At 55.9% G+C, this 56567-nt stretch carries 56 protein-coding genes and 2 pseudogenes (1 of these 58 running past the window's edge); 34 read left to right on the forward strand and 24 right to left on the reverse strand.

Going from position 1 to position 56567, the window contains the following annotated elements; genetic code table 11:
- Positions 1-248: 248 nt before the first annotated feature.
- Complete coding sequence (gene queD / locus B347_RS0114995; protein ID WP_019410510.1) at positions 249-605, reverse strand: 6-carboxytetrahydropterin synthase QueD; 357 nt, start codon at positions 603-605, stop codon at positions 249-251.
- Positions 606-803: 198 nt separating this feature from the next.
- Between queD and B347_RS0115000 the strand changes: the two genes are divergently transcribed.
- The 3 genes from B347_RS0115000 to B347_RS0115010 are packed head-to-tail and all read left to right on the forward strand — an operon-like array spanning position 804 to position 3102.
- On the forward strand, positions 804-1118 hold the full coding sequence (locus B347_RS0115000; RefSeq protein ID WP_026014212.1) for a PepSY domain-containing protein: 315 nt from the start codon (positions 804-806) through the stop codon (positions 1116-1118).
- A complete protein-coding gene (locus B347_RS0115005; protein WP_019410512.1) occupies positions 1118-1786 on the forward strand; it encodes a response regulator transcription factor in 669 nt (222 codons plus the stop codon). Before B347_RS0115000 ends, B347_RS0115005 begins: the two co-directional genes overlap by 1 nt.
- Positions 1783-3102 (forward strand): sensor histidine kinase, encoded by a 1320-nt coding sequence (locus B347_RS0115010; RefSeq protein WP_019410513.1) that lies wholly within the window; start codon positions 1783-1785, stop codon positions 3100-3102. The genes B347_RS0115005 and B347_RS0115010 overlap by 4 nt, the downstream gene beginning before the upstream one ends.
- An 88-nt stretch (positions 3103-3190) precedes the next feature.
- Here B347_RS0115010 and B347_RS27215 read toward each other — a convergent pair whose 3' ends face one another.
- Together B347_RS27215 and B347_RS27220 are read right to left on the reverse strand one after the other, a co-directional pair.
- Positions 3191-3946 carry a methyl-accepting chemotaxis protein gene (locus B347_RS27215; RefSeq protein ID WP_423812786.1) on the reverse strand — a complete coding sequence of 252 codons (756 nt, stop codon included), beginning with the start codon at positions 3944-3946 and terminating at the stop codon, positions 3191-3193.
- Between the two features lie 102 nt (positions 3947-4048).
- Positions 4049-5338: pseudogene (locus tag B347_RS27220) on the reverse strand (HAMP domain-containing protein); the annotation flags it as partial.
- Positions 5339-5643: 305 nt separating this feature from the next.
- On the opposite strand from B347_RS27220, the gene B347_RS0115020 reads away from it, so the two are divergent.
- Complete coding sequence (locus B347_RS0115020; RefSeq protein WP_019410515.1) at positions 5644-6963, forward strand: Na+/H+ antiporter family protein; 1320 nt, start codon at positions 5644-5646, stop codon at positions 6961-6963.
- A 1-nt stretch (position 6964) separates the two neighbouring features.
- Here the strand turns inward: B347_RS0115020 and B347_RS0115025 are convergent, their stop codons facing one another.
- The 5 genes from B347_RS0115025 to B347_RS0115045 all read right to left on the reverse strand — a co-directional run bounded on the left by B347_RS0115025 (position 6965) and on the right by B347_RS0115045 (position 12321).
- Complete coding sequence (locus B347_RS0115025) at positions 6965-7825, reverse strand: pirin family protein (protein WP_019410516.1); 861 nt, start codon at positions 7823-7825, stop codon at positions 6965-6967.
- 57 nt (positions 7826-7882) lie between these two features.
- Positions 7883-8299, reverse strand: coding sequence for an OsmC family protein (locus tag B347_RS0115030; RefSeq protein WP_019410517.1), 417 nt, complete (start codon positions 8297-8299; stop codon positions 7883-7885).
- A 127-nt stretch (positions 8300-8426) separates the two neighbouring features.
- The gene (gene fabB / locus B347_RS0115035) at positions 8427-9647 is read right to left on the reverse strand and encodes a beta-ketoacyl-ACP synthase I (RefSeq protein ID WP_019410518.1); all 1221 of its coding nucleotides are present in this window, start codon (positions 9645-9647) and stop codon (positions 8427-8429) included.
- An 11-nt stretch (positions 9648-9658) separates the two neighbouring features.
- Complete coding sequence (gene fabA, locus B347_RS0115040) at positions 9659-10174, reverse strand: 3-hydroxyacyl-[acyl-carrier-protein] dehydratase FabA (protein WP_017529299.1); 516 nt, start codon at positions 10172-10174, stop codon at positions 9659-9661.
- 248 nt (positions 10175-10422) lie between these two features.
- Positions 10423-12321, reverse strand: coding sequence for a response regulator (locus B347_RS0115045; RefSeq protein ID WP_019410519.1), 1899 nt, complete (start codon positions 12319-12321; stop codon positions 10423-10425).
- Positions 12322-12677: 356 nt separating this feature from the next.
- On the opposite strand from B347_RS0115045, the gene B347_RS0115050 reads away from it, so the two are divergent.
- From B347_RS0115050 to B347_RS0115085, 8 genes are all read left to right on the forward strand, one after another.
- Positions 12678-13703, forward strand: coding sequence for an NAD(P)H-dependent glycerol-3-phosphate dehydrogenase (locus B347_RS0115050; RefSeq protein ID WP_019410520.1), 1026 nt, complete (start codon positions 12678-12680; stop codon positions 13701-13703).
- 18 nt (positions 13704-13721) lie between these two features.
- Entirely contained in the window at positions 13722-14054 is a 333-nt protein-coding gene (locus B347_RS0115055; protein ID WP_019410521.1) for a DUF4389 domain-containing protein, read from the forward strand.
- On the forward strand, positions 14051-14503 hold the full coding sequence (gene sixA, locus B347_RS0115060) for a phosphohistidine phosphatase SixA (RefSeq protein WP_019410522.1): 453 nt from the start codon (positions 14051-14053) through the stop codon (positions 14501-14503). Before B347_RS0115055 ends, sixA begins: the two co-directional genes overlap by 4 nt.
- Before the next feature lie 169 nt (positions 14504-14672).
- Positions 14673-15116: a hotdog fold thioesterase gene (locus B347_RS0115065; RefSeq protein WP_019410523.1), complete on the forward strand. Its 444-nt coding sequence runs from the start codon at positions 14673-14675 to the stop codon at positions 15114-15116.
- 109 nt (positions 15117-15225) lie between these two features.
- Positions 15226-16026, forward strand: coding sequence for an alpha/beta fold hydrolase (locus B347_RS0115070; RefSeq protein ID WP_019410524.1), 801 nt, complete (start codon positions 15226-15228; stop codon positions 16024-16026).
- A gap of 12 nt (positions 16027-16038) precedes the next feature.
- Positions 16039-16893 carry an alpha/beta fold hydrolase gene (locus B347_RS0115075; RefSeq protein WP_019410525.1) on the forward strand — a complete coding sequence of 285 codons (855 nt, stop codon included), beginning with the start codon at positions 16039-16041 and terminating at the stop codon, positions 16891-16893.
- Between the two features lie 112 nt (positions 16894-17005).
- Positions 17006-17824, forward strand: a complete 819-nt coding sequence (locus B347_RS0115080) for a DUF4892 domain-containing protein (protein ID WP_019410526.1) — start codon at positions 17006-17008, stop codon at positions 17822-17824.
- Positions 17825-17900: 76 nt separating this feature from the next.
- Positions 17901-18950 carry an AI-2E family transporter gene (locus B347_RS0115085; protein WP_019410527.1) on the forward strand — a complete coding sequence of 350 codons (1050 nt, stop codon included), beginning with the start codon at positions 17901-17903 and terminating at the stop codon, positions 18948-18950.
- On the opposite strand, the gene B347_RS0115090 is transcribed toward B347_RS0115085, so the two are convergent.
- From B347_RS0115090 to B347_RS0115100, 3 genes are all read right to left on the reverse strand, one after another.
- On the reverse strand, positions 18947-19417 hold the full coding sequence (locus B347_RS0115090) for an RNA methyltransferase (protein WP_019410528.1): 471 nt from the start codon (positions 19415-19417) through the stop codon (positions 18947-18949). The genes B347_RS0115085 and B347_RS0115090 overlap by 4 nt on opposite strands.
- 122 nt (positions 19418-19539) lie before the next feature.
- The gene (locus tag B347_RS0115095) at positions 19540-19914 is read right to left on the reverse strand and encodes a YajD family HNH nuclease (protein WP_019410529.1); all 375 of its coding nucleotides are present in this window, start codon (positions 19912-19914) and stop codon (positions 19540-19542) included.
- A 52-nt stretch (positions 19915-19966) separates the two neighbouring features.
- Positions 19967-20653: a spermidine synthase gene (locus tag B347_RS0115100; RefSeq protein ID WP_010656469.1), complete on the reverse strand. Its 687-nt coding sequence runs from the start codon at positions 20651-20653 to the stop codon at positions 19967-19969.
- A gap of 83 nt (positions 20654-20736) precedes the next feature.
- Between B347_RS0115100 and B347_RS0115105 the strand changes: the two genes are divergently transcribed.
- Positions 20737-21030, forward strand: a complete 294-nt coding sequence (locus tag B347_RS0115105; protein ID WP_019410530.1) for a hypothetical protein — start codon at positions 20737-20739, stop codon at positions 21028-21030.
- Between the two features lie 37 nt (positions 21031-21067).
- Here the strand turns inward: B347_RS0115105 and B347_RS0115110 are convergent, their stop codons facing one another.
- Entirely contained in the window at positions 21068-23113 is a 2046-nt protein-coding gene (locus tag B347_RS0115110) for a S9 family peptidase (RefSeq protein ID WP_019410531.1), read from the reverse strand.
- 100 nt (positions 23114-23213) lie between these two features.
- Between B347_RS0115110 and B347_RS0115115 the strand changes: the two genes are divergently transcribed.
- The 3 genes from B347_RS0115115 to B347_RS0115125 are packed head-to-tail and all read left to right on the forward strand — an operon-like array spanning position 23214 to position 25067.
- Positions 23214-23708, forward strand: coding sequence for a hypothetical protein (locus B347_RS0115115; protein ID WP_026014214.1), 495 nt, complete (start codon positions 23214-23216; stop codon positions 23706-23708).
- A 36-nt stretch (positions 23709-23744) separates the two neighbouring features.
- On the forward strand, positions 23745-24521 hold the full coding sequence (locus B347_RS0115120; RefSeq protein WP_026014215.1) for a class II glutamine amidotransferase: 777 nt from the start codon (positions 23745-23747) through the stop codon (positions 24519-24521).
- 12 nt (positions 24522-24533) lie between these two features.
- The gene (locus B347_RS0115125; RefSeq protein ID WP_019410534.1) at positions 24534-25067 is read left to right on the forward strand and encodes a DUF2937 family protein; all 534 of its coding nucleotides are present in this window, start codon (positions 24534-24536) and stop codon (positions 25065-25067) included.
- Between the two features lie 50 nt (positions 25068-25117).
- Here the strand turns inward: B347_RS0115125 and B347_RS0115130 are convergent, their stop codons facing one another.
- Both B347_RS0115130 and B347_RS0115135 read right to left on the reverse strand, forming a co-directional pair.
- Positions 25118-26296 carry a vWA domain-containing protein gene (locus tag B347_RS0115130; RefSeq protein ID WP_019410535.1) on the reverse strand — a complete coding sequence of 393 codons (1179 nt, stop codon included), beginning with the start codon at positions 26294-26296 and terminating at the stop codon, positions 25118-25120.
- A gap of 21 nt (positions 26297-26317) precedes the next feature.
- A complete protein-coding gene (locus B347_RS0115135; RefSeq protein ID WP_019410536.1) occupies positions 26318-27163 on the reverse strand; it encodes an AAA family ATPase in 846 nt (281 codons plus the stop codon).
- Positions 27164-27368: 205 nt separating this feature from the next.
- Between B347_RS0115135 and cysK the strand changes: the two genes are divergently transcribed.
- The 3 genes from cysK (at position 27369) to B347_RS0115150 (ending at position 30727) form a co-directional block, all read left to right on the forward strand.
- Positions 27369-28343, forward strand: coding sequence for a cysteine synthase A (cysK, locus tag B347_RS0115140; RefSeq protein ID WP_019410537.1), 975 nt, complete (start codon positions 27369-27371; stop codon positions 28341-28343).
- Between the two features lie 238 nt (positions 28344-28581).
- Positions 28582-29520 carry an aspartyl/asparaginyl beta-hydroxylase domain-containing protein gene (locus tag B347_RS0115145; protein ID WP_019410538.1) on the forward strand — a complete coding sequence of 313 codons (939 nt, stop codon included), beginning with the start codon at positions 28582-28584 and terminating at the stop codon, positions 29518-29520.
- Positions 29521-29863: 343 nt separating this feature from the next.
- Positions 29864-30727 (forward strand): DMT family transporter, encoded by an 864-nt coding sequence (locus B347_RS0115150; RefSeq protein ID WP_019410539.1) that lies wholly within the window; start codon positions 29864-29866, stop codon positions 30725-30727.
- A gap of 111 nt (positions 30728-30838) precedes the next feature.
- On the opposite strand, the gene B347_RS0115155 is transcribed toward B347_RS0115150, so the two are convergent.
- Positions 30839-31729 (reverse strand): DMT family transporter, encoded by an 891-nt coding sequence (locus tag B347_RS0115155; RefSeq protein ID WP_026014216.1) that lies wholly within the window; start codon positions 31727-31729, stop codon positions 30839-30841.
- Between the two features lie 179 nt (positions 31730-31908).
- Here B347_RS0115155 and hrpA point away from each other — a divergent pair, with 179 nt between their 5' ends.
- The 4 genes from hrpA (at position 31909) to B347_RS0115175 (ending at position 38084) form a co-directional block, all read left to right on the forward strand.
- Complete coding sequence (hrpA, locus tag B347_RS0115160) at positions 31909-35820, forward strand: ATP-dependent RNA helicase HrpA (RefSeq protein WP_019410541.1); 3912 nt, start codon at positions 31909-31911, stop codon at positions 35818-35820.
- A 180-nt stretch (positions 35821-36000) separates the two neighbouring features.
- Entirely contained in the window at positions 36001-37122 is a 1122-nt protein-coding gene (locus tag B347_RS0115165) for a beta-ketoacyl-ACP synthase III (protein WP_019410542.1), read from the forward strand.
- Positions 37123-37245: 123 nt separating this feature from the next.
- Entirely contained in the window at positions 37246-37857 is a 612-nt protein-coding gene (locus B347_RS0115170; protein ID WP_019410543.1) for an RNA polymerase sigma factor, read from the forward strand.
- Entirely contained in the window at positions 37851-38084 is a 234-nt protein-coding gene (locus tag B347_RS0115175) for an anti-sigma factor family protein (RefSeq protein ID WP_019410544.1), read from the forward strand. The genes B347_RS0115170 and B347_RS0115175 overlap by 7 nt, the downstream gene beginning before the upstream one ends.
- A gap of 117 nt (positions 38085-38201) precedes the next feature.
- Here B347_RS0115175 and B347_RS0115185 read toward each other — a convergent pair whose 3' ends face one another.
- Entirely contained in the window at positions 38202-39494 is a 1293-nt protein-coding gene (locus B347_RS0115185; RefSeq protein WP_026014217.1) for a putative porin, read from the reverse strand.
- Between the two features lie 448 nt (positions 39495-39942).
- Here B347_RS0115185 and B347_RS0115195 point away from each other — a divergent pair, with 448 nt between their 5' ends.
- Complete coding sequence (locus B347_RS0115195; RefSeq protein ID WP_019410548.1) at positions 39943-41067, forward strand: GNAT family N-acetyltransferase; 1125 nt, start codon at positions 39943-39945, stop codon at positions 41065-41067.
- Positions 41068-41085: 18 nt separating this feature from the next.
- Here the strand turns inward: B347_RS0115195 and aqpZ are convergent, their stop codons facing one another.
- The 4 genes from aqpZ to B347_RS0115215 form a co-directional block, all read right to left on the reverse strand.
- The gene (gene aqpZ / locus B347_RS0115200) at positions 41086-41787 is read right to left on the reverse strand and encodes an aquaporin Z (protein ID WP_019410549.1); all 702 of its coding nucleotides are present in this window, start codon (positions 41785-41787) and stop codon (positions 41086-41088) included.
- Between the two features lie 199 nt (positions 41788-41986).
- Entirely contained in the window at positions 41987-43819 is a 1833-nt protein-coding gene (locus B347_RS0115205) for an ABC transporter ATP-binding protein (RefSeq protein ID WP_019410550.1), read from the reverse strand.
- Positions 43820-43903: 84 nt separating this feature from the next.
- Entirely contained in the window at positions 43904-44491 is a 588-nt protein-coding gene (locus B347_RS0115210; protein ID WP_019410551.1) for a peptidylprolyl isomerase A, read from the reverse strand.
- Positions 44492-44660: 169 nt separating this feature from the next.
- A complete protein-coding gene (locus B347_RS0115215; RefSeq protein ID WP_019410552.1) occupies positions 44661-45584 on the reverse strand; it encodes a LysR family transcriptional regulator in 924 nt (307 codons plus the stop codon).
- Between the two features lie 215 nt (positions 45585-45799).
- On the opposite strand from B347_RS0115215, the gene B347_RS0115220 reads away from it, so the two are divergent.
- From B347_RS0115220 to B347_RS0115230, 3 genes are all read left to right on the forward strand, one after another.
- Positions 45800-46399, forward strand: coding sequence for an FMN-dependent NADH-azoreductase (locus B347_RS0115220; protein ID WP_019410553.1), 600 nt, complete (start codon positions 45800-45802; stop codon positions 46397-46399).
- A gap of 269 nt (positions 46400-46668) precedes the next feature.
- Positions 46669-47529, forward strand: a complete 861-nt coding sequence (locus B347_RS0115225; protein WP_019410554.1) for a carboxylate/amino acid/amine transporter — start codon at positions 46669-46671, stop codon at positions 47527-47529.
- Between the two features lie 7 nt (positions 47530-47536).
- Complete coding sequence (locus B347_RS0115230; protein ID WP_272942650.1) at positions 47537-48130, forward strand: RBBP9/YdeN family alpha/beta hydrolase; 594 nt, start codon at positions 47537-47539, stop codon at positions 48128-48130.
- Between the two features lie 58 nt (positions 48131-48188).
- Here B347_RS0115230 and B347_RS0115235 read toward each other — a convergent pair whose 3' ends face one another.
- Entirely contained in the window at positions 48189-49478 is a 1290-nt protein-coding gene (locus B347_RS0115235) for a mechanosensitive ion channel family protein (protein WP_019410556.1), read from the reverse strand.
- A gap of 192 nt (positions 49479-49670) precedes the next feature.
- On the opposite strand from B347_RS0115235, the gene B347_RS0115240 reads away from it, so the two are divergent.
- On the forward strand, positions 49671-51017 hold the full coding sequence (locus B347_RS0115240; RefSeq protein ID WP_019410557.1) for a DEAD/DEAH box helicase: 1347 nt from the start codon (positions 49671-49673) through the stop codon (positions 51015-51017).
- A 113-nt stretch (positions 51018-51130) separates the two neighbouring features.
- On the opposite strand, the gene B347_RS0115245 is transcribed toward B347_RS0115240, so the two are convergent.
- Both B347_RS0115245 and B347_RS0115250 read right to left on the reverse strand, forming a co-directional pair.
- The gene (locus B347_RS0115245) at positions 51131-51853 is read right to left on the reverse strand and encodes a TorF family putative porin (RefSeq protein ID WP_019410558.1); all 723 of its coding nucleotides are present in this window, start codon (positions 51851-51853) and stop codon (positions 51131-51133) included.
- Positions 51854-52047: 194 nt separating this feature from the next.
- Positions 52048-52227, reverse strand: coding sequence for a hypothetical protein (locus B347_RS0115250; RefSeq protein WP_019410559.1), 180 nt, complete (start codon positions 52225-52227; stop codon positions 52048-52050).
- 346 nt (positions 52228-52573) lie between these two features.
- Between B347_RS0115250 and B347_RS0115255 the strand changes: the two genes are divergently transcribed.
- The 6 genes and pseudogenes from B347_RS0115255 to B347_RS0115275 all read left to right on the forward strand — a co-directional run bounded on the left by B347_RS0115255 (position 52574) and on the right by B347_RS0115275 (position 56253).
- Positions 52574-53410 carry a CvfB family protein gene (locus B347_RS0115255; RefSeq protein WP_019410560.1) on the forward strand — a complete coding sequence of 279 codons (837 nt, stop codon included), beginning with the start codon at positions 52574-52576 and terminating at the stop codon, positions 53408-53410.
- A 126-nt stretch (positions 53411-53536) separates the two neighbouring features.
- Positions 53537-53941, forward strand: a complete 405-nt coding sequence (locus tag B347_RS0115260) for a DUF2177 family protein (RefSeq protein WP_026014219.1) — start codon at positions 53537-53539, stop codon at positions 53939-53941.
- Positions 53942-53999: 58 nt separating this feature from the next.
- Positions 54000-54938, forward strand: coding sequence for a DMT family transporter (locus B347_RS0115265; RefSeq protein ID WP_026014220.1), 939 nt, complete (start codon positions 54000-54002; stop codon positions 54936-54938).
- Between the two features lie 63 nt (positions 54939-55001).
- Positions 55002-55166, forward strand: a pseudogene (locus tag B347_RS26960) (LysR family transcriptional regulator); the annotation flags it as partial.
- Between the two features lie 127 nt (positions 55167-55293).
- Positions 55294-55419: a PA1414 family protein gene (locus B347_RS27060; protein ID WP_019410563.1), complete on the forward strand. Its 126-nt coding sequence runs from the start codon at positions 55294-55296 to the stop codon at positions 55417-55419.
- 234 nt (positions 55420-55653) lie between these two features.
- Positions 55654-56253, forward strand: coding sequence for a tRNA-uridine aminocarboxypropyltransferase (locus tag B347_RS0115275; RefSeq protein WP_026014221.1), 600 nt, complete (start codon positions 55654-55656; stop codon positions 56251-56253).
- Between the two features lie 54 nt (positions 56254-56307).
- On the opposite strand, the gene B347_RS0115280 is transcribed toward B347_RS0115275, so the two are convergent.
- Positions 56308-56567, reverse strand: partial view of a YbaN family protein gene (locus B347_RS0115280; RefSeq protein WP_019410565.1) — the 3' portion only. It continues 139 nt past the right edge of the window; only the last 260 of its 399 coding nucleotides appear in the window; its start codon lies beyond the right edge, outside the window; the stop codon is at positions 56308-56310.

Here is a 56567-nt window from a genome sequence, read left to right on the forward strand (position 1 = left end):
CTTCCAGCTTCCAGCTTCCAGCTTCCAGCTTCCAGCTTCCAGCTAGCTCAAGTATAGGGCACAAAAAAACCACCGTTCAAAGTGCAGTGCAATTCACTTAAGCCGAACTAGACCTCTTAGGAGCGAACTTGCCTTGCGATCTTTTGATTTTAAGCAAAAGATTGCGAGCAAGTTCGTTCTTGCAGTTGGTCTTGCGCAGTTCTTGAGTAAACAGCATTGACCGCTCAAGGTGGTTCTATCTGAGTAGCTCAGTCGCCGTAATAAATACAGCCGCTCGTGCACGTTTCATGAATTCGAATCGCGGACAGTTCTGGAAGCAGAGGTTTCAATTGCTGCCAAATCCACTTGGCCAGGACTTCGCTGGTCGGGTTTTCCAAGCCTGGAATATCGTTCAAATAGTTATGATCGAGCAGTTCATAGAGCGGTTTGAAAATTGCTTTTATTTCCGAGAAGTCACGGATCCATCCAGTTGCAGGATCAATGTCACCACTTAAATGAATCGCAACCTTGAACGAGTGCCCGTGTAAACGGCCGCACTTGTGGCCTTCTGGAACGTAAGGCAAGCGATGCGCTGATTCAAAGGTAAACTCTTTAAAAATTTCCACGGTGTTTATAGCTCTGAAGAAGTGGCTATCGCCTTGGCGATGAATGCAGGCCGGCAGTTTAGCAGCTAACGCGCTGCAAGCGAAAAAACCGCGATCAGTTACCTACCTGCCGCTCAAGGGAATTCAGTTTCGATTAAGGCTGAAACGCTATAGTTTGTTATTCACGTGCCACCAATGGCACGAAGCGAGAGGTAAGTGATCACAGTGAGTGTTTACGTTCGCGGGTTTGTTGCACTTGTGTGTTTGGCATTCTGTTCGGTGGCCATCTCGCGGGATTTGGGCCAGGACGAAGCGTTACGTTTGCGTGAGCAAGGCGTGATCCTGCCCTTGGAGCAAGTGCTTCGAAAGGCTATTGAGCGTTATCCGGATGCAAAGCTACTGGAAGTCGAACTGGAGGAAGATGACGATATTTATGTGTATGAAGTTGAGCTACTGACGCCCAGCGGTGTTGTTCGGGAACTCAAGTTGAATGCCGCAGATGGCCAATTGCTTAAAGATAAGGTTGATGATTAATGCGGCTGTTGCTAGTAGAAGACCATGTCCCCTTGGCTGACGAACTGATCGCTGGCTTAAAACGCTTGGGCTACGCGGTAGATTGGCTGGCCGACGGCCGCGATGCCCTTTATCAGGGTAAGAGCGAGCCTTATGACCTAATTATTCTAGATTTGGGTCTACCGGGAGTTCCGGGCATTGATGTGCTCAAACAGTGGCGTGCAGAAGGGCTGACCACGCCAGTGTTGATTCTGACCGCCCGCAGTTCATGGTCTGAGCGCATTGAGGGGCTCAAGGCCGGAGCCGACGACTACGTGACCAAACCGTTTCATCCTGAAGAATTGCAGCTGCGGGTCCAGGCGTTATTACGCCGCTCTCACGGACAGACAAATCAGCCCCTGTTGAAGTCAGCAGGACTGCATCTGGATGAGTCGCGTCAATGCGTTCTCCATGATGGGGCTGAGGTACAACTGACTGCCGCTGAGTTTCGACTCTTGCGTTACTTCATGCTTCATCCTCAGCAGATCCTCTCGAAGAGCCATTTGGCTGAGCATCTTTACAACGGCGAAACAGAGCGCGACTCCAATGTGCTTGAGGTTCATGTGAACCATCTACGGCGCAAGCTAGGCCGCTCGGTGATAGAAACGCGACGCGGGCAAGGCTACATGTTCGGGGCAACTGGCCAGTGAAATCCATTCAGCGGCGCTTGAGCATTGGTTTGATCAGTGTCTTGTTGGTGGCGGGCTTGGTGGTCAGCCAAGTGAGCTTCTGGTTATTCGAAAATGGTCTTCAGCGTTATCTGGAGTCTGGCCTGCAGAATGATAGCGAAAATTTGCTGGCGGCACTGACCCAAGGCTCTCAAGGTCTGCAACTAGATGAGCGGCGGCTCTCGCCCGCTTATCAGCGACCTTTTTCTGGCCACTACTTCAGCATTGATTTTGGCGACACCCATTGGCGCTCGCGTTCGCTATGGGACGCGCAACTGCCACGACCCACTCAGCTAGGACCGGACAGCACGCTGCAGCCTGGCCCGGAAGGGCAAATGCTGCTACTTCTGCGCAGTGACTATCAGCGCTTTGGAAAACCAGTTTCAATCACTGTGGCTCAGGACTACACGCCGATACGTGAGAGTTTCAAGCAGGTGCAAAGGATCGGTTTGGGCATTGGCATCTTTACGCTCATGGCCATCTTGTTAATGCAGCGGCTCACGGTTCGTCGAGCGTTGCGGCCACTGGAGATCGCGCGCAAACAGATCGTTCAACTGCAGTCAGGTCAGCGCTCACAACTTGATGCACAGGTGCCGCTTGAGCTTGAGCCCCTGGTGACGCAAATCAATGATCTTCTGGCCCATACCGAAGGTACTTTAAAGCGCTCGCGAAATGCGCTGGGTAACTTGGGGCATGCACTAAAAACCCCTCTGGCGGTCCTATTCAGTCTGGTCAATGACCAACAACTGGATAACTACCCCGGCCTTCAACAACGGTTGCGTGATCAGTTGGAATACATACAGCAACGCATGAGCCGCGAGCTAAACCGTGCGCGTCTAGCAGGAGATGCATTACCGGGGGCTCAGTTTGACGCGGATGCTGAACTCTCCGTGTTGCTATCCACCCTGGGCATGATTCATGGCGCTCACCTGCAGCTCACGCTAAATGCTTCACCGGGGCTGCACATGCCCTGGGACCGTGAAGACATGCTCGAGCTGCTCGGCAACCTATTGGATAACGCCTGCAAATGGGCTGATGCGCAGGTAGAGCTGACGATTCGTCAAACGTCGAACGGTTTTGTCATTGAAGTTCAAGACGACGGTCCTGGTATTCCTAAAATTGTACGTGATCAGGTTTTCAGTCGTGGCACACGTCTAGACGAACAAACCAGCGGTCATGGCTTGGGTTTGGGCATCGTGCGCGACATTGTAGAGGCCTGGGGAGGGGGGATGCAGCTTGAAACCGGCAGGTTGGGCGGGCTGTTGGTGGTCATCAAGCTGCAAGGGCGCAAGCATTGAAGACGACGACTACCCCAGTGGCAGTCGTCGCCTGTTTTCGCCTTGCCTAGCCTTCGCTCGACAACATTTCGTGCAGACTTCTAGCGCGTTACACGCGGAACTGATCCATAAGCGTCTGCTGCTGGTTGGCCAGCGAATTAAGCGACTGGCTAACGCGTGCAGACTCATTGGCTTGCCCAGACAATGATTCAGTCACATCGCGGATAGTCGCCACGTTGTGGTTAATCTCTTCGGCTACTGCACTTTGCTCCTCCGCTGCGCTGGCAATTTGCAAATTCATGTCGGTAATTACCGTGACCGCCTCACCGATTTGTTGTAAAGCCGTCACCGTCTGTCCCACTTGCTCAACGCTGCCTTGAGCTTGGCGATGACTGTTGCTCATGGATGTCACCACCTCTTGAGTGCCGACTTGAAGTTGTTCAATTACCTGACGAGTTTCTTCGACCGACTCCTGAGTCCTTCGTGCCAGATTGCGCACTTCATCTGCCACCACGGCAAATCCTCGACCGGCATCTCCCGCCCGTGCTGCCTCAATCGCCGCATTTAAGGCGAGTAAGTTGGTTTGTTCGGCAATCGCGCGAATCACCTCCAATACAGAGCCGATTTTCTCGCTGTTGGCCGCCAACCCTTCCACTTGTTTCATGGCCACACTCATGTCGGCGGCCAAGTGATTAATACTGGCGGTAGTACGATCAATAATGGTCAGACCCTGCCGGGTAGCCTCATCAGCATCGCGCGCTGCGTGTGCGGCCTGTGCCGCGCTGCGTGCGACGTCTTGAGCGGTTGCGCTCATCTCATGAGACGCAGTGGCGACCTGATCGACTTGGCGGTATTGCTGCTCCATGCCGGCGCTGGTTTGGGTGGCAATAGACGCAGACTGGTCGGCAGTGCTGCGGGCATCCTGTACCGAGCCTTTAACCTCGGCAATGATGGGTTGCAGCTTGTCTAAGAAACGGTTGAACCAGCCTGCCAGTTGGCCCAGTTCGTCTTTTTTGTCGTAGGTCAGACGACGTGTCAGATCCCCTTCACCGCTGGCAATGTCTTCAAGCATGTGTGCGACGCTCAAGATAGGCCGTGTAACGCTACGGGCCATCAGCCACACCAGCAGCAGGCCTATGATCGCCGCCAGTGAGCCCAAGCCAAGTTCAATCAGGGTGCCAGCGGTATTGCGCTCATCCAGCTCGGACTGTAACGCTTGGGCAGGGCCTACTAGTACCTGCTCAGGTACATCGAGCAATATGGCCCAAGCTTTGCTGCCTGGAATAGGAAAAAACGGCGTCAGTACCTTAAGGCGCTGTTGAGTGCGGATGTTGTGAGTTTGGCCAGCGCCAGTCATCAGTTTCATCAGTTGAGCGCCATCGTCAGGGTCCACCTGGTCTAAGCGCTGGCTGAGTTTGTTGGCATCGGCACTGAAGCCGGCCAGTACCCCTGCCGAGCTGATAATGCTCACATGGGTTTGCCCGTCGTACAGCTTCTTGCTTGCTGCCTGACTCATGGCTTGCAAGCTGTTGAGATTAATATCAACCGAAAGCGAGGCGATCACCTTGCCGTTGACTATCAGCGGGAAAACAATGCTGGTCATCAGCACGTTCTGCCCGTCCATTTCATAGAAGTAAGGTTCGATGATGCACGGCTTAAGTGTTGCGCGCGGGCAGGTAAACCATGAGTTATTGGCTTGTCCGCTAGGTCCGATACTTGTGTCAGTCATGTCGGTTTCAGGCAGCGCCATTGAGGTTAATTTACCCGGCGTCGGTTGCGACCAATAGAGGGCGAAACGGCCTTTGTCATTACTGCCGAGTACGTGTTGATGGTCAAAAAGCTGATCTTTGCCATCCAGCGCATTGGCCTCAAAGACCAGCGATATACCCAATAAATCAGGGTTAGCCTGCAGGGCGGATTTAACCTGGCGCGTTAAGTCTTCGCGAAGATCGAATGCATCCAAAAAGCGCTTTTCAGATTGCTCACGCAAAAACAGGACTTGGCGGGAAAACCCGTTGCCGTACTGGTAGGCGTCCATAAACTGACGGCTAATAACCTGGGCTTGTGCTTCTCCTTGGGCTTCAATACGCGCTTGAGTGGACTCATTAAGCATCTTCGCGCTTGAGGCCTCTACAAGGTTGGAGGTGTACTCCATGCGATAGAGGGAAAGCCCCACCAGCAAGGCTACAACCCCCACGAGGCAAAGTCCGGCGAGGAGGGTGATTTTCCATTGAATGGAAAGCTGTCTGAGCGACATGGAAACATCCTAAAAAGAGGCTTACACCGTTAACGGCAGTCAGGCATATTTCTTTACGGAAAGCGCTGAAGCGTGACCTTTAAAAACCGCGCTTAAGCCCTTTAAAAGTTAGGGTTAAATCGGTTTCTCCTTTGGAATTTCATAACGATAGGCTTGCGCTTTGACAAGGCGGCGATGCTGCTGCAAAGTGTGCGCCCTCAAATAAGTCCTCCCTTCCAAATCCGGCGACTGGAATAGCAGTCGATTGCCCGGAATTTCCCGCTTTACGGTGTTTTTATCGTCATGCGCGCTATGAGGTTGTAATAATGAATGCAGTAATTGCCGCGGTCGGCATCATGTTGGTGCTCAGTCTGTCCCGTGTGCATGTGGTTATCGCCCTGATTGTGGGGGCCGTTGTCGGCGGTCTCGTCGGGGGGTTAAGCATCGAAGCAACGCTCAATGCGTTCAACAGCGGCTTGGGCGGCGGGGCAACTGTTGCGTTGTCCTACGCGATGCTAGGCGCCTTCGCTGTAGCGATTGCCAAGTCTGGGCTGGCTCATGCATTGGCTGATAAAGCACTGGTTATGGTCAATAAACAGCAGGCGGTCGGTGGCAACCAGATCAAATGGCTATTGATAGGCTTGTTGCTGGTGGTAGCAATTTGCTCGCAAAACATCTTGCCGATTCACATCGCCTTTATTCCCTTGCTGGTTCCGCCTCTGCTGTATGTCCTGACCAAACTGAAGATTGATCGCCGTTTGATTGCCTGTGTCATGACTTTTGGTTTGATCACCCCGTACATGTTCCTACCTGTGGGCTTTGGCAATATCTTCCTCAATCAGATCTTGCTCGCCAACGTCAGTAAAAGTGGCGTGGACATTAGCGAGGTCAACGTCACCCATGCCATGGCAATTCCGGCGTTAGGCATGCTGTTTGGCCTGCTGATGGCGGTATTCATCAGCTACCGCAAAAAACGCGACTATGACTTGGCCAAAATCGAGCAAGTCGAGCAGACAAGTATTACTTACAACCCGATAACCCTACTGGTGGCTGGTGTTGCCATCGCCGCAGCGTTCATTATTCAGCTATGGCTGGGCTCGATGATCATCGGTGCATTGGCGGGTTTTGTGATCTTCTCGGTGTCGGGCATTGTGCGTTGGCGTGAGACTGATGACTTGTTTACCGAAGGCATGAAAATGATGGCCATGATTGGTTTTATCATGATTGCGGCTTCAGGCTTTGCTGAAGTCATGAAAGCCACAGGCGAAGTGAAATCGCTGGTTGAAGCCTCTGCGGGGTGGATAAATCACAGCAAGGGCTTAGGGGCATTACTGATGCTCTTGGTGGGCTTGCTGGTAACCATGGGCATTGGCTCGTCGTTTTCGACAGTACCAATCTTGGCCGCGATTTTCGTCCCTCTGTGCGTGCAGTTGGGCTTCAGCCCGATGTCCATCGTTTGTATCGTCGGAACTGCGGGCGCCTTGGGGGATGCGGGTTCTCCTGCGTCAGACTCAACCTTGGGCCCGACTTCCGGTTTGAACATTGACGGCCAGCACCACCACATTTGGGACACCGTAGTCCCTACGTTCCTGCACTACAATTTGCCGTTATTGGCTTTTGGTTGGGTAGCCGCCATGGTTTTGTAAGTCAGGGCAGTTCGATACGACCGTCCTCTCCGGGGACGGACGGCCAATCACCTGCCGCCCAGCGTGTTCTGGCCTGTTCAATCAGCGCCGGATCGCTGGCAACAAAGTTCCAGTTCATGCGTCGTGGTCCATCAAGCGGCGCGCCACCTATCAGCACTGCGTGGCAGTCACTTTCAGCACACAACGTCAACGCTTCCCCGGCGGGCAGCAGCACCAAGCTGCATGGTTCTAGCCTTTGGCCTTCCAGTTGAGCATCACCTTGCAACACATAAAGCGCCCGCTCCCGATGTTCGGCCGGAATAAGCAGCGTAGTGGCTGTCTGCATCTGCACTTCGGCATATAACGTAGGCGATAGCACGGGTACGGGGGATGTCAGACAAAAGCCTGATCCTGCAATCATCCGTATGCTTACACCCAGGTTATCGCTCACGGGCAAACTGCTGGCTGTGTGATGGCTGTATAGCCCCTTACCTTGTTCATGTTCTCGGGGCGACGCCAGCCACACTTGGAGTCCGTGCAAAGTCGAGCCCTGTGCCAGTAGCGAAGAGGGCGTACGTTCAATGTGGGCAATCGCCGCACCGGCTGTCATCCAGCTGACTTCGCCTGGTCCAACCTGCTGGTCCGAGCCCAAGCTGTCTTTGTGTTGCAGTTGGCCTTCGAATAGGTAGGTCAGGGTGGACAAGCCAATGTGCGGGTGCTGTCGGATATCCATCCCTCGACCAGGTGGGTAATGCGTTGCAAGCATGTGATCGAAAAACACAAAGGGCCCAACGCTGCGGCATTTAGCCGAAGGCAGCGGGCGCAAGATAGGTTGGCCTTCAACATCCTCGGCGCGAGGCATAATCACGGTGAATGTCGGCATGGGCCTGTCCTGGCAAAGAAGAAGCGTTGAGCATAACCCAACGCTTCTAGCCCAGCATTACTGGCTGAAAGCGCCTTCAGATAAATGGGTTTCGATGGAAACTTGGGCGGTGGTCATCAACTTATGCACGGGGCATTTGTCTGCGACGTTATGCAGCTCTTGGCGTTGCGCGTCCGTTAGCACGCCCTTGAGAGTCAGTTTGACGTGTAACGCGTATTTGCCTTTTTGCTCTTCGCTGGCATCGTGTTTGACTTCAACCGTGACGCCGGTAAGTGGAATGTCTTTCTTTTGCGCATACAGCTTAAGTGTTAATGCCTTGCACGCGCCTAGGGCTGCGTCGAAATAATCATGCGGACTTGGGGCAGAGCCTTCGCCCCCTAATGATTTGGGTAGATCAGTAAACACTTCGTGATCGTCGATTTTAATGCTGTGACGAAAGCCTTCGTGGGACGCGGTATTGACGGTAACAGTCATGGCAAACCTCGGAGTGGAGTGATAAAGGTCCTGATCTTTATAGAGCACTCTGGGAGTTGTACGTTCCATTAGGCAAAAAAATGCCCCGACTAGGTCGAGGCATTTTTATTGAGCGGGAGGGCTGGGCTTACTTGCCTTCCCAGCGCTTCAGAACCAGAGTGGCATTAGTGCCACCGAAGCCGAAGCTGTTGCTCATAACGGTGTTGATAGTGGCATCTTCACGCGTCTTGGTCAGGATTGGCATGTCAGCGACAGCCGGGTCCAGCTCTTCAATGTTGGCGGAGCCAGCAATGAAGTTGCCTTCCATCATCAGCATGCAGTAGATCGCTTCGTGAACGCCAGCGGCGCCCAAGGAGTGACCCGACAGGCTTTTGGTCGAGCTGATCGGTGGCGCTTTGTCTGCGAACAGTTCGCGAATGCCTTTCATCTCTGCCACGTCACCGACCGGAGTCGACGTGCCGTGGGTGTTGATGTAGTCGATAGGAGCATCAACTGTCGACATTGCCATCTGCATACAGCGGATAGCGCCCTCGCCACTCGGTGCAACCATGTCGTAGCCGTCAGACGTTGCGCCGTAGCCAACGATTTCAGCGTAGATCTTGGCGCCACGGGCCAGAGCATGTTCCAGCTCTTCAACCACAACCATGCCGCCACCGCCAGCGATGACAAAACCATCACGCTTGGCGTCATAGGCACGGGAGGCTTTTTCTGGGGTTTCGTTGTACTGGCTCGACAGTGCGCCCATGGCGTCGAACAGGAACGATTGGCTCCAATGCTCTTCTTCACCGCCGCCAGCGAATACGATGTCCTGCTTGCCCATCTGAATCTGTTCCATGGCGTTACCGATGCAGTGAGCACTGGTGGCGCAGGCAGAAGCGATGGAGTAGTTCAGGCCCTTGATTTTGAACGGGGTCGCCAGACAAGCCGAAACGGTGCTGCTCATGGTCCGCGTTACACGGTATGGGCCGACGCGTTTCACGCCTTTTTCGCGCAGGATGTCGAGCGCTTCCATCTGGTTCAAGGTCGACGCGCCGCCAGAACCCGCGATCAAGCCAGTGCGCGTGTTGGAGACTTGCTCCTCGGTCAGGCCCGAATCAGTGATCGCGTCTTTCATGGCCAAGTATGCGTAAGCAGCTGCGTGGCCAACGAAACGATAAATCTTGCGATCGATCAGCTCTTCGAGGTTCAGGTCAATGGAGCCGGAAACCTGGCTACGCAGACCCATTTCGGCATATTCCGGGTTAAATCGGATACCAGGGCGACTTGCACGCAGGTTAGCGGAGACGGTCTCTTTGTCATTGCCCAGGCACGAAACGATGCCCAGACCAGTGATAACGACGCGGCGCATGCGGATAACCCTTAAAAGTTGTCAGTGGAAGTGAATACGCCGACCCGAAGGCCTTCGGCAGTATAAATCTCGCGACCGTCGACAGTGACCGAACCATCGGCAATGGCCAGGTTCAGCTTGCCCTTGAGGACGCGCTTGATTTGAATGTTGTAGGTGACTTTCTTGGCTGTTGGCAAAACCTGGCCAAAGAACTTCACTTCGCCCGAACCCAAGGCGCGACCGCGGCCAGGCAAGCCTTGCCAGCCTAGGTAGAAACCTACCAATTGCCACATGGCGTCGAGGCCCAGGCAGCCCGGCATTACCGGATCGCCTTCAAAGTGGCAGGCAAAGAACCACAGGTCTGGATTGATATCCAGCTCGGCGACCAATTCACCTTTGCCGTACTTGCCGCCTTCTTCACTGATATGGGTGATGCGATCCACCATCAGCATGTTCGGGGCGGGCAGTTGCGCGTTACCTGGGCCGAACAGTTCGCCGCGGCTACAGCGCAGCAAATCTTCCCGAGTAAAGGCGTTTTGTTTGGTCATGCGAGCTCCTCAATAATCCCATGTGGCAAGGTGGGGCAAATCTTCCCGACCAACCGAAACATGGTGTTTCAGTTCGCCAGCCTACACATAGACTATTGCGTTGTAGTGAAAGTCACAGCGCAAAGGACAGGAATGTACACTTGTGCACTGAAAATTTAAATAGGGCCGGTTCAGGGGCCCATTCGGGTGCCTAAGACTGCCGCACTTTTGCGTTTAACGCCAGTCGCAGGTGCCTCATTAGCCATAAGTTACTGGACCCAGCGCTGTAAAATCTGCTCCAGTTCCTCTCGTTTGAACGGCTTGGCAAGGTAATCGTTCATACCGGCTTGCAGGCAGGTTTCCCTGTCGCCCTGCAGCGCGTTGGCAGTCAGGGCAATAATGGGCACCGTCGCACAGCCTGCCAATTGGCGGATTTGCCGGGTGGCTTCGTAACCATCAATCACAGGTAATCGGCAGTCCATCAGAATCGCCGCGTAGCGTGCGGTGTTGGCATGATGAATCGCCTGGGCACCGTCACTGACCACGCACACCTCATACCCCAAGCTTTTCAGCGTGGCCTCAATAACGGCTTGATTAACCGGATTGTCCTCTACCAGCAAGACTTTACGACCTTGTGTACTCGGCGGCTGCGTCGTGATTGCCAGCCTTTTACTGGACGTCACAGGCTGATGCAGTTCCAGCGGAATCTCTAGGGTGAACACCGAACCCTGAGCCTCCTCACTCTTAGCGTGCAAGGTGCCGCCCATGCGCTCGGCCAACGTACGAGCGATGGGCAAGCCCAAGCCTGTGCCGCCATAGCGCCGGGAAATCGAGCTGTCAGCTTGCTGAAAGGCATTGAACATCGACTCCAACTTATCGGTGCTGATACCGATACCGCTATCGCGCACTGAGCAGGTAAACCAGATTAACTCGTGATCCAGTGGTTGCCATTGGGCCTCGATACTGACGCTGCCGCGCTCGGTGAACTTCAAGGCATTTCCGATCAGATTGACCAAAATTTGCCGAATCCGGGTGGGGTCGCCGAGCACATGTAAAGCCTTCAGATCATCGGGAACCTTCAGTTGCAACAGCAAATCTCGTTGACCTGCACTGAACTGGAAGGCTTGCACGCAGTTGTCGATCAAATCCTGAAGGTTGAACGCAATGTGCTCCAGTTCCAGCGTTGAACGTTCGATGCGCGAAAAATCGAGAATATCGTTAATGACCTTGAGCAAATGTTCAGTGGACTCACAGGCGAGGGCGGCATATTCCGTCTGCTCCTCAGTCATCCTGGTAGTTTCCAGCAGTTGCAGCATCCCCAGTACGCCATTCATTGGGGTGCGCAGCTCATGGCTCATCATTGCTAAAAAATCAGTCTTAGCGCGGTTGGCCCGCTCGGCTTCTTCACGGGTCTGAATCAGTTGAGCAATGGCGGTCTGTTGTTCACGGCTGGCCTGCTCAAGGCCTTCGGCCAGATTATTGATGTGCTGCGCCAAACTGCCCAATTCACCATCGTCAACCACTGGCAAAAGCGCTTTGTAATCGCCCTGCTGGATGGCCTTAACCGCTTTGCTCATGTCACTGATGGGTTTGGACAGATTGGAGGCCAGGCGTCTGGCCAGCAGGAAAGTGAAGCCCAAGGCAAACAACGCAAGAATCACCGCCTTGAGCAAGATCTCTTGCTGGCGCTTGCTGAACGCTTCATTCGACATGCCGACCAACACCCGGCCTAGGTAATCTTCTTCAGCTACGTTGACTTGGTTGTTGGTGGTTAAAAAAGCATCGCCTGAGGTACTTTTCTGCCACCGCACAGGGGCCTGAAATACTTCAACAGGAGCCCCATGGTTTTGTGCAAACGCCGGTTGCTCGGCTTGAGCCAGCGTATTGCCTGCGCGATCTTGCACCTGCACGAACTCGACGTGGGGGGTGTTCAACGATGCTTTTATCAGGCTTTCCAGGACCTGCGCGTTACCAGAAAGAACCCCGTACTCGGTGGCAGGGGCTAATTGATTGGCAATTAATTGACCCGTGTAATCCAGTTCCTGACGCAAGTCCTGGATCCGCACGAAGGTAAAAAAACTGATCAACAACAGGGTTAATAACAGCGCTGGCCCAAGGCTCATCATCTGTGTACGGGTATGAATATCCCAGTGACTACGTGCGGTCATGAATGAGCAATTCCTTCAGTTGTACACATGTCAGCAGTTATGTTGTCCATGTGTACCGTCATCCTTGACTTCAGATTGGTCATTCGTGTGCGCAACGGAGCTGCCCTTGGTGGTTGATATCAAGGCGGCATGGTAACTGAGCTTTCAGACTTTGCCAGTCAGAGCCTGCTTTTCTTCGGCTGCAATCGTTCAAAACGGCTGGGTGCGAGCACTCTCGAGAAACCACGCCAATAAACTTAACACGCGCATTGGCCGTCCTAACAATCCTGCAACAGCAGTGCTCTGGGGCTGGTCGTCGGGCATGCGCCCCGTATAATGCCGCGATTGCCACAGCTAGATGGATGACGGGATTGCATATGACTGAACAGCACACTATTGCGGTCTTGGGAGGCGGAAGCTTTGGCACCGCCGTGGCCAACTTGCTGGCAGAAAATGGTCATCGTGTGCACCAGTGGATGCGTGACCCTGAGCAAGCCGAGGCCATTCGCCTCAATCGTGAAAACCCGCGTTACCTCAAAGGCATCAAAATTCATCCGGGGGTCGAGCCCGTCACCGACCTGCAAGCGACCCTCGATAGCTGCGAACTGTGCTTTGTGGCGCTGCCGTCTAGCGCTTTGCGCAATGTACTGGCTGCCCACGCCGAGCGTTTGAGCGGCAAAATGCTGGTCAGTCTGACCAAAGGTATCGAAGCCCACAGCTTTAAATTGATGAGCGAGATCCTTGAAGAACTCGCCCCACAAGCCAGAATCGGCGTGCTATCTGGCCCTAATCTGGCACGCGAAGTGGCGGAGCATGCGTTGACGGCCACCGTGGTTGCCAGCGCCGATGAAGCGCTCTGCACAGCTGTACAAGCGGCTCTGCATGGTCGCACGTTCCGGGTCTATGCCAGCGCTGATCGGTTCGGCGTAGAACTGGGTGGGGCGTTGAAAAATGTGTACGCCATTATTGCTGGCATGGCCGTTGCGCTGGGCATGGGGGAAAACACCAAAAGCATGCTGATTACCCGTGCTTTGGCTGAAATGACCCGTTTTGCTGTGAGCCAAGGTGCCAACCCCATGACCTTTCTTGGGTTGGCGGGCGTAGGAGATTTGATCGTCACCTGTTCGTCGCCTAAAAGTCGTAACTATCAGGTTGGGTTTGCCCTTGGCCAAGGCCTGAGCCTAGAAGATGCGGTTGCTCGTTTGGGCGAGGTTGCAGAAGGCGTGAACACCCTTAAAGTGCTCAAGGCCAAGGCGCAGGAATTGAACGTTTACATGCCATTGGTCGCAGGCCTGCACGCGATCCTGTTTGAAGGCCGCACGCTCAACCAGGTGATCGAACTGCTGATGCGCGCAGAGCCAAAGACCGATGTCGACTTTATCTCCACCAGTGGTTTCAACTGATCAGGCCAGGAGCAAGAAATGAGTGACAGTAAAAATGCCCCCAAGTACGAGTCCATTGTTTTACGCGTGTTGTGGATGCTAGTTTTTTTTCTGGTTTGGCAAGTCGCGCAATTCGTGCTCGGTGCGCTAGTGCTGGTGCAATTGATTTATCGTCTGGCTTACGGCGCACCCAATGGCGGGCTCATGAACTTTGGTGACAGCCTAAGTTCGTATCTCGCCCAGATCGGGCGCTTTGGCAGCTTTCATACCGAACAAAAACCGTGGCCTTTTGCCGACTGGCCTGCAGCACGAGCCCCGGAGGGCGAGGCGCCTTACGTGGCACCTGAGAACGGTACCGAGAGCAAACCATGAAACTCTGGATCTTGCGTCACGGCGAAGCCCAGCCCCATGCCCGACGAGATGCCGAGCGTGAGCTGACCGCCCATGGCCGGGAACAAGTGCTGCACAGTGCCGCGCAGTTGATCGGCGAGCCACTGGACAGCATCTTGGTCAGCCCCTATACGCGGGCTCAGCAGACCGCTGAGTTAGTGCGCAAGGCCTTGGGTTTTACCCCTCAACTCATCACAGTGCCTTGGCTAACACCCGAGAGCGAGCCGCAGTACGCCGCCAGCAAACTGCCTGACAGCGGCCATGTTTTATTGGTCACTCATCAGCCGTTTGTTGGGGATTTGATCAGCCTGCTGCAATTTGGCCATTTGCGTCAGCCACAGCCAATGCAGACCGCCAGCCTGGCCGAGCTTGAGGGAGAATGGCCGCTGGCTGGCAGCATGACCTTGCTCAGCGTGCGCCACCCTCAGTAGGAAAAACCGTCGTAGCCGCTGCCGCTGCCGCTGCCGCAGCCTGCGGTAGCGGCTACAGTTTTTAGTAACGGTTGCACAGGCGGGTGTGAGTGAAAGATAGTTGGGTCCAGGTTGTCGAAAAATCCTACGACAAAATGGCAGCCAACATTCACTCAGCAAGGAATGACCCATGAGCTTGTGGACCACCCAGCCGGATCTATCGCACCTAAATGCGATGCGCAAAAACACCATCTGTGACGTGCTGGATATTACTTTTGATGCTTTCGATGACCAGTCCATCAGTGCCAGCATGGTGGTGGATCACCGTACTCATCAGCCGTTCGGCTTGTTGCACGGGGGCGCCTCGGTTGTGCTGGCTGAAACCCTAGGTTCGATGGCCAGTTACTTGTGTGTCGACACACAGAAATTCTATTGCGTGGGACTTGAAGTCAATGCGAACCATCTGCGTGGGGTCCGCAGCGGCCGGGTTAGCGCTATAGCAAGGCCTGTTCACATCGGGCGCACCACCCATGTGTGGGATATTCGTCTGACTGACGACAACGGCAAACTCAACTGCATTTCTCGGCTGACCATTGCTGTCGTTCCCTTGGGGGAAATACCGCCCACACGTTGATTCGGCATGGCGATGGCCGTAGTGGCGTCATTCATGGCGCATACGGGCGTTGATATGGTGAATTTTCCTACAGACAATAAGGCGTGTTTCCTACGTGTAGACGCCTTTTATGTCTCGGCAGATTTTTTTCGCCCATGCCAATGGCTTTCCGTCAGGTACTTACGGCAAGTTATTTGACGCACTGGCCCCGGATTTTAGCGTCACCCGGCTTTCTCAGCACGGGCATGACCCGCGTTTCCCCGTGGACAATAACTGGCACAACCTGGTCGATGAACTGATCTATCACCTGCAACAGCAAGATGAGCCGGTGCTGGGCGTTGGCCACTCGCTGGGTGGCATATTGCACCTGCACGCGGCATTACGTTGCCCGCAGTTGTACAAAGGTGTGGTCATGCTCGACTCGCCGGTGCTAACGCTCACCGATCAATGGGTGATTCGCGCGGCCAAGCGTTTTGGCTTTATCGATCGCCTGACCCCGGCTGGCCGAACGTTGGGCCGGCGTGAAGAGTTTGCAGATCGTACTGCGGCTCGCGACTATTTCGCGGTCAAGTCACTGTTTCGCAGTTTTGACCCAGATTGCTTTGAGGCGTACTTGGAGCATGGCTTACAGCCAGTCGATGATCGTTTACGCCTGAGCTTTGACCCTGCCACAGAAATCAACATCTACCGCGGTGTTCCCCACACCAGTCCCGGACGGATACTTCAATTGCAGGTGCCTTTGGCCATGGTGCGAGGGCAAGACAGCCGCGTAGTCATGCGCCATCATGCGCGGGCCGTGGCGCGTATGCCTCGCGGTGAGTCACTGAGTGTGCCAGGCGGGCACATGTTTCCCTTGGAGCAGCCGCTTGACACCGCCAGCCTGCTCAAACAAATTTTTGCCCGCTGGGAACTGCGTCTCCCCGGCCCCTGAAGAGCACCCTGCATGAACCCTGTGGTTGAAGAAGTCCGTCTGAGCCTGCCGCATATCGAGCTGGCCGCGCATATTTTTGGTCCCGAAGACGGACTGCCAGTCATTGCCTTACACGGCTGGCTGGACAACGCCAACAGCTTTGCGCGGCTGGCGCCCAAGCTACCCGGTCTACGCATCGTGGCGCTGGATTTTGCAGGTCACGGCCACTCGGACCACCGACCACGGGGTGCCGGGTACGCGCTGGCCGATTACGCCTTTGACGTGCTGTGCGTGGCTGAACAGTTGGGCTGGGAGCGTTTTGCATTGCTGGGGCATTCGTTGGGCGCGATTGTCTCTGTGATCGTCGCGGGCTCATTTCCTGAGCGTGTCACCCAATTGGCGCTGATCGACGGCATCGTGTTGCGCAGCGGTCCCGAAGGCGACGCGGCTGAGCGCATGGGCCAGGCCCTGCAAGCGCAGCTGGGCCTGGCGCACAAGCGCAAGTCGGTGCATCCGACCCTTGAACGGGCGATAGAGGCGCGCATGAAAGGCATGGTTGCGGTTAGTCGCGAAGCTGCGCAGTTGTTGGCCCAGCGTGGGTTGATGCCTGTGCCGGGTGGTTACAGTTGGCGCAGCGACAGCCGCCTGACATTACCGTCACCTCTGCGCTTGAGCGATGAACAGGCGATGTCTTTCGTTCGGCGGATCAATTGCCCGACAACCCTGGTGGTTGCAGAGGAGGGCATGTTGGCCAGCCATCCCGAGTTGCTGGATCGTCTACCCTTTACGTTAAACCGGTTGGCTGGCGGCCATCATTTGCACCTGAATGACGAGGCGGGGGCAATCCTTGTTGCAGACTGTTTCAATCGGTTCTTCGCCGTTCCTTGACTTGCGGCGGCCAACTGCCGAGGCTTGGCGGGTTGAAATGGGAGACAACCATGATGGATCACTGCAACGCTGCGACCCCGAAAGGCCACCCGGTCTCTATCGTGAGACGCCGATGAAAATACCTAATCGCTTTATTCTGGCGCTGGGCCTGAGCTGTTTTGGCCCTTGGGTTTGGGCTGCCGATGTGCCTGGCAGCCACGATTTACAAGGCCTGCCACGGCTGGCTGACGCGCAAATAGTCGATTACACCGTACAACCTGACGTCGAGCGGATTTACCCGATGGGCTCGATCCGCAAAATCAGTGGCCGCCTGCGTTTCGAGGGGCAGGTCAACACCCGTGGTCAGACCACGGCCGTTACCTACGAATTGCCTGCAGAACACACGGCCACTGAAGCCTTCACGGCTGCCCGTGAGGCATTGCAAAAGCAAGGCGCAGAATTGCTGTTTTGGTGCCAAGGCCGTGATTGCGGTGAAAGCAGCCTGTGGGCCAATGAAGTGTTCGGCAACTCCAAGCTGGTCGGGTCTGACGACCAACAAACTTACCTGTTACTGCGCCGTGCGGCTCCCGAGGACAACCAGCTCGTGGCCTTGTATGGCATCAATCGAGGTGGCCGCAAAGCCTACCTGCATGTTGAACAACTTCAGGCGGGCGCCGATTTAGGCGAACTGCTGCCCACCTCCGCGACCTTGCAGCGCCAGTTGAAAAACACGGGCGAGCTGGACTTCCCCAAACTGGTGGGTGAGCCGCAGGCACAATGGCTCACGTTAATCTCCAGAGCATTGAACCTTGATGTCACCTCTAGGGTCAGTTTGACCGGTGCCAAAGCCTCCGCCTGGCGTGATGCACTGATCAATAGCGGCGTGCGCGCGGCGCGCATGGAACTTGGTGAGAGTCCGGCCAAGGGCCTGCATGTCGAGTTGTTACGCTAGACGCGGTTTAGCGGCGGCTACACTCTCTTTGTAGTCGTCGTCTCATTTTGAATTCAGACCTTTGTGCGGAACATACATGTTCAATAACGATCGCCTGTTGGTGCAGATCCTGCTCGTGGTGCTGTTCGGCGCGAGCCTGTGGGTGATGGCGCCTTTTTGGTCGGCCTTGTTCTGGGGCGCGGTGCTGGCGTTTGCCAGTTGGCCGCTGATGCGACTGCTGACCCGCTGGCTCAACGGGCGTGAGTCGCTGGCGGCGAGCATCCTAACCCTTGGCTGGATGTTGCTAGTCGCCGGGCCGTTGGTGTGGCTGGGGTTCAACTTGGCAGACCATGTACGGGACGCCACCACGTTCGTCAAAGACGTTCAGCTTGAAGGTTTGCCCGAGGCGCCGACCTGGCTGGCAGGTATCCCGTTGGTCGGTGAGCGTTTAGTGGGCATGTGGAACACCATCGATGAGCAGGGCGCCGCCATGATCTTGGCCGTCAAACCTTACTTGGGGCAGGTGGGCAACTGGCTGCTGGCCCGCAGTGCGCAAATCGGTGGCGGCATTCTTGAACTGACGCTGAGCATTGTCTTCGTGTTCTTTTTCTACCGTGATGGTCCGCGCCTGGCGACCTTCGTCCACGGCCTGCTGGTGCGGCTGATCGGCGAGCGTGCCAATTATTATCAGGAGCTGGTAGCGGGCACAGTTCAACGCGTGGTTAACGGGGTGATTGGCACGGCTGCGGCGCAAGCCTTGCTGGCGCTGATCGGATTTTTGATTGCCGGTGTCCCCGGTGCGCTAGTGCTAGGGCTGGCCACTTTCTTGCTCAGCTTGATACCCATGGGGCCGCCACTCATCTGGATCCCGGCAACGGCCTGGCTGGCGTGGAAGGGCGACTACGGGATGGCGATTTTCCTCGGTATCTGGGGCACGTTGATCATCAGCGGTGTCGACAACGTGCTCAAGCCTTACCTGATCAGCCGGGGCGGTAACCTGCCGCTGGTGATCGTGTTGCTTGGCGTGTTTGGTGGGCTGATAGCCTTTGGTTTCATCGGGCTGTTTATCGGTCCTACCTTGCTCGCCATTGCCTACAGCCTGCTGGTCGACTGGAGTGCCAGCCAGCAGAGCAAAGACAAGGTCTAACCGAACTTTGGCCCGGAGCGAGTGTTGTTGCCTTTTGCCAGTCGGTCGTAAAGCACCACGTTGACCGTGGCTGCCAGGTTCATGCAGCCATTGGTTGGGATGTAAATCACATCCTCGCACCAGTCCAGAATCTCTTTATCCAGAGAGCCATCTTCCGGGCCAAAAATATAAATCGCCCGATCCGGGTGCGTGTATTCCGGCAAAGAACGTGCGCCCTCGACCAGTTCAACGGCGACCGGGATGCAGCCCAGCGGGATGATTTTTTTCAGATCGTCGATACCAATCAGCGGAATGTCCTGATGGATCTTTTTGGTGTCAGTGATGAAGTCGCGGGCGCGTTCATAGCGTTTACCGGTGTAAAACACCGACGCCACGTTATAGCAACCAGCCGCACGCATCACCGAGCCGACGTTTTCCGGTGATTTGGGGTTATACAAACCAATGCAGCTGTACCGTTTGTTTGCCACGTGCCAGAGCCTTTCAGAAAAAAGACGCGAGTATACCAGCCCCTCTGTAGGAACGAGCTTGCCTCGCGATCTCTTGATGTATTGAAAGATCGCGAGGCAAGCTCGCTCCAAGAGCCGGTGGCTTAGTCGTCTTTTTTCATCAGCCCGGCCAGTGCAGCAAACGGGTTATGCGTAGCCTTGGCCACTTTCGGGCTGCTGGTCGAGCTGTCCGAGAAGTACTGCTGGTCGGTGTAGCGCGAGTGCTCGTTGTCGTGGCAGTACAGGCACAGCAGCTCCCAGTTGGAGCCGTCCTGCGGGTTGTTGTCGTGATTATGGTCACGGTGGTGAACGGTCAGTTCGCTCAGGCGCTTGCCTGCAAACTCACGGGCGCAGCGGCCACACACGTGTGGGTACATTCTTAGTGCTTTGTCGCGGTAGCCCATTTCACGATCGCGCTGGGCATCGGCCAGGATGCGGTCCAGCTTGGCGGTGTGAGACGGTGGGTTCGCTGAACTCATGGGGTTCACCTTTAAGACGAATGACGGTTATGTCGTGAAGTTTAGCTGTTGATCAGCCTTTAATTTTTTCAGCAATCCAGATCGTGTGGCGCGTGCCCTTGTTGCCGTGGGCGAACACTTGGACCTCTTCGGCTTTAAAGCCGGCCTTGCGCAGTTTGTCCGAGAACTGTTTGTCGGCACTGGCCGACCACACCGCCAGCACGCCTTTTGGTCGCAGCGCTTTGGCGCAAGCGCTCAAGCCGCCAGCCGAGTACAGCCAGCTATTGGCTTTTTGGGTCAAGCCTTCAGGGCCGTTGTCGACGTCGAGCATGATCGCATCAAAGCCATTGGGTTCGGCTTGCAGCACCTTGGCCACGTCTTCCATGCGGATTACCGTACGCGGGTCTTGCAACGGGTTGCCGGATTTTTCGCCCAGCGGGCCGCGGTTCCACTCCACCACGCCTGGCACCAGTTCGGCGACGACCACTTCGGCGGTCTTGCCCAAATGCTTGAGTGCCGAGGCCAGGGTAAACCCCATACCCAAGCCGCCAATCAACACCCGCGATTGCGGACGACCGGCGACTTTTCGGCATGGGATCTCGGCCAAGGCATCTTCGGAACCGTGCATGCGAGTGTTCATCAGTTGGCCGCCGTCACCGCCCTGAATCTTGATCACGAAGTCTTCGCCATACTCGAACAGGCACAAGGCACCGCCGTTTTCAGGGATCGGGGTGGTGTCGAGCAAAACAAAACGTTTCATGGAAATCTCATAGAAATGGGGCAAAAACAGCTGGTTACGAGTAGCCTGATGGCAGATAAGCCGGTCTGGCAACGGAGTGATTGATGAAACGCACTATTCTAACGGCCATTGTGTGGGGGACGCTCTCGATAAGTGCAACCCAGGCAGCGGAATTAACCTCTATTCCTAGCGTCCCGGTGACTCCAGCGCCGGGCTCACCGGGTACTGCTACCCCCACGCCATACCCACAGATTACCCCGCGCGCGCTGCCAAAACCGGTTGCTGGGAGCAGTCAGGTCCCGCTGCCGCCGATCGACCTGCCGCAGCCGCCCCCTAAAGACCAACCGCTGCCAGGACTTGAGCCGAAAGAGTTGAAAGCTAAGCCTGCGGCGGAGTGACCCTACTGGCACTTTATTCAACTGCTACGTGGAGGGGTTAAATCCCCAATACCTTGAACACAAACGCGTATTCCAGCGCCACGTCGCGCAGGCCTTGGTAACGCCCGCTCATGCCGCCATGCCCTGCGTCTAGCTCGGTCTTGAGCAACAGCAAGTGGTCGTCAGTCTTGGTAGCGCGCAGCTTGGCCACCCACTTGGCCGCTTCCCAATATTGCACGCGACTGTCGTTGTAGCCGGCAATCACCAGCATGGCCGGGTATGCCTGCGCGGTTACATTTTCATACGGTGCGTATGCCTTGATCCGCTCATAAACGTCAGGCTCTTGGGGGTTGCCCCATTCGTCGTATTCGGTGACTGTCAGCGGCAACTCAGGGTCGAGCATGGTGTTAAGCACATCGACAAACGGTACTTCGGCAATCGCCGCCTTGAATAGCTCAGGACGCTGATTGAGCACGGCTCCGATCAATAAGCCGCCCGCGCTGCCGCCACTGATCACCAACTGATCGCTGCGCGTCAGGCCCTTGTCGATCAAATGTTCGGCACAGGCAATAAAGTCGCTGAATGTGTTGTGTTTGTGCTCCTGCTTGCCCGCGCGATACCAGGCTTCGCCCAATTCGCCGCCGCCCCTAACATGGGCAATGGCAAATGCCACGCCTCGCTCTAGCAAGCTCAGGCGGGCATGAGAAAACCACGGATCAAGACTTTCGCCATAGGCGCCGTAGCCATACAGATACAGCGGTGTCGGTTTACCCAGCGCCTCACGCTTGACCACCAGGCTGATCGGCACTTGAGTCCCGTCTGGCGCGGTTGCCCACAAGCGCTGGCTAATGTAGTCATCGGCATTGAACGGCCCAAGCACCGGGGTTTCCTTCAGAACTTTTTGCTGGCCATTGGTCAGCGTCAACTGACGCACTTGGGCCGGGCGGTTCAGCGATTCGTAACGCAGGCGAATGTGCGCGCTGTGAAATTCCAGGCTGTCTTGCACATACAGGCTGTAAGCCGCGTCTGGAAGTTGCACGCGGTATGCCGGTAAACCATTAGGACGAATCTCAATGATTGGCAGGCCGCCTTCTCTCAGGCTCAGGCATAACGCGTTGGCGTTCAGGCTGAGGCCTTCAAGCATCACGCTGTCGTCGTGGGCGATCAGGCGCTGCCACTCGCCACGTTGTGGGAGGTCACCCAGCGCGTAGTACAGCGCAAAGTTGATACCGTCCTGATTGGTGCGAATAAACCATGCCCACTGGCCTTCATACAGGCCATGGTCGACGCTGTAATCGTGGCCTTCAAGCCGCGGCGCCAGGCAGTTGAACGCCTGCTGCGGCTGATTGGCGTCCAGCACCCAGGTTTCGCTGGTGGTTTTGCTATTTAGCAACAGAATCAGCTGGCGCTCGGAACTTGAGCGGTAACAGTGCAGAAAAAATCGGCCGTCGGCCTCATGAAACACCTCCTGCGCCGCCGTTTCGCCCAGCGTGTGGCGAAACAGCTTGTGCGGACGGTGTGTCTCGTCCCGTTCCGCGAAAAACAGCGTCTGGCTGTCATTGGCCCACGTCATGCTGCCATCACAGTCTTCAAAGGGCAGTTCAGTCACCGCGCCGTTGCTCAACTCTTTAACGAACAGGCGATACGTCTCTTCGCCGCTTGTATCCAAGCTATACGCCAAGCGTTGGTGATCCGGGCTGATGTTGAACGCGCCCAGCGAAATAAAACCGCCATCAGCCAGAGCGTTAGGGTCTAGCAGCAATTGCTCGGTTTGTTCGTCGACGTGCTGACTGTCATCGGCCGGTCGCGCGCAGCGGTAGTGGCGCGGGTACTCGTCGCCGGCATTGGTGCGGGTGTAATACACATACGGGCCCCAAGGGGAGGGCAGTGACAAATCAGTCTCGCGAATTCGGCCCTTGATCTCTTGAAACAGCGTCTCACGCAATTCGGCCTGATCGGCCAATTGCGCTTCCTGAAAGTTATTTTCCGCAATCAGGTAGTCCAAAACCTCTTTGCTGTCGCGGTTTTGTAACCATGAGTATGGGTCAGAACCCTCGACCTTGTGTGCGATAGGGGCGCTGTTTGCGTAGGCTAATTCGGTCATTGAGTGATCTCTGAAACCTGAATGATTAGAAGTGGTGCTGACGGCGGTGCAGCCGCACTCTCCAAAAGCCGTTATCATAGCGCCTCATTGCCTGCCGACCATGGATACCATGACCGAGAACGACTATCTGATCGCCTGGGGCTTTTACGCCTTCGCCGCTTTAGGCTGCCTGCTCGTATGGTGGCGCCTGACCCGTTTCATGTGGCGTTGGTTGCGTGAGCCATTACGTGTGCTTATAGCTGTGCTGCTGCTCAGCCCGACCATCATTGACCCGGTCAAAGAGCAATTCGCCCCTGCGTTGGCCATTACGGCTTTGGACCTTGCGTTTAAGGTGGGCAACAACGCATGGCGTGCGGTGTCTGACCTGTTGATGTACACCATCATCGCGTTTTGCCTATACGCGTTGTTTGTGCTCATTCGCTGGCCTATCGAGCGTGCCCGCAAGGCGCGTCTGGCGCACACAACAACGGCCGAACAAGCACGCAGTATTGACCCAGATGACGACCAGCCGTTCGGTTCGGCCGGGGATGACCGCTACGGTCGTCCGGCCGCGCCACGTCCAGCAGGCCCGTCGCGGGTAGAACCACGGGTGTAATCCTTTTTCGTTGAGCTTGAATGCGAGAGTGCGAGCGTGTGTGAATTATTGGGCATGAGCGCCAACGTCCCGACCGATATTGTGTTCAGTTTTACTGGCCTGATGCAGCGGGGCGGGCGTACCGGCCCGCACCGCGATGGCTGGGGTATCGCCTTCTACGAGGGTCGGGGCCTGCGTTTATTTCAGGACCCTGGCGCCAGTTGTGATTCCGAAGTCGCGTTGTTGGTGCAGCGTTATCCGATCAAAAGCGAAGTCGTCATTGGCCATATTCGTCAGGCCAACGTGGGCAAAGTGTGTTTGTCCAACACCCACCCGTTTGTCCGCGAGCTATGGGGGCGCAACTGGTGCTTCGCACATAACGGCCAACTGGCTGACTTCTCGCCAAGCACCCGTTTTTATCGCCCGGTAGGCGATACCGACAGCGAAGCGGCGTTCTGCGATTTACTCAATCGTGTGCGCGAGGCGTTTCCTGAACCGGTGGATGTCGAGCACATCCTGCCGGTCTTGGTTCAGGCTTGCGCCGAGTTCCGTAGCAAAGGGGTATTCAACTGCTTGTTAAGTGATGGCGAATGGCTCTTTTGCTATTGCTCGACCAAGCTGGCGCAAATCACCCGACGCGCACCGTTTGGCCCCGCCCGGTTGAAAGATGTCGACGTTATCGTCGATTTTCAGTCAGAAACCACCCCCAACGATGTGGTGACTGTGATTGCTACCGAACCGCTGACTGAAAACGAAACCTGGACTCGCTACGAGCCTGGCCAATGGAGCCTGTGGCGACGCGGAGAATGCGTCAGCCAAGGCTCAACCGAATAAGGAAAGGCGTGTATGTGGCTGAGCTACCTGCGGTTGGTGCTGTTTACTTTGGGGTTGTTGATCGGCGTGCAAGTACCGGGGTTTATCAATGATTACGCCAACCGAGTAGAAGCTCACCTGATCGAGGCGCAAACCGGACTTGCCGGTTTCCAGAACACCGCCAACCAGTTTTTCAAGGGCGACTTGCAAGCACTGGTTGCGCATTATCAGGGCAGTGATGATCCGGTTTTTCGTAGCGATGCCAACAGCCTGAGCACCCTGCTTAATCGCCAGCGTTTGCTCGATGATCAATTCCAGGCCATGCAAGGCCCGTGGTACATGCGTGCGCTGCAAGTGGCCTACGCCGCTGACCCGGACATCCGACAAGAAACCCTCAACGCTTACACCTACCAAGTGTTGCTATCGCCTTCGGCCATTGGCTGGGCAATGGCCGGTGCACTGTTGTTTTCTTTCATCATCGAAGGCTTCTTTCGACTGGTGGACTGGGTTGTTCTGGGCGGCAAACGCCAGCGCGAGCGTATCGCTCGGCGTGAGCGCAACAGCTGAAAGCAGCGCCCTCTGAAAGCGCGATCTTGCCTACAAGGGGTGGAAGGGGCTTATTTGGCCAAAAACCGCATCCCTTCTTCCAGCCCATCCAGCGTCAGCGGGTACATGCGATCTTCGATCAAGTCACGCACAATGCCGGTCGATGCCGTGTAGTTCCAGGTGTCTTTGGGGTATGGATTAATCCAGATCAGCTTTTTGTACTTCTCCATAAAACGCTGCATCCACTTGTAGCCCGGTTCTTCGTTCCAGTGCTCGACACTGCCGCCTGCATGGGTGATTTCATACGGCCCCATTGACGCATCACCGATGAAAATCACTTTGTAGTCCGCGCCATATTTGTTCAGCACATCCTGAGTCGCGATACGTTCTACTTGGCGACGCTGGTTGTTTTTCCACACTGATTCATAAATGAAGTTGTGGAAGTAGTAATACTCCAAATGCTTGAACTCGGTTTTGCAGGCCGAGAACAATTCTTCGCAAATTTTCACGTGGGAATCCATCGAGCCGCCAATATCAAACAGCAACAGCAGTTTGATGTTATTGCGCCGCTCAGGCCGCATCTGAATATTTAACAGGCCCGCGTCGCGTGCGGTGTGATCGATGGTGCCGTCGATGTCCAGTTCTTCGGCTGCGCCTTGGCGGGCGAACTTGCGCAGGCGGCGCAACGCAACCTTGATATTGCGCGTGCCCAACTCGACCTGATCGTCCAGGTTCTTGTATTCGCGCTGTTCCCAGACTTTCGCGGCCTTGCCTTGGCGAGCACCGGCATCGCCTACGCGAATCCCTTCGGGGTGATACCCGCCCGAGCCAAATGGGCTGGTACCGCCCGTGCCGATCCATTTGTTGCCACCGGCATGGCGTTCTTTCTGCTCTTCTAGGCGCTGTTTAAACGCCTCGATCAGCTTGTCCAAGCCGCCCAGAGACTGCAACTGAGCGCGATCTTCGGCGCTTAACGAGCGTTCGAACTCCTTGCGCAGCCAGTCTTCGGGGATCAACGCCTCAAGGTGTTCATTGAGGTTTTGCAGGCCGTTGAAATAGGCGCCAAACGCACGATCGAACTTGTCGAAGTGGCGTTCGTCTTTGACCAGAATCGTACGTGCCAGGAAGTAAAATTCGTCCATGTCGGCGAAGGTTACGCGGTTCTTCAGCGCGTTGATGAGGTCCAGCAACTCGCGCACCGAAACCGGTACCTTGGCCGCCCGCATTTCATTGAACAGATTCAGCAGCATGCTTATCGCCTTCTTGAAAAATCAGCGATTACCGCGACGGCTCATAAACGCCAGACGCTCTAGCAATTGCACGTCTTGTTCGTTTTTAACCAGCGCTCCGGCCAATGGCGGAATGGCTTTGGTCGGATCACGTTCACGCAGCACCGCCTCGCCAATGTTGTCGGCCATTAGCAGCTTGAGCCAATCCACCAGTTCGGACGTCGACGGTTTTTTCTTCAGACCGGGTACTTTTCGTACGTCAAAAAATACGTCCAGCGCTTCGCTTACCAGCTCTTTCTTGATGTTCGGGAAATGAACGTCGACGATTTTTTGCAGCGTCGTGCGGTCCGGGAAGCTGATGTAGTGGAAGAAACAGCGGCGCAGGAACGCGTCTGGCAGCTCTTTTTCGTTGTTGGAGGTAATGATGATGATCGGGCGGACTTTGGCCTTGATCGTTTCATCGGTCTCGTAAACGTAGAACTCCATCTTGTCGAGTTCTTGTAGCAGGTCGTTCGGGAACTCAATATCGGCCTTGTCGATTTCGTCGATCAGCAGAATCACCCGTTCCTCGGCTTCAAAGGCTTCCCACAATTTGCCTTTCTTTAGGTAATTGCGCACATCGTGAACTTTATCGACGCCCAGTTGCGAGTCGCGCAGGCGGCTGACCGCGTCGTACTCATAGAGGCCTTGATGGGCCTTGGTGGTGGACTTGATGTGCCAGGTAATCAGCTTGCAACCAAAGGCTTCGGCCAGTTGTTCGGCCAGCATGGTTTTGCCGGTGCCGGGCTCGCCTTTGACCAGCAATGGACGCTCAAGTGTCATTGCTGCGTTAACCGCCAATTTCAGGTCATCGGTGGCCACATAGGCGCTGGTGCCTTCAAACTTCATCTGCAATTCCTCAAACCAAGAGCCGAACCCTGTCGGGGCAGGGCGCGAAGACTAAAAAGTATGTCCGACTATAACGCGGTGTCCGCTTCAGGTGAACGCAGACGCCTTATTCAGTCTCTGAATGGAGCGTCACGTCATGACTGGACGCCTTGAATCGTGAAGCCTACCCTTGGGGCCTTCCCAAAAGGTGCATAAGGACCCCGCCATGAGCCGCATTTTTGCAGATAACGCGCACTCCATCGGTAACACGCCTCTGGTTCAGATCAACCGGATCGCGCCGCGTGGCGTGACTATTCTGGTCAAAACTGAAGGGCGTAACCCAGGCTATTCGGTGAAATGCCGGATTGGCGCCAACATGATCTGGGACGCCGAGAGTCGGGGTGTGCTCAAGCCGGGCATGAGCATTATTGAGCCGACCTCCGGCAATACCGGGATTGGCCTGGCCTTTGTCGCTGCGGCGCGTGGTTACAAACTGGTGCTGACCATGCCGTCTTCAATGAGCATTGAGCGGCGCAAGGTGCTTAAAGCGCTGGGCGCTGAATTGGTGCTCACCGAGCCAGCCAAGGGTATGAAGGGCGCCATCGACAAAGCGGCTGAAATTCAGGCCAGCGATCCGGCGCTGTACTTTATGCCGCAGCAATTTGAAAACCCGGCTAACCCGGCCATTCATGAAAAAACCACGGGCCCGGAAATCTGGAACGACACTGAAGGTGGCATTGATGTGCTGGTCGCAGGCGTCGGCACAGGCGGTACCATCACTGGCATTTCGCGCTATATCAAACACACTCAGGGCAAGCCGATCTTGTCGGTCGCGGTAGAACCCATCACTTCGCCGGTGATTACCCAGGCGTTGGCGGGGGAGGAGATTAAGCCTTCGCCCCACAAGATTCAGGGTATTGGCGCCGGATTTGTGCCAAAAAACCTCGATTTGTCGATTCTCGACAAGGTTGAGCTAGTCAGCGATGACGAATCCAAGGCCATGGCCCTGCGCCTGATGCAAGAAGAAGGGATCTTGTGCGGTATTTCTGGCGGCGCGGCCATGGCTGTTGCGGCCCGCTTGGCTGAAACCCCGGAAATGCAGGGCAAAACCATCGTCGTGATCTTGCCGGACTCGGGTGAGCGCTACCTGTCGAGCTTCCTCTTCAGTGACCTGTTCAGCGAGCAGGAGTTGCATCAGTAAGCGCACCCCAAAACCTGTGTGAACGAGGACGCTCGTTCCCACAGGTGCCAAACAGGCTAGTCTCTGACACAAATCAACCGACTCGACCCCCTGCTTATGCATAATTGCGCCGTTATTACGTAATCCATAAAGCTGAATGTTGGAATACGCGGGTTTTGTCCTGCGTCGGTAGTGTTTATCATGACCGGCTGCCACGGCGGGCTATAGGTGCCGCACGGTATTTTCGAGGAGTTGTTGCATGACCTTATCCTTCGCCATCAAGGCAGGGCTGATACTGCTGTTTGTCGGCAGCATTCTTTACGTGCATTTGCGCGGCAAGGCGCGTTTGCCGCTGTTACGGCAGTTCGTCAACCACTCCGCGTTCTTTGCGCCCTACAACGCCTTGATGTATTTATTCTCGGGCGTGCCGTCCAAGCCTTACCTGGATCGCAGTAAATTCCCTGAGCTGGATGTGCTCAAAGACAACTGGCAAGTGATTCGCGAAGAAGCCATGCACTTGTTCGACGAGGGTTACATTCGCGCCGCCGAGAAGAATAACGATGCTGGTTTTGGTTCGTTCTTCAAAAAAGGTTGGAAGCGTTTTTACCTCAAGTGGTACGACAAAGCGCTGCCATCAGCGCAATTGCTGTGCCCAAAAACCGTTGAACTGGTAAACAGCATCCCCAACGTCAAAGGTGCGATGTTTGCTTTGTTGCCCGGTGGCAGCCACCTCAACCCACACCGAGACCCGTTTGCTGGCTCGTTGCGTTACCACTTGGGCCTGTCGACTCCGAACTCCGACGCGTGCCGCATCTTTGTCGATGGCGAGGAATACGCCTGGCGTGATGGTGAGGACGTGATGTTCGACGAGACCTACGTGCATTGGGTCAAAAACGAAACCGACATCACCCGCGTCATTCTGTTTTGTGACATTGAACGTCCACTCACCAGCGGCTTTATGACGCGCGTTAACCGTTGGGTCAGTGCGCAGTTGGGCAAAGCCACTGCGCCGCAAAACCTCGATGATGAGCGCGTCGGCGGTATCAACAAAGCCTACGCTTGGAGCAAAACGTTCAGCGACCGCTTCAGTGGTGTGGTCAAGCAATGGAAGCGCCGCAATCCCAAGCTGTACCGCATCGCGCGCCCGATATTGGCCGTTATCGTACTGATCGTGTTGTGGCGTTGGTTGTTCGGATAAGTCATTGCAAAGCATGTCGGGCGCTGGTTACACTCAGCGCTCGATGAGCCCAATGCTCACTCACCCTATTCAAAAAAGATCTGCCCATGCCGGCTTCCCGAATTCACAGCATTTTCGCTCCAGCAGTCTCTGCTGGCGTCGTGCCGTGTCGGGACCAACAGCCTGCGCAGATCAGTCACTATCCCCCTCCTGTCAGCCGCACTGTGGTGTACGCCTTCGTATCGCCACCGGGTGTTGGTATTGCGGGCTGAGCTGATCGTTCGGCTGCCCGCGCCCGTCTAAAAAACCATTGAATTTCAGTTTCGGCTGAGTTGGCTTTTTTGCCTGATGACAGGTGTTTCCCATGTTTTCGATTTCTAAAGACTCTGCGTTGGCGGCTGTTTCCACGAGCCTGTTCGTTTTGCTATGGAGCAGCGGTGCTATTTTCTCCAAGTGGGGGTTGGCCCACGCTTCGCCTTTTGCCTTTCTGTTGATTCGTTTCGCCATTGCTCTGTTGGCGTTAGTGTTGTTGATCCCGCTCATGAAGTTCCAGATGCCCCGTGGTCGAAAAGCGGTGGGCTATGCGCTGGCCACCGGGACGGTATTGTTGGGTGCTTATCAGATTTTTTATCTGCTGGCGCTGGACCTGAAAGTGACGCCGGGCGTCATGGCGACAGTGATGGGCGTGCAGCCGATTCTGACCGCCGTGATCATGGAGCGACGCCATTCATACAGTCGTTCCCTAGGCTTGGGGTTGGGGCTGGCCGGGTTGATTCTGGTGGTGTACCAGGGCATCGGTCTGGCGGGCTTGTCATGGGCCGGGATGCTCTACGCGTTGCTGGCGCTGGCCAGCATGACGGCGGGCACCTTGATGCAGAAACGCATCACCCAAAACCCGCTCGGCACGCTGCCTTTGCAATACCTCGCCGGGTTGTTGCTGTGTGCGCTGTTTGTGCCGTTTCAACCCTTTTATGTCGAACACAGCGCAGGCTTTATCGTGCCGGTGTTGTGGATGGGGTTGGTGGTGTCGGTGCTGGCGACTCTGTTGCTGTACCGGATGATTTCGAAGGGGAATCTGGTCAACGTCACCAGCTTGTTTTACCTGGTGCCTGCGGTAACGGCGATCATGGACTACCTCATATTCGGCAATAAACTGGCTGCCCTGAGCTTGCTGGGGATGGCGCTGATCATCATTGGCCTGGTGTTCGTCTTCCGTAAAACCGCCTAGGCCATGACACTCACCCTGTGGGAGCGGGCTTGCTCGCGATTCAGGCGACGCAGTGCATCAGGTGTGCCGCGCTGTTCCTATCGCGAGCAAGCCCGCTCCCACAGGAGGTCTTTATTTGGCCACTGTCGCGGGCTTAAGCACCAGCCACACGGCCATGGCAATCAGCAATCCGCCATACACATGCGCCATTGAAAGCGGCTCACCCAGAAACAGTGCGCCCCACAACACTCCAAACGGCGGAATCATAAAGGTCACGGTCATGGATTTGACCGGGCCTATGCTGGTCAGCAAGCGGAAGAACAGGATGTAGGCAAATGCCGTGCACACCAGTCCAAGCCCCAGCATCGACAACCACACGCGTGCGCCGCCCCAATCAGCTGGCGGCTGATTGAACAGGCTGATCGCAAACAGCGGTAATAGAAACAACGTGGCTCCGAACATGCTGCCCAACGCTGAGAGACGCGGATCAAGTCCGCCTTGCTGATCCAGCCAGCGGCGAGCCAAAAAGCCAGCAAAACCATAACTGGTGGTAGCCAGTAAGCAGGCGAGGGCGCCTATGAGCAAGTCTTTGTCAAAGGCCATTGGCCCGGCACGGGTTAACACAGCCACGCCGAACAACCCGAGAAAGACCCCGGCCAATTTGGTCGCGCTCAGCTTCTCGCTGAAAAACAGCCCGCCAATCAGCACGCCCATCAGCGGTGTGGTTGCATTGAAAATGGCCGAGTAACCGGCTGGCAACACTTGGGCCGCGACCGCATACAAGGTGGCTGGCAACCCTGAGTTGATTACCCCCAGTATCAACACCGCCTTGAGCTTGCCTTCGAAGTTCCACTTCACGCGTAACAGCGCCAAGATCACCATCAAGCCAATGACAGCAATCAACACGCGGAAAAATGCCGTGGGAATTGCCCCAAGCACTGGCGCGATGATCCGCATAAACAGAAAGCTGGCGCCCCACACTCCTGCCAGACACAGCATGCGTACAATATCGACAGGTCTCACGGAAGTTTCCTTACAAGGTTTGAGTCGCGCAGTTTAGGGGATGTTGCGCGCAAGGCAATGGCTATACCTGCTAACGGTGTCATCGCTGGCAAGCCCGCTTGCACTGTTATCCCTGTGTCTGTAGCGCCCAAATCTGCGACAATCCGCCCCCTGCATTTACCAAGACTTTTGCGCACCTGATGACTGACGAATCGCCTGCTATCGACCAATTGTTGAAAAACCTCGATCAAGCCATGATTGCCGACCGCCATAAGCTGCGTCGGCAGTTGCATGAGTTGCGCAAAAAGCCTGACGACGCCAAGTTGGCAGCGTGGGCCGAGCGGGTGCAGGCGTCGTGCGCGCAAGTCACGGCGCGGGCGGCCAGCGTGCCGCTGATTGGTTATGACGAAAACCTGCCGATTGCCGCCAAGCGAGACGAGATCAAGGCTGCGTTGCTCAAGCATCAGGTGTTGATTCTGGCCGGTGAAACCGGCTCGGGTAAGACCACGCAGTTGCCGAAAATCTGCCTTGAAATCGGCCGTGGCCAACATGGCTTGATCGGCCACACCCAGCCACGCCGGATCGCTGCGCGCAGTGTGGCCAGCCGGGTTGCCGAAGAGCTGGGCACGCCGCTGGGCGCGTTGGTCGGGTATCAGGTGCGGTTTGAGGATCAAAGCGATTCCAACACGCTGATCAAGCTGATGACCGATGGTATTTTGCTGGCCGAAACCCAGCACGATCGTTACCTCGAGCGCTATGACACGATCATCGTCGACGAAGCGCACGAACGCAGCCTGAACATTGATTTCCTGCTGGGTTATCTGAAGATTCTGCTGCCGCGTCGCCCCGATCTAAAAGTCATCATTACTTCAGCCACCATCGACCTCGAGCGCTTCTCCAAGCATTTCAACGATGCGCCGATAGTTGAAGTGTCGGGCCGCACCTTCCCGGTCGATACTTGGTATCGCCCGCTGACGTCTGAACAGGACGAAGAGGGCAACAGCGTTGAAGAGGACCTGAGCGTCGATCAGGCGATCATTGCCACCCTTGATGAAATCGCGGCCTTTGAACGCAGCGAGCGCAAAAGCCCCGGCGACGTGCTGGTGTTTTTGCCCGGCGAGCGTGAAATTCGCGATGCCGCTGACATGCTGCGCAAGGCGCAACTCAAGCACACCGAAATTCTGCCGTTGTACGCCCGGCTTTCACCGGCTGAGCAACAACGGATTTTCCAGTCGCACCCTGGGCGTCGCGTCGTGCTGGCGACCAACGTCGCTGAAACCTCGCTGACCGTGCCGGGCATCCGCTACGTTATCGACAGCGGTACTGCGCGCATCAGTCGCTACAGCTATCGGGCCAAGGTGCAGCGCCTGCCGATTGAAGCCGTCTCCCAAGCCAGCGCCAATCAGCGTAAAGGCCGCTGCGGCCGGGTTGAGCCGGGGATTTGCGTGCGTTTGTACGCCGAGGAAGACTTCAATGGGCGCCCGGAATTCACGGATCCAGAGATTCTGCGTACTAACCTTGCGGCCGTTATCTTGCAGATGCTGCACCTGCGTCTGGGTGAAATTACCGCGTTTCCGTTTATTGAACCGCCAGATGGCAAGGCCATCACCGACGGTTTCAACTTGCTGCAAGAGCTGTCGGCCGTTAACCGCGAGAACCAGCTGACGCCGCTGGGTCGCCAATTGGCGCGTCTGCCGGTTGATCCGCGCATGGGCCGCATGTTGCTGGAAGCCGCCAAGCTCGGCAGTTTGCAGGAAGTATTGATTGTCGCCAGTGCGATGTCGGTGCAAGACCCGCGTGAACGGCCGCCCGAGCGTCAGCAGGCTGCGGATCAGGCCCACGCGCAATGGAAAGACGTCGACTCGGACTTTGCTGCGCTGATCAACGTATGGCGCGGCTTTGAGGAACAGCGCCAGGCGTTGACGGCTAGCCCGCTGCGTAACTGGTGCCGCAAGAACTTTTTGAATTACCTGCGGCTGCGCGAGTGGCGTGACTCTCATCGTCAACTGAGTTTGATTTGCCGCGACCTGCAACTCACCGTCAACAAAGACCCGGCTGACTATCCAAAACTGCACAAGGCGGTGTTGTCTGGCTTGTTGAGTCAAATCGGACAAAAGACCGAAGACGGCGACTACCTAGGCGCGCGTCAGCGCCGGTTCTGGATTCACCCCGCGTCAGGGCTGGGCAAAAAGCGCCCGCAATGGTTGATGACCGCCGAGTTGGTCGAGACCACCAAGCTGTATGCGCGGATGGTGGCCAAGATTGAGCCGGATTGGATCGAGCCGCTGGCGGGGCACTTGATCAAAAAGAATCACTTTGAGCCGCACTGGGAGAAGAAGCGCGGACAAGTGGTGGCTTATGAGCAGATCACGCTGTTCGGGTTGATCGTAGTCGGTCGCCGGGCCGTGCATTACGGGCCGATTGATCCGGTGCTGTCGCGTGAATTGTTCATCCGTGAAGCGCTGGTGCGCGGCGAGATTCAGTCGCGGGCCAAGTGCCTGACGGCCAATGCTCAATTGCTCGAACAGCTTGATGAGCTGGAGGCCAAGGCCCGGCGTCGCGATATTCTGGCGGACGAAGAAACCCTGTATGCGTTTTATGATGCACGCCTGCCGGCCGAGATTCATCAGACCGCCACCTTTGACAGCTGGTACCGGGTCAACAGCCAGAAAGACCCGCAATTGCTGATCATGCGCGAAGAAGACGTGCTGGCGCGCGAAGCCACCGAGATTACTGCCAAGCATTACCCGGACACCCTGCACCTGGGGGATTTAACCCTGGAGCTGAGTTATCACTTTGAGCCAAACCACCCGCGAGACGGGGTGACGGTCAAAGTGCCTGCGCCGTTGCTGCCGGTGCTGCCACCTGAGCGTCTAGAGTGGCTGGTGCCAGGCATGATCGAAGCCAAGTGCATTGCGCTGGTGCGCAGCTTGCCCAAAGCGTTGCGCAAAAACTTTGTGCCGGTGCCCGACTTCGTCAAGGCTGCTCTGCAACGTATGGCATTTGCCGAAGGCTCGCTGCCGCAGGCGCTGGGGCGCGAATTGTTACGCATGACCGGTGCGCGTGTCAGTGATGAGGCGTGGGCCGAGGCTGCGCAGCAGGTCGAGAATCATCTGAAGATGAACCTCGAAGTTGTCGACGGCGAGGGCAAGTTTCTTGGCGAGGGCCGCGACCTGGCCGAATTGACGGCGCGCTTTGCGCAAGCCAGTCAGGCCGCCCTGGCGGTGCCGCAGACGGCGAAAAGCCAGCAGCCGGTTGAGGCCAAAGTGTTTGCGCCGGTGGCTGAAAAAACCCAGCAAAAGATCGCTGGGCTGTCGATGACGGTCTACCCGGCGTTGGTAGAAGAGGGCAACACCGTCAAAGAAGGGCGCTTCTCGACGCCAGCCGAAGCTGAGTACCAGCATCGGCGTGCCTTGCAGCGGTTGCTGATGCAACAGCTGGCCGAGCCGGCCAAGTTCTTGCGCGGCAAGTTGCCAGGGCTGACTGAGTTGGGCTTGTTGTACCGCGAGCTGGGCCGGGTCGAGAGCCTGGTTGAAGACATTCTGCTGGCCAGCCTCGACAACTGCATCCTTGAAGGCGAAGGCGTGTTGCCGCGTGATGGCGCAGGGCTTGCATCGTTGGCCGAGCGCAAACGCGGGGCTTGGACTGAACACGCGGAAAAGCTGGCCAAGCTGACGCTGGACATCCTCAAGCTGTGGCACGGTTTGCAAAAGCGCTTCAAGGGCAAGATTGACCTGGCCCAAGCCGTGGCCTTGAATGACATCAAACAGCAACTGAGCCATTTGGTGTACCCGGGCTTTGTGCGTGAAACGCCAGCGGTGTGGCTCAAAGAGCTGCCGCGTTACCTCAAGGCGATTGAAATGCGCCTTGAAAAACTTCCGAGCCAGGTGCAGAAAGACCGGGTCTGGAGCGGGGAGCTGAGTGGGTTATGGGCGCAGTACCAGGCCCGTGCTGCCAAACACGCACAAGAAGGCAAACGCGACCCGCAACTTGAGCTATACCGCTGGTGGCTGGAGGAGTACCGCGTGTCGTTGTTCGGTCAGCAACTGGGCACTAAAGTGCCGATTTCGGACAAGCGGCTAAGCAAGCAATGGAGCCAAGTGGACGCTTAAATAACAACATCACGTGGGAGCGGGCGTGTTCGCGATGCAGGCAACGCGGTACATCTGGCGCGCTGAGATGATGCTATCGCGAGCAAGCCCGCTCCCAGATGTTGCCATTTATGGCAAACTTCGCGGCTATAAATACCTGACACGACTATTTTCTGCTTGAACAGAATAAGAGGAACGACCGTGTATAACGTCGTCATTAGCGGTACCGGCCTGTACACACCGGCCAACAGTATTTCCAACGAAGAGTTGGTGCAGTCTTTCAACGCGTATGTACAACAGTTCAACGCCGACAATGCTGCTGCCATCGAGGCCGGTGACATTGAGCCACTGGCCGAGTCCAGCGCTCCTTTTATCGAAAAAGCATCAGGTATCAAAAGCCGCTTTGTGATGGACAAGGACGGCATTCTTGACCCGCAGCGTATGCGCCCGCGTTTGCCTGAGCGCTCCAACGACGACATGTCGGTGCTCTGCGAAATGGCTGTCGGCGCGGCCAAGCAGGCGCTGGAACGTGCGGGCAAGACCGCTGCCGACATCGACGGCGTCATTGTGGCCTGTTCCAACCTACAACGCCCGTACCCGGCAATCGCCATCGAAGTGCAACACGCGCTGGGTATCCAAGGTTTTGGTTTTGACATGAACGTGGCCTGTTCGTCGGCCACTTTCGGTATTCAGACGGCCAGCAACAGCGTGCAGTTGGGTCAGGCGCGCGCGGTGCTGTTGGTCAGCCCTGAAGTGTGCACCGGTCACTTGAACTTCCGAGACCGCGATAGCCATTTCATTTTTGGCGATGCCGCCACCGCGGTCATTGTTGAACGCGCAGAGCTGGCGACCTCCGAGCACCAGTTCGACATTGTCAGCACCAAACTGCTGACCACGTTCTCGAATAACATCCGCAACAACTTCGGTTTTCTCAATCGCGCCTCGGATGAAAATCCGGACAGCCCAGACAAACTGTTCGTCCAGGAAGGTCGCAAGGTATTCCGTGATGTCTGCCCGATGGTGGCTGAACTGATCGGTCAGCACCTGGAAGAAAACCAGTTGAGCGTGACTGAGGTCAAACGCTTCTGGTTGCACCAAGCCAACTTGAGCATGAACCACCTGATCGTCAAGCGTCTGCTGGGCCGTGAAGCCTCAGTCGAAGAAGCCCCGGTAATTCTCGATACTTACGCCAACACCAGTTCGGCAGGTTCGGTCATTGCCTTCCACACGTATCAGGATGACCTGGCCCGTGGTTCGGTGGCAGTGCTCAGCTCGTTCGGTGCGGGCTACTCGATTGGCAGCGTGATCCTGCGCAAACGCTAAGACAGGCCCTAAGACACATCGTGTGGGAGCGGGCTTGCTCGCGATTCAAGCAACTCGGTCGATCTGCAACACCGCGCCGTTTGCATCGCGAGCAAGCCCGCTCTTTCTGATCCGGGAGCGCTAATGGCCGCTGCTAATGACTCTGAATTACTGCAGCGCCTGCTTGCGGGCGAGCAGCAGGCTTTTAGGGACTTGGTAAGCACCTACCAAGGTGCCATGCGTGCCGTGGCCTATGCAATTGTCGGCAGCCGCCATGCTGATGAGGCCGTGCAGGATGCCTGGCTGTCAGTAGTGCGCAATCTGTCCGGGTTTGAGGGTCGATCGAGCCTGAAAACGTGGCTGCTGACCATCACCGCCAACGCTGCCAAAAATCGCCTCAAACACAACCGCCGCGAAGTCTTGCTCGACGATTTACCCTCGCCGCACGGCACGATTGATGAGGATCGTTTTGCCAGCGATGGTCACTGGTTGCTGGCGCCCTTTGCCTGGCACCACGACACGCCAGACGCGTTACTGACCGAAGACGAATTGCGTGAGTGCCTTGAGCACACGTTGCTCAGCCTTCCGCAGTTGCAAAGCTCTGTGCTGGTATTGCGCGAGCGTCAGGGGCTGGAACTGGAGCAAATTTGTAATCTTCTCGATATTTCGCTCTCTAATGCTCGAGTGCTGGTGCATCGTGCCCGGCTTAAAGTGTTTGCGACCGTTGAGCATTTCGAGGAGACCGGCGAATGTTGAGCTGTAAGCAATACGTTGCGCGAGCAAGTGACCAACTGGACGGGCAATTGAGTGTTCGTGAGCGTTTGCAAGCGCGTCATCACTTAATGTTCTGCCCCAATTGTCGGCGCTTTATCAAGCAAATGCGTTTGATGGGAGCAACCTTGAAGGCGTTGCCCGTACCCTTACCCAGTGACCTGGAGGCGACGGTTGCGCGAATGATGAGTGAGCACTCGCGTCAGAGATAGGGCAGGCGCGTGAATGCCATCGGTGGATTTGAAGGGGGCCGACGCCATTCACACTCTGCATTTGGGACACAAAACGCTGAATGACTTCAGCGTTTTGTTTGTTGCGTGAAACGGTAGTTAGAACTTAGCTTCTACGTCCAACTGCAGGGTGTTGGTGCTTGCATCTTTTTGCGTGGACGTTGCGTAGTCAGCTTTGGTCAGGAAGTACGTCACACCGACACCGAAGTTCTTGTCGATTTCGTAACCCACTTTGACCTTGTGACCGCGTGAACCGGTAGTACCGTTAGCGAAGTCAGAGTCAGTGAATGCTCCGACCACGGCGTTACGCTGCGTATCGCGGTAGTTGTAGTCCAGGCTGAACGCGTTGAGCTTGCTCTTGAAGCCCACCAACCAGGCATCGTCCTGATCGCTGTCGGTCGCGGCGTTATGAACATATTGGCCGTACAGCGACAGTGGAACTGGCAAGTTGGCGATGTCGAGTTGACCGAAGCCTTCGTACAGACGGAACTTGCTGGTGCTGTTGCCGTTAACTGCCAAGGCGCAAGGCGTGGTCTTGGTCCCAGTGGTTGGGCAGGTGCTGTCTTCGTCGTTGTGGTAGTCGTAAACGCTACCGCCCAAGGTGACTTTCAGGCTGTCGGTCGGAGCGAAGCGAGCGCCCAATTGACCCGCGTACAGGCTCAAGTCGTTTTTGAACTGCACACCATCGCCGTTCACGTTGTCTTTGAGGGTGTAGTAGCCGGCGCTGCCGAACATCTCGACGCCGCTGTTACCCAAATTGGTCTTGTAGGACGCGGACAGGCCTTCTGGGTTGATGTCGCTATCCCAGATGACGTCGCCCATGCTGACCCATTGTTGCGGCATTTTGCCGCCGACCAGATGCAGGTTCTTGACTGCTGTCGGGTGGTAGTCGATGTAAGCCATGTCCAGCCACAGCTGCTTCTTGTCGAAGTAGTTGTCGAGGTCTTGGTTGGTGGAGCGGGCATCGTCACCGCCGCCAGTGGCAATGCGGATACCGGTGTTCACTTGTGGATCGATTTCTGTGTAAGCGCCCAAGCGAGCACGAATACGTTGGCGGTCCTTGTCTTTACCGCCAGATTCGCCGTCGATTTTGACGGTTTCTTGGCGGACGCGGACGTCGCCTTTGAGTTCGGTTTTGGCAGCCCATGCCACTTTTTGTTCAAAGGCTGAGAGGTCGGATTTTTTGACGTGGTCGGCAGCCGCTTCTTGCTGAGCTTGTTTCTCGCTGGTCAACTCGGTCTGCAGTTCGGCGTATTGAGCCGGTGAAATAGAGCCGTTTGCTTTGAGCATTTCAAGCAGTTTTGCGTCAACGCCAGCGCTCGCTGGAACACTCATGGCCAATACCAGCCCGCCACACAGTCCCGCCGCAACCCGTGTAGAAACAAGACGCATATGAATCTCCCAGTAGTGAAATGGCCCTAGCCATCCCATGAACAATCGGCCCTTGATGGGCTCGCTAATAAGAGGTTTGAATGTGCCGCTCACGTGTTGGCTGGCTGACCACTCATAACCCCGACTTCTAAGAAGCGGCGTCAGTATCGCGGCTAGGTATGACAGAAAAGTGGCAGGTTGATAGCAAGTCTGTGACAGCGTGCTAGAGCGGTTGCGGGGCTGAAAGGGGTCATTGCAAGACGTAGCAGTTGCCGAGCTCTGCGAGGCTACGTCCGATTGCGAAGCGATCGTAAAATCTTGAAGCCTGATTATTCCCAAACCACTGAAGCTGCTCAATTTCGACGACTGCGTCGTCGGACGTAGCTTCGCAGAGCTCGGCCACTGCTACGGGGTAACGCAAGTCAGGTGGTACCATCGCCCGCTCTAAGCAGTGCTCCGGGGACTATTAATGCCGTTACAACGACTGGACAGTTTGTCGGCCATCTCGGCTGCGCAATGGGATGCACTGGTGCCAGTGGCGCAACCGTTCTTGCGTCATGCTTTTCTCAGTGCGCTGGAAGACAGTGGCAGCCTTGGCCCGCATTCCGGTTGGCAGCCCGAGCACTTGCTGCATTACGAAAACGGTCAGTTACAAGCAGCGCTGCCCAGTTATCGCAAGTGGCATTCCTACGGCGAGTACGTGTTCGATCACGAGTGGGCGCAAGCCTGTGAGCGCGCCGGGATCGAGTACTACCCCAAGCTGTTGACGGCGGTGCCGTTCAGTCCGGTCTGTGGGCCGCGATTGCTGGCAGGCCGTGCCGAAGACGGTCTTGAGTTATTGGCTGCATTACCCGGTTATCTGGAGATCGAAGGGCTGTCCAGCGCGCACATTAACTTCACCGATGCGCTGGCGGATACGGCATTGGCGCAACAGCCCGGCTGGTTACAGCGGTTGGGTTGCCAGTTTCATTGGCAGAACCGTGAGTACCGTGACTTTCAGGACTTTCTCGACACGTTGAGTTCACGCAAGCGCAAGCAAATGCGCAAAGAGCGTGAGCAAGTGGCCGGGCAAGGTTTTGAGTTTGAATGGCTCGAAGGGCAGCAGGTCACAGAGGCACAGTGGGATTTTGTGTATGCCTGCTACGCCAACACCTACGCTGTGCGGCGGCAAACGCCCTACCTGACGCGTGACTTTTTCAGCCTGTTGGCCGAGCGCATGCCCGAGTCGATTCGGCTGGTGCTGGCCAAGCAGGGCTCCACGCCGGTGGCCATGGCATTCAGCCTGATCGGCGGCGGCAGCTTATATGGCCGCTACTGGGGTTGCCTGGCCGAGTACGATCGCCTGCACTTCGAGGCGTGTTTTTATCAGGGCATGGAGTACGCCATCGCTCACGGTATTCAACGTTTTGATGCGGGCGCTCAAGGAGAACACAAGCTGATACGCGGTTTTGAACCGGTCATTACGCGCTCTTGGCACTATCTGCGGCATCCAGGTTTGAAAGCCGCCGTCAGTGATTTTCTTGAACGTGAACGGGTCGGTGTATTGGCCTATGCCGAAGAGGCGAGAACGGCGCTGCCTTATCGGCAGGCCTGATACTCGCCTGGCTTGCACTCAACGGTCTTCTTTGCCCAGCCAGCGATACGTCAGGCCACCCATGGCTGCGCCCACCAGTGGCGCGAGCCAGAACATCCACAACTGTTCAAGTGCCCAGCCGCCCACAATCAAGGCCGGGCCGGTGCTGCGTGCGGGGTTGACCGAGGTGTTGGTGACTGGAATCGAGATTAAGTGAATCAGGGTCAAGGCCAATCCGATAGCAATCGGTGCCAGGCCTGCTGGGGCTCGTTTATCGGTGGCGCCCATGATGATCAGGATAAACATTGCAGTCATTACCACTTCGCACACCAGCCCCGAGATCAGGGTGTAACCACCGGGTGAATGATCGCCATAACCATTGGCAGCCAGCCCGCTGGCCGCCAGATCAAAGCCGGGTTTGCCGCTGGCAATGAAATACAGCAGCGCCGCCGCGATGATCCCACCGAGCACTTGGGCCACGATGTAGGCGGGTAATTCTTTTGCAGGAAAACGGCCTCCCACCCACAAGCCAAACGACACGGCAGGGTTGAGGTGGCAGCCAGAGATATGTCCAATAGCGAATGCCATGGTCAGCACGGTGAGGCCAAAAGCCAGGGCCACCCCGAGTAAACCAATACCCACGTGCGGGAAGGCGGCGGCGAGCACTGCGCTGCCACAGCCACCCAGAACCAACCAAAAAGTGCCGATCAACTCCGTTGCCGAGCGTTTGAGCAAGTTCATTTAAAGATCCCGGATAGATAAATCTATCGTTCAAAAACACGATTGTGCATCCTGCAATTGACGACAGAATTCATCTGAACCCTAACTTCATTACAGCAGGCGAACGAGGATTATCCAGGACCAAAAAAAACGCCAGGGCCCTTTAAAACCGGGCGCTGGCGATGTGTTTCAGGGGCTTTACAGCATGGGTCTTTTTGGATCAGTCGAGGCCGACAAATCCACCCGTTTGGTGTTGCCAGAGCCGTGCATATAAACCGCCATGGGCGAGCAGCTCACTGTGGCTTCCGCTCTCGGCAATCCGGCCTTTTTCGAGTACCACTAAACGATCCATGCGGGCGATGGTTGAAAGCCGGTGAGCGATGGCAATGACGGTTTTGCCTTGCATCAAGGTTTCGAGGCTTTCCTGGATCGCTGCTTCGACTTCGGAGTCGAGGGCTGAGGTGGCCTCGTCCATGATCAAGATTGGCGCATTTTTAAGCAGCACCCGCGCAATGGCGATGCGCTGGCGCTGGCCGCCTGACAACTTGACCCCGCGCTCGCCCACGTGCGCGTCAAAACCGGTGCGGCCCTGAGCGTCTGACAATTGCGGGATAAATTCATCGGCACGGGCTTTTCGCACCGCTTCCCAGAGTTCTTCGTCGGTGGCGTCCGGCTTGCCGTACAGCAAGTTATCGCGGATCGAGCGGTGCAGCAGAGACGTGTCCTGAGTGATCATGCCGATTTGTTCGCGCAGGCTTTCTTGCGTCACTTCAGCGATATTCTGACCGTCTATCAGAATTCTTCCGCCTTGCAGGTCGTACAGGCGTAACAGCAGGTTAACCAGCGTCGATTTGCCCGCCCCCGAAGGGCCGATCAAGCCGATTTTTTCGCCGGGTTTGATCACCAGATTCAGGTCGCCGATGATCCCGCTGTGCTTGCCGTAGTGAAAGTCCACGTGCTCAAAACGCACTTCGCCGCGATCGACCGTCAGGCGCGGAGCGTTATCGCGATCTTTTACGGCCACGGGTTGAGCAATGGTTTGCAAACCGTCCTGAACCATGCCGATGTTTTCGAAAATGCCGTTGACCACCCACATGATCCAGCCGGACATGTTGACGATGCGGATTACCAGGCCGGTGGCCAAAGCGATAGCGCCGACGCTGATCAGCGACTGGCTCCACAACCACAGCGCGAGGCCGCTGGTGCTGACAATCAGCAGGCCGTTCATGGTGGTGATCGTCACGTCCATGCTGGTCACGACGCGGCTGGCCAGTTGGGTTTTTTCGGTTTGCTCGATGATTGCTTCGCGAGCGTACTGTTGCTCGAAGTTCGTGTGGGCAAACAGCTTGAGGGTGGTGATGTTGGTGTAGCCATCGACGATACGGCCCATCAATTTTGAGCGGGCATCGGATGACACGACCGAGCGCTCCTTGACCCTGGGCACGAAGTAATACAGGGCGCCGATGTAGAGCGCGATCCAGGTCAGCAGCGGGATCATCAGTCGCCAGTCTGCTTCGGCAAACAGCACCAGGGAGCTGATGGCGTAGATCAGCACGTGCCACAGGGCATCGACGGCCTGCACCGCCGAGTCACGTAACGAGTTACCGGTTTGCATTATGCGCTGGGCGATGCGCCCGGCGAAGTCGTTCTGGAAAAAATTGAGGCTTTGCTTGAGCACATAACTGTGGTTCTGCCAGCGGATCATGCTGGTCATGCTCGGGCTCAGGGTCTGGTGTACGAGGAGGTCATGCAGGCCGAAAAAAACCGGGCGGATGATCAGCGCTACCACGGCCATCCAGATCAACTCGGCGCTGTGGATTTTGAAAAAATCGGCGTTGGGCGTGCCTTGGGCCAGATCAATTAGGGTGCTCAGGTAGCTGAACAGCGAGACTTCAATCAAGGCGGCCACGAGTCCGATCACCAGCAGGGCGGCAAAGATTGGCCAGACTTGACGCAGGTAGTAAAGGTAGAACGCCCAAACGGTGTTTGGCGGGGCGGCGCTGGGAGCTTCGCGAAAAATGTCGATCAGTTGTTCAAAACGACGATAAAGCATGGTCACTCACGCCCGCAACGCGGGCTCTCCTTTAATGGTGCGACCGGCCTTGGCCGGTCAGACTCCCCCGCAGCATTCGAATGATTAGTCGATGCGTTTGGCAGACTTGATGTAGATCGGGTCGAGCGGCACGTTCTGCATGCCAGATTTGTTGCCGGTCTGCGTATTGACGATGTTGTCCACGATATCCATGCCTTTCACGACTTTTGCGAACACGGCGTAACCGGCATCGCGGCCCGGATCAAGAGTTGCGTTATCGGCCACGTTGATAAAAAACTGGCTGGTGGCGGAGTTCGGGTTGGAGGTGCGCGCCATCGACAAGGTGCCACGTACGTTATGCAGGCCGTTGCTCGCTTCGTTCTTGATCGGGTCGCGTGTGGTTTTTTGCACCATCTGCCCAGTGAACCCGCCACCCTGCGCCATAAAGCCTGGGATTACCCGGTGGAAAATGGTGTTGTTGTAGAAACCGCTGTCGACATAGTCCAAAAAGTTTTTAGAGCTGATGGGGGCCTTGACCGGGTCCAGTTCGATTTCGATCGGGCCGAAGCTGGTATCCAGCAGCACATGCGGTGCTTTGTTTGCTTGGGGGGCTGTGTTTGCCGCAGGTGTCGCCGCCATCAGGTTGGCAGCGAACAAAAGAGCACTGGTGGCAAAGGCAATTTTTTTCAACATGGGTCAAGGATCCTGAGAGGTAGAAGCAGTGGCGTCAGTGAACTCACGCACTGTGTGTTGAATAGGGAGGTGTGATGAGGCCAGCTACAGCGGGCTGGCCGCGAACCTTGGACAGGATATTCGTGATCGATGTTCCTGCCCACCATTGTGATAAATCAGCGTGTCATGTTCACGCTTGTTGAGGCGCTGCAAATGCGGCGTCCAGCGGTGCGGTGTCAAAGGTACGCAACAATTCGACAAGAATCTGCGTGGCCGGACCCAGCGGTTTGTCCTTGTTAGCGTAGAGGAAAAACACCGGGTGACGGTTGCCGCCTTGATCCAGTGGCAGCGCCTTGAGCACGCCCTCCTTGAGCTCACGCTCAATCATGTGCCGAGGCAACCAGGCAAAGCCCAAGCCGCTGCCCACAAAAGCGGCTGCGGTGGCCAAGCTGCCCACGGTCCAGCGCTGCTCGGCGCCGAGCCAGCCCATGTCGCGTGGTTGCTGGCGGCCCGAGTCGCGAATCACCACTTGCAGTTGGCTTTCAAGGTCTTGGAAGTGCAACTCACGTTGCAGGCGGTGCAAGGCGTGATCGGGATGGGCCACGGCGACAAACTCGACTGGGCTCAACTCAGTGCCCAGATAACCGGGAATATTGAAGCTGCTGATGGCCAGGTCGGCCACGCCTTCCAGCAGGACTTCTTCCACGCCCGACAGCACCTCTTCACGCAGGCGCACACGACAGCCGCGGCTTTGCGGCATAAAGGCGGTCAAGGCGCGAACCAGCCGTGCGTTGGGGTAGGCGGCATCGACCACCAGCCGGACTTCGGCTTCCCAGCCTTGTTCCATGTGATGGGCGAGGTCTTCAAGCTGACTGGCCTGCTTCACCAGTTGGCGAGAGCGGCGCAGTAATACATTGCCTGCCTCGGTGAGCACTGCTTTCCGCCCGTCAATGCGCAACAACGGCACGCCGAGCTGATCTTGCATACGAGCCACGGTATAGCTGACAGACGACTGCGAGCGGTGCAGGACTTCGGCAGCCTGGGCAAAGCCGCCGTGATCGACTACTGCTTGCAGGGTGCGCCATTGATCAAGGGTCACACGGGGCGCTTTCACGTTGTATTCCTCTGGTGTTAGGGCGTTGCGATGCACTCGAATGCAGGAGCCGTTGCCTTAAGTGCATTTCGTGGCCGAATCCTCGCATCCCTCGTTAAACAAATAAACAAATTTATAGATAGGTTGTAGCAGGTATTTGCGCTTTTTCATCAATCTAATGCCTTCTAGTATTTACTCCATCGCCTTACAGCATTTTCAGATGGAGCCTATCTACCATGTCTAATGTTCTGATCGTTGAAAGTAGTGCTCGACTAGAGGGGTCATTTTCTCGTCAGTTAACTCAGCAGTTCATCAGTCAATGGAAAGCGGCCCACCCGGCTGACCCCGTGGCCGTCCGCGACCTGGCCTTGAACCCGGTGCCGCATATGGACGCCAACCTGCTGGGCGGCTGGATGAAACCCGAAGCGCAACGCAGTACCGCCGAACAGGCCTCGTTGCAGCGCTCCGATGAACTGACAGATGAGCTGCTAAACGCTGACGTTCTGGTGCTAGCGGCCCCGATGTACAACTTTGCAATCCCCAGCACCCTCAAAGCCTGGCTGGATCATGTGCTGCGTGCGGGCGTTACGTTCAAATACACCGACACCGGGCCGCAAGGTCTTTTGTACGGCAAGAAAGCATACGTGCTGACAGCGCGAGGCGGGATATATGCGGGTAGCACCACAGATCATCAAGAACCGTATCTGCGCCAGGTACTGGCGTTTATCGGCATCCACGACGTGACCTTTATCCACGCTGAAGGGATGAACCTTGGCAGTGATTTTCAGGAAAAGGGTTTGAGCCAGGCCCAAACCAAGCTCTCTGATGTGGCATGAAACATGACCTGTTAATCGACAGATAATCACGACATGGCTTAATTCGCTCCATTGCTCCTTCAAGCAAGCGGTTCGCGCATCGAACCTCCCTTGGCGCTCTCGTTGAGTGCTATCGCCCGATCAGCCCTTGCGCTAGATCGGGTTTTTTTTGCCTGCGACTCAGGAGCAGATAGCGCAGGGTTATGAAAAACCGCTAAGGTCGCGTCCATTCAACTGAGCTGACCGGCATTTGCGCTCATCAGCAGTCACGATTTATGGGCGAGAGATTTATGGGCTATTTGTTATTTGTGACGCTGATTCAGGCGTTTTCCTTCAGCCTGATTGGCGAGTATCTGGCTGGGCATGTCGACAGTTACTTTGCGGTATTGGTGCGTGTGGTGTTGGCCGGCCTGGTATTCATTCCACTGACGCGCTGGCGTCAGGTCGAACCCGGCTTTATGCGCGGCATGCTGCTGATTGGCGCCTTGCAGTTCGGTATAACCTACGTCTGTCTGTACTTGAGCTTTCGAGTGCTGACGGTGCCCGAAGTGCTGCTTTTCACCATCCTGACGCCGCTGCACGTTACGTTGATCGAAGACGCGCTTAACCGCCGCTTCAATCCGTGGGCCTTGGTCGCCGCGCTGGTGGCGGTATCGGGCGCCGCGGTGATTCGCTTCGATAGCATCAGCCCGGACTTCTTCAAAGGCTTCCTGCTGCTGCAATTGGCCAACTTCACCTATGCCGCCGGTCAGGTGCTGTACAAACACTTGGTGGCCCGCTACCCGAGTGAATTGCCGCATTACCGGCGTTTCGGGTTCTTTTATCTGGGCGCTTTGGCCGTGGTATTACCGGCCTTTCTGCTGTTTGGTAAAGCTCACTTTCTACCCGATGCGCCCCTGCAATGGGCTGTGCTGCTATTTCTGGGCTTGGTTTCGACGGCTCTGGGTATGTACTGGTGGAACAAAGGTGCATGCCTGGTCAGTGGTGGCACCTTGGCGGTGATGAATAACCTGCATGTGCCGGTGGGCTTGCTGCTCAACCTGCTTATCTGGAACCAGCATGAACCGCTGGGCAGGTTGTTTCTGGGCGGGACGGTGATTCTGCTGGCCGTCTGGATCAGTCGGCTAGACCGCAGGGCTGTGAGGGGCTAAGGTCATCGTGACCTATCTAGCGCCTTACAGGAGAGCCGGGATGACAGTCAAAGTGTTGATCTTGCCGGGTTTGCGCAACTCGGGAGAGGATCATTGGCAAACGTTGTGGGAGAAGAACTACAGCGGGCTGAAACGGGTGAAGCAACATGACTGGGAAACGCCAGTCTGCGCAGACTGGGTGCAGCGATTGCACGAGAAAGTGATGTCCAGCGAGCGTCCGGTTGTTTTAGTGGGGCACAGCTTGGCGTGCAACCTGATAGCAACGTGGTCGCAGCAATACCCGGACGCAGCCAAACGCGTGCGCGGAGCGCTGCTGGTAGCTCCCAGCGATACTGAAGCGCCCAGCTACCCTTCAGGGACTTCGGGTTTTACCCCTATGCGCCTGAGCCCATTGCCTTTCGATTCGATCACAGTGGCCAGCACGGATGACCCTTATGTCAGCGTTGAGAGGGCTGCGGCCTTCAGCGAGGCATGGGGGAGTGAGTTGGTCTGGTTACAGGCGATGAAGCATATTAACGGTCAAAGTGGTCTCGGTGCCTGGCCTCAGGGCATCGATTTGTTGCACAAGCTCACGGGCGATCCGCAGTTTAAACTCAGCTAACCTTAGGGTTCAGGAGCGAGCGTGCTCGCTCCTGCACAGGGTGCTCCCCTAAAAGCCTTTATTCAGTGTCTTGGGACACAACCAGCGGCGTCTGGATTTTGTTCATCAAACCTTTGCGCAAGTCGTTGCCGCTCGGTTGTTGATACGCGCTCAGCCCGAATTCGGGCATTACCGACAACAGATAATCAAATATGTCGCCCTGGATTTGCTCGTACTCATCCCACACGGTCGTGCGGGTGAAGCAGTAAATCTCTAGTGGTACGCCTTGGGGGGTGGTTTGTAACTGGCGCACCATGCACGTCATGTTCGGTTGAATCTGCGCATGGCTTTTCAAGTACGCGAGCGCGTAGGCGCGGAAGGTGCCGATGTTAGTCATACGTCGACGGTTGGCAGACATCGCGGCAACGTTGCCTTGTGCCTCGTTCCAGCTTTTAAGCTCGGCTTTTTTGCGTGACAAGTAGTCTTTTAGCAAGCGCACTTGCTCCAGACGCTGTTCCTGTTCGTCAGTTAAAAAGCCGATTTCCCCCGCATCAATAAACAAACTGCGCTTGATCCGTCGCCCGCCGGACTGTTGCATGCCGCGCCAGTTTTTGAACGACTCGGACATTAATCGCCAGGTCGGGATCGAAACAATGGTTTTATCGAAGTTCTGAACCTTGACGGTGTGCAAGGTGATGTCGATCACGTCGCCGTCAGCGCCTACCTGGGGCATTTCGATCCAGTCACCGACCCGCAGCAGGTCGTTGCTGGTCAATTGCACGCTGGCCACGAACGACAGCAGCGTGTCTTTGTAGACCAGCAAGAGGACCGCTGACATCGCGCCCAGACCCGACAGCAGTAACATGGGCGAGCGGTCAATCAGCGTCGCGACAATAACGATCCCCGAAAATACATACAGCAGCATTTTGGTCAGTTGAACGTAGCCCTTGATGGGCCGGGTCTTGGCGTAGTTGGTGCGTGAGTAAATATCGAGCATGGCGTCGAGCAGTGAACTGATGACCCGCGTCAGCACGAAAATGGTAATCGCCAACGCCAAGTTACCGAGGAAATGGCGACCGTTGTCGCTCATGTCCGGCACCAGGTTGCGTCCAAATTGCACCATCAAAGAAGGCGTCATTTGCGCCAGTCGATGAAAGACTTTGTGTTCGCGTAAATCGTTGATCCAGTGCAGGGCTGGCTGTCGGCCGAGCATTTTGGTCACGCGTAAAATAACAATACGCGCGATGTAACCGGTGAGCAGGGCGATGCCCACCAAAATGATCAGGCCGAAAATAGACGACACCCAAGGATATTGATCCAGGTTGGCCCAAAGGTTTTCGATTTGGCTCCAGAGTGTTTGAGTATCCATAGGTTAAAGCGTTATCCCAGAAAGAAATGGCCCTGGGATTAGAGCATCTCAGGGCCATTTAGGGGCTTTGATTGGACTAAAGACCCTAAAAAATCATTTGTTTCGTGCCGTTCGTGCAAAGAGACTCGGCCTGAGCGCTCGAAACCGTTACTCTATGCCGCTGATTTTTTGCATTTCTTCGAGGTAGCACCCGTGTTTTCCGATTTCGCCCTGCACGAACGCCTGCTTAAAGCTGTGGCCGAGCTTAAATTTGTCGAGCCTACACCTGTGCAGGCAGCGGCCATTCCGCTCGCGCTCGAAGGGCGTGACCTGCGGGTTACAGCTCAAACCGGAAGTGGCAAAACCGCCGCTTTCGTCCTGCCGATTCTCAATCGCCTCATTGGTCCAGCCAAAATCCGTGTCAGCATCAAAGCGTTGATTTTGCTGCCAACCCGCGAGCTGGCTCAGCAAACGCTGAAAGAAGTTGAGCGTTTTTCACAGTTCACGTTCATCAAGTCCGGTTTGATCACCGGCGGTGAAGACTTCAAGGTTCAGGCAGCGATGCTGCGTAAGGTGCCGGATATTCTGATCGGTACGCCTGGCCGTTTGCTGGAGCAACTGAACGCTGGCAACCTGGATTTGAAAGAAGTCGAAGTGCTGGTCCTCGACGAAGCTGACCGCATGCTCGACATGGGCTTCTCAGAAGACGTCCAGCGTCTGGTTGATGAGTGCCCGAATCGTCAGCAAACCATGCTGTTCTCCGCCACCACGGGTGGTTCAGGCCTGCGTGAGATGATCGGCAAGGTACTGAACAACCCTGAGCACTTGCAGCTCAACCAGGTCAGCCAACTGAACGCGACCACGCGTCAGCAGATCATTACCGCTGACCACAATCAGCATAAAGAGCAGATTCTCAACTGGCTGCTGGCCAACGAGACTTACCAGAAAGCCATCGTTTTCACCAACACCCGCGCCATGGCGGACCGCATCTACGGTCGCCTAGTGGCTCAGGAGTACAAGGCGTTTGTCTTGCACGGTGAGAAGGATCAAAAAGACCGCAAGCTGGCCATCGACCGCCTGAAGCAGGGCGGCGTCAAGATCTTGGTAGCTACAGATGTGGCGGCGCGTGGCCTAGACGTTGAAGGTCTGGACCTGGTGATTAACTTCGACATGCCGCGCAGCGGCGATGAATACGTTCACCGCATTGGTCGTACTGGCCGTGCTGGCAACGAAGGTCTGGCGATCTCGCTAATCTGCCATGGTGACTGGAACCTGATGTCCAGCATTGAGCGTTACCTGAAGCAAAGCTTCGAGCGCCGCACCATCAAGGAAGTCAAAGGCACCTACGGCGGCCCGAAAAACGTCAAGGCCTCCGGTAAAGCCGTGGGTGTTAAGAAGAAAAAGACCGACGCCAAGGGTGTGAAGAAGAAGTCAGGCGCCAAGGCGCCGACCAAGCGCAAGATAGCTAATCGTCCAAAGACCGACGCTCTGTCGCTGGTTAGCAAAGACGGTATGGCACCGCTTAAGCGCCGCAAGCCTGAAGCACCAGCGGCTGAGTAAAGCCCGCTTTTCATTGTAGGAGCAACCGGTTTCCGCTCGATTGCCTCGCGATCTTTTAAAGATCAAAAGATCGCAAGGCAGTTGGCTCCTACAAGGTCTACTTTGCGTTTCCCTCAATAAAACCTGCGTTCAGCCTTGAACGTCAACAAGCCATCGCACTGCGCGTTTTGCCCTGAATAGGCAGAGCACTCAGCCCCGTCCAGGCTTGAGTCGCTATAAATCACGTCCAGGTCTATGCCCATCCAGGGCCGCGAGAATGTGATCGACCAATCGTTGAAAGATCGCACGTTGCCGCCCTCGGTGATGGACACCGGTGTGCCCAATTGATGGGTGGTGTATTTCAGGCTAACGCCAATACCAAGGGGGCGGTTGACGCCAAGGTCTGCAAATACAGTGCTGTCGCGCCGGTCTGGATCATTACTGAAGGCTGCACCTAGGCGAGTCCCCAGTACGGTAAGGCCGGCATAAAACTGCTGGCTGTTCATAGGGCTGACCTTGGGGTAGCTGTAATGAATCATCCCCAATTCATAGCTCAGGGTCTTGTCGAAAGGGTGTTTGTAGCCCATGTAGGAGTCGACTTCGAGGTTGCTGCCTGGCTTGATCCCCATGGTGGGCGCCCATTGGCCAGCGTACCAGCCGCTGTCATGTGTCAGGTCCAGCCCGCCATGAAAGGTTGAGCCGGGGCTGGTAGGCTTGACCAGGCCCTGCGCCATACTACGGCTCGGCTGAGTGCCCAGCTTGAGGTCGAAATCGCCTAGCTCACGCGAAAATACCTGCGCATTGACAACTGCGCTGGACAGTAATGTCCCGGTGAGCAGTAAAGCCCGTGTGAGCATGGTTCACTCCCTTGACAGCTGGATGCAGTGATTGGCTCGAAGGCTTGATCTAGAGGGGTTTAAGAATACGGATGAATGCCGGCAGGTGAGTGCCGTTCGTCGATTTTTTTGATATGAAGGGCTAGGCGGGGTAGATCGAGAGTCCTAGCGCTTTGGAAAGGCAAAGCGCATTAGGACCAGATGACGCGGGGGTATTACTTTTTGCCCAGCGTGATTTGCTTGGACGGGCCGAAAGTTTGGCCGCTGACGCCTTTGTCAATTTGCTGGATCTCGCCACCGGATTTCAAGAATGCGGCAATTTGCGCATTGATTGAATCACTGGTTTCAACAGCGGGAGCTGGCTTTGCTTTGCTGGCGGATGCTTTTACACGCATGGCGGCTATTCACCTGTAGAAAATAACTTGGCCAGCGATAGTACCTGAAATACTTGACAATTGCTTGTCAAATATCTTCCTAAAATTATAAAGGCCCATAATCATGAATATAAATAACAGTGCGAACACCCGCTAACTCGCTGTTTTGATTCACATCACACTGGGTGATATGAGGTCTTCCGTGCGGTCTGAGGCATACCTCCGGCTGACGAATGGTGTTTGGGGTGCTGCAAAAAATCCTGATAAATCAGGCCTTTTGCAAAAAATATGAACGTCGGGCTGCGGCGCTCCAATTCAGTCTTCTAAACTCGGGTAGAATGCTGCCCACGTAATGAGGGTATTGGACATGGCTTTAATCGGTCGCTACAACAGTTTGCAAGTGGTGAAACATACAAACTTCGGTTTGTATTTAGATGGCGGGGCTGACGGCGAAATTCTGTTGCCCAATCGTTATATACCCAAAGATATTCCCAGTGAAGATGAAGACTGGCTCAATGTATTTGTTTATTTGGACAGTGCTGACAAGTTAATTGCTACCACTGAAAAGCCCAAAGTTCAGGTCGGTGAGTTTGCCAGTCTTAAAGTCGTCGAAGTTAATAGCATCGGTGTATTCCTTGATTGGGGCCTGCCGAAAGATTTGCTATTGCCGTACTCCGAAGAAAAACGCCAGATGACCGCCGGTGAATACGTCGTTGTGCACGTCTACCTCGACAAGCACACGCGCCGCATCACGGCCACGGCTCGCTTGGACCGTTACCTGGATAAAACCCCGGCCAATTATCAAGTCGGTCAGGAAGTTGATCTGTTGGTGGCAGAAGCTACAGACATGGGCTTCAAAGCCGTGATCAACAACAAGCACTGGGGGTTGATTCACAAAAACGAAGTGTTCAAGTTTCTGCGTGCGGGCAAGCAAGAAAAAGGCTTCATCAAGGAAGTTCGCGCTGACGGCAAGATCAGCCTGAGCTTGCAACCCGTAGGTCAGGAAGCCGCCAGCAGCTTGAACTCGAAGATCCTCAGTAAGTTGCGTGAAAATAATGGTGTGCTGCCGGTCAGCGATAAAAGTGCTCCCGAACTGATCAGCAGTCTGTTTGGGGTCAGTAAGGGCAACTTTAAAAAAGCCATCGGCTCGCTGTATAAAGAAGGCAAGATTGCGATCCACCCAGACCGCATCGAACTGGTCTGAGCCATCGGCACACGAAAAACAGGTGGGTGACCCGCTGGAAAACCAGGCTCTCTTAGGTGGTGGCTTGCGTGACCTTAGGTGTCAGAGCGATTTCAAATAATAACAACGGCCAAAGGGGTGTGTGGCATGAGGAAGGTAGTGTGGGCGTATGTCGGTGCGTTGCTGGCTTTTCTGGTGCTCGACGGCCTTTGGCTGGGTGTGCTCATGAGTTCTACCTATAAAGAACTGTTGGGTACATTGATGCTTGCTCAGCCCGAGTGGGGCCCCGCGACGGCGTTCTACCTGCTGTATGTGCTGGGCGTGGTGTGTTTTGTTGTACTACCAGCCCTGGCTCGCGGCAGTGCTCGTAGAGCCGCGCTGATGGGCGCCTTCTTTGGGCTGGTTGCTTATGGCACATACGACTTGAGCAACTGGGCGACTCTACAAGGCTGGTCTGCCCAGTTGGCCTTGATGGACATGGCCTGGGGAGCACTGCTGACTTGCCTAGCATCGTTGTCGGGCTATTGGACGGCACGCAAACTGGCGGCCTGATTCACTCCTTTTTGGCACGTCCTTTTCTGCGTAGTTTTTGATCTTTTTGGGTGTGGCTATGAGTGTTTCCCGGCGAGCAACGGATGCCTTCGCACTGCAAGTCATGTTGGGCCTATGCCTGATCTGGGGCGTGCAACAGGTGATGATTAAAGTCGCAGCACACGACATTTCACCGGTGCTACAGGCTGCCGCCCGCTCCGGTATTTCGGCGCTGCTGGTGGGCTTGCTAATCTGTTGGAAAGGCGGTTGGAGCCAGGTGCCGAGCACCTGGCGTGGCGGCTTGCTGGCAGGCGCTCTGTTCGGCCTGGAGTTCTTCTTTATCGCCAAGGGCCTGCAACTGACCACCGCGGCGCATATGTCGGTGTTCCTCTACACCGCGCCTATTTTTACCGCGCTTGGAGTGAACTGGTTGTTGCCCAGTGAACGTCTGCGCCCGCTGCAATGGCTGGGGATCTTCCTCGCGTTCCTAGGGATTGCCTTCTCCTTTGCGGGTGGGATTTCGTTCGCGGACATGGACCGCGACATGTTGCTGGGTGATATATATGGGATCCTTGCGGGCATGGCCTGGGGTGTCACTACCGTGGTGGTACGCGGTTCCAGATTGTCTGAAGCCCCCGTCACGCTGACCCTGTTTTATCAATTGATTGTTGGTTTTGTCGGGCTGCTGCTGATTGCTCTTTTCAGCGGACAAATCACTCATTTCAACCTGACCCCGGTGGCAGTGGGGAGCGTGTTGTTTCAAGGGCTGGTGGTATCGTTCTTCAGTTACCTGGTGTGGTTCTGGCTGCTCAAGCGTTATCTGGCCTCCAACCTGGCGGTATTTTCGTTTATGACCCCCTTGTTCGGGGTCACTTTCGGCGTCTTGTTGCTGAACGAGCCGTTGAGTTTCAACTTCGCCGTAGGCTCGGTGCTGGTCTTGCTCGGTATCACGTTTGTCAGCGCGGAGCAGTGGGTACGTCGCAAGGTGCGCGCATTGCTGCAAATTGATCAACGCTAAGGTCAATGCCACGGCCAGCAACGGCTTGGATTACCCGCCGATTAATCGGACCCCGGGGCGTGAAATGTCCGTGTACATCCCTTGAAACAACCTTTTGTAACTGCCACTACGTGGTTGATGTTGCGAAAAGGCATGCTGGGCGCCAACTTAACAGCGTGGATAGCGCTGCAGCAGACGTCACCGCTAAAAAACAGTGCTATTGCCGCGCAACGAATGGCCTCGGCATGAGTCAACATGGGGGTGGAATTAGCCTAAAGTTCATTGACCTTAAGCAAGCATCTTGTAGGACTTAGGACTATTATCTGTACGAAGCGACCTCAGAATCCTGTCGCCAGAGTGGCCCCAAGGGGGAAATATGAAAGACAAACTGAAAACTTGGCTGCATGACGTCGGTGTTGCATTGGGCTTGATCGAGCCACCTCTGCAACCGGTACCAATTCCGGTTGCAGACCCGCGCCGCCGCCCGCAACGCCGCCGGTAAGGTTTGAGCGGCGTAACAGAGCGAGTATTTTTGAAGTCTGCTGATTCTTGGCTGCGAGGCAGCCAAGGTTCAGGCTGAGCATACGAATTACGCATTGAAAAAAGGCGTGATCTCCGACGTTATACCCCTCAAGAAAGCGCGTATTAGGCGCCGCTGACCACGATAAAGCTGACGCGCGATACGCCCAAGCTCCAAAGCGCAGCTCAATCAATCTTGTACGAGAGCTTTATCTCTATGTCCCGAACCCAATGCGCTCGCTGCGTGCGGCCGCAAACGCACTGCCTGTGCCAATTGATTCCACAACTGGACAGTTACACCCGTGTCTTGCTTTTACAGCATCCAAGCGAGGTTAACCATGCGCTGAACACTGCGCGCTTGGCGGCCTTGGGGTTAACCAATGCTGAGTTGCGGGTAGGCGAAGTGTTTGAAGATTTGCAGGCCTTACTCAACCCGCCGGGTTATCAAGCGTGCTTACTGTTTCCGGGGGAGGGCGCGCAATTGCTCCAGCCGGGCATTGCGGGGGATCAAAAACTGTTGCTGGTCGTGCCGGACGGCACATGGCGTAAGGCGCGCAAGCTGCTGCACCTCAATCCATTGCTGGCGCAATTGCCCCGCGTGACCTTGCCCGAAGGCGCGCAATCGCGTTACCGGCTGCGCAAAGCCCCTGGGCCGGGCGCCTTGTCCACCGTTGAAGCCATCGTGCAGGCGCTGGAAATTCTCGAAACGCCCACTTCATTCGCTCCTCTGCTACACCCGTTTGAAGCACTGATCGAAGGGCAAATTGAAGCGATGGGCGCTGACACCTATCAGCGCAACCACGGCAACCAACCCTGACTCAAAACCCGTAGCAACTGTGTTCCTCATGTGAGGAGCGAGCTTGTGTTCGGCTTAACGCTTTTTGAGGGTTTTTTGCCGCAGGATGTAAATGCTGACCAGCACCGCGCTGGTCAGCATAAAGCCGCGTGCCCAGGGCAGTGGCACCAGATAGCAAGACACCCCAATGCTCAGCCACATCAACCCAATGGCGTAGACCTTGCCCTTGAGTGGAATGCCGTTGCCGTCCAGATAATCACGAATCCATGGCCCCAGCCGAGGGTGCTCGACCAGCCATTGGTAAAAGCGCGGAGAACTGCGCGCAAAGCAGGCGG

It is taken from the genome of Pseudomonas psychrophila HA-4 (genome assembly GCF_000282975.1).
GTDB lineage: Bacteria > Pseudomonadota > Gammaproteobacteria > Pseudomonadales > Pseudomonadaceae > Aquipseudomonas > Aquipseudomonas psychrophila_A.

Bases quoted from the DNA above. Each gene is read 5' to 3' on its own strand.
- B347_RS0115005 (WP_019410512.1), top strand. From the start codon at position 1,118: ATGCGGCTGTTGCTAGTAGAAGACCATGTCCCCTTGGCTGACGAACTG.
- B347_RS27215 (WP_423812786.1), bottom strand. From the start codon at position 3,946: ATGGAGCAGCAATACCGCCAAGTCGATCAGGTCGCCACTGCGTCTCAT.
- B347_RS0115020 (WP_019410515.1), top strand. From the start codon at position 5,644: ATGAATGCAGTAATTGCCGCGGTCGGCATCATGTTGGTGCTCAGTCTG.
- B347_RS0115025 (WP_019410516.1), bottom strand. From the start codon at position 7,825: ATGCCGACATTCACCGTGATTATGCCTCGCGCCGAGGATGTTGAAGGC.
- B347_RS0115030 (WP_019410517.1), bottom strand. From the start codon at position 8,299: ATGACTGTTACCGTCAATACCGCGTCCCACGAAGGCTTTCGTCACAGC.
- fabB (WP_019410518.1), bottom strand. From the start codon at position 9,647: ATGCGCCGCGTCGTTATCACTGGTCTGGGCATCGTTTCGTGCCTGGGC.
- fabA (WP_017529299.1), bottom strand. From the start codon at position 10,174: ATGACCAAACAAAACGCCTTTACTCGGGAAGATTTGCTGCGCTGTAGC.
- B347_RS0115045 (WP_019410519.1), bottom strand. From the start codon at position 12,321: ATGACCGCACGTAGTCACTGGGATATTCATACCCGTACACAGATGATG.
- B347_RS0115050 (WP_019410520.1), top strand. From the start codon at position 12,678: ATGACTGAACAGCACACTATTGCGGTCTTGGGAGGCGGAAGCTTTGGC.
- B347_RS0115055 (WP_019410521.1), top strand. From the start codon at position 13,722: ATGAGTGACAGTAAAAATGCCCCCAAGTACGAGTCCATTGTTTTACGC.
- sixA (WP_019410522.1), top strand. From the start codon at position 14,051: ATGAAACTCTGGATCTTGCGTCACGGCGAAGCCCAGCCCCATGCCCGA.
- B347_RS0115065 (WP_019410523.1), top strand. From the start codon at position 14,673: ATGAGCTTGTGGACCACCCAGCCGGATCTATCGCACCTAAATGCGATG.
- B347_RS0115070 (WP_019410524.1), top strand. From the start codon at position 15,226: ATGTCTCGGCAGATTTTTTTCGCCCATGCCAATGGCTTTCCGTCAGGT.
- B347_RS0115075 (WP_019410525.1), top strand. From the start codon at position 16,039: ATGAACCCTGTGGTTGAAGAAGTCCGTCTGAGCCTGCCGCATATCGAG.
- B347_RS0115080 (WP_019410526.1), top strand. From the start codon at position 17,006: ATGAAAATACCTAATCGCTTTATTCTGGCGCTGGGCCTGAGCTGTTTT.
- B347_RS0115085 (WP_019410527.1), top strand. From the start codon at position 17,901: ATGTTCAATAACGATCGCCTGTTGGTGCAGATCCTGCTCGTGGTGCTG.
- B347_RS0115095 (WP_019410529.1), bottom strand. From the start codon at position 19,914: ATGAGTTCAGCGAACCCACCGTCTCACACCGCCAAGCTGGACCGCATC.
- B347_RS0115100 (WP_010656469.1), bottom strand. From the start codon at position 20,653: ATGAAACGTTTTGTTTTGCTCGACACCACCCCGATCCCTGAAAACGGC.
- B347_RS0115105 (WP_019410530.1), top strand. From the start codon at position 20,737: ATGAAACGCACTATTCTAACGGCCATTGTGTGGGGGACGCTCTCGATA.
- B347_RS0115110 (WP_019410531.1), bottom strand. From the start codon at position 23,113: ATGACCGAATTAGCCTACGCAAACAGCGCCCCTATCGCACACAAGGTC.
- B347_RS0115115 (WP_026014214.1), top strand. From the start codon at position 23,214: ATGGATACCATGACCGAGAACGACTATCTGATCGCCTGGGGCTTTTAC.
- B347_RS0115125 (WP_019410534.1), top strand. From the start codon at position 24,534: ATGTGGCTGAGCTACCTGCGGTTGGTGCTGTTTACTTTGGGGTTGTTG.
- B347_RS0115130 (WP_019410535.1), bottom strand. From the start codon at position 26,296: ATGCTGCTGAATCTGTTCAATGAAATGCGGGCGGCCAAGGTACCGGTT.
- B347_RS0115135 (WP_019410536.1), bottom strand. From the start codon at position 27,163: ATGAAGTTTGAAGGCACCAGCGCCTATGTGGCCACCGATGACCTGAAA.
- cysK (WP_019410537.1), top strand. From the start codon at position 27,369: ATGAGCCGCATTTTTGCAGATAACGCGCACTCCATCGGTAACACGCCT.
- B347_RS0115145 (WP_019410538.1), top strand. From the start codon at position 28,582: ATGACCTTATCCTTCGCCATCAAGGCAGGGCTGATACTGCTGTTTGTC.
- B347_RS0115150 (WP_019410539.1), top strand. From the start codon at position 29,864: ATGTTTTCGATTTCTAAAGACTCTGCGTTGGCGGCTGTTTCCACGAGC.
- hrpA (WP_019410541.1), top strand. From the start codon at position 31,909: ATGACTGACGAATCGCCTGCTATCGACCAATTGTTGAAAAACCTCGAT.
- B347_RS0115170 (WP_019410543.1), top strand. From the start codon at position 37,246: ATGGCCGCTGCTAATGACTCTGAATTACTGCAGCGCCTGCTTGCGGGC.
- B347_RS0115175 (WP_019410544.1), top strand. From the start codon at position 37,851: ATGTTGAGCTGTAAGCAATACGTTGCGCGAGCAAGTGACCAACTGGAC.
- B347_RS0115185 (WP_026014217.1), bottom strand. From the start codon at position 39,494: ATGCGTCTTGTTTCTACACGGGTTGCGGCGGGACTGTGTGGCGGGCTG.
- B347_RS0115195 (WP_019410548.1), top strand. From the start codon at position 39,943: ATGCCGTTACAACGACTGGACAGTTTGTCGGCCATCTCGGCTGCGCAA.
- aqpZ (WP_019410549.1), bottom strand. From the start codon at position 41,787: ATGAACTTGCTCAAACGCTCGGCAACGGAGTTGATCGGCACTTTTTGG.
- B347_RS0115205 (WP_019410550.1), bottom strand. From the start codon at position 43,819: ATGCTTTATCGTCGTTTTGAACAACTGATCGACATTTTTCGCGAAGCT.
- B347_RS0115210 (WP_019410551.1), bottom strand. From the start codon at position 44,491: ATGTTGAAAAAAATTGCCTTTGCCACCAGTGCTCTTTTGTTCGCTGCC.
- B347_RS0115220 (WP_019410553.1), top strand. From the start codon at position 45,800: ATGTCTAATGTTCTGATCGTTGAAAGTAGTGCTCGACTAGAGGGGTCA.
- B347_RS0115225 (WP_019410554.1), top strand. From the start codon at position 46,669: ATGGGCTATTTGTTATTTGTGACGCTGATTCAGGCGTTTTCCTTCAGC.
- B347_RS0115235 (WP_019410556.1), bottom strand. From the start codon at position 49,478: ATGGATACTCAAACACTCTGGAGCCAAATCGAAAACCTTTGGGCCAAC.
- B347_RS0115245 (WP_019410558.1), bottom strand. From the start codon at position 51,853: ATGCTCACACGGGCTTTACTGCTCACCGGGACATTACTGTCCAGCGCA.
- B347_RS0115250 (WP_019410559.1), bottom strand. From the start codon at position 52,227: ATGCGTGTAAAAGCATCCGCCAGCAAAGCAAAGCCAGCTCCCGCTGTT.
- B347_RS0115255 (WP_019410560.1), top strand. From the start codon at position 52,574: ATGGCTTTAATCGGTCGCTACAACAGTTTGCAAGTGGTGAAACATACA.
- B347_RS0115260 (WP_026014219.1), top strand. From the start codon at position 53,537: ATGAGGAAGGTAGTGTGGGCGTATGTCGGTGCGTTGCTGGCTTTTCTG.
- B347_RS0115265 (WP_026014220.1), top strand. From the start codon at position 54,000: ATGAGTGTTTCCCGGCGAGCAACGGATGCCTTCGCACTGCAAGTCATG.
- B347_RS27060 (WP_019410563.1), top strand. From the start codon at position 55,294: ATGAAAGACAAACTGAAAACTTGGCTGCATGACGTCGGTGTTGCATTG.
- B347_RS0115275 (WP_026014221.1), top strand. From the start codon at position 55,654: ATGTCCCGAACCCAATGCGCTCGCTGCGTGCGGCCGCAAACGCACTGC.